Here is a 51216-nt window from a genome sequence, read left to right as displayed (position 1 = left end):
GGTGGTATGGTGCGCTTTGAACAGGATTATCTGCAAGGCAAAGGGACATTTTACACGACGTTGAGTCGTAGTGTAAGGACTGCTGATGCCACAGAGCGCTATATGGCTTCCAACAACAACATGACAGAAAGCAGCCGATGGGTAGGCAACCCTTTTATTGACCCGGAAAAACACCATCAGATAGAGATAGGCACCAGGTGCAAAACAGAATCATGGGGATTTGATTCCAATGTCTATTACAACCGGATCAGTGATTTTATCATGAGGACTCGGGATCACGGTGCCAGTGCTGCAGGTAACAATGCCACCATTTACCGGAATGTAAGCGCCTACCTCATTGGCAGTGAAATGTCGTTAAACAGATATTGGACAGAACATTTATTCAGCGGGGCTTCTCTGGCTTACGTATATGGAGAAAACCTCAGGGAAGACCGCCCATTAGCGCAGATTCCTCCATTGGAAGTATCTGTGACCACTGACTATAAAAAGAGGAACTGGAGTGTAGGTGGCAAGGTTCTCATGGTGAATAGACAGAGCCGGGTGGATGATACCACGAGTATTGGCAGCGGTCTTGATGCGAGAAAAACACCGGGGTATGCTGTAGCAGATCTGTATGGTTCTTACACATTTGACATGGGAGCCAGGATAAAATTCGGTGTAGATAATCTATTCGACAAAACCTACGCTAAACATCTGAACCTGAGCAATGCCTTTGACGTCGACCAGGTCCAGGTAAAAGAACCTGGTCGAAGCGTCTGGATCACGATGGATATCACGTTTTGACTTACGCTGAATTTTTTTATAAACATGAGTTATATGCTCCTTATGTATAAAGATTGTAATTTGTCGGAGTAGATTTCACATTTTAAACAAGTTATATTTTCCGTTTCGCTCACCCGTCTTCCGGCAGAAAATGACACATTTGTTACTATGATGACATTCTGAGTGAAACGGAGATACTCTACCCTGCTAATGGCAGGCAAGGAATTAACTAAATACAGGAGGCGTAATGGAATTAACTAAATTGTTTGTTGATTATGGAATCATCGGGTTCCTGATCTTTATGAGTATTGTATCTCTTTCTATTGCAATCGAAAGATTCCTGGTATACAGGAATATTAGATCAGACGATTTCACTAAGAGAAAATCACTGGAACTCGCGCTTACGAGGAAAATCCACTTAATTGCCACTATCGGCAGCAACGCCCCTTACATCGGTTTACTGGGTACGGTATTGGGTATAATGTTTACCTTCTACAATATAGGAGAAGAAGGGTATATGGAAACAGGCAAGATTATGACTGGACTTGCTCTCGCTCTCAAGGCCACGGCAATCGGCCTGCTTGTTGCGATTCCTTCCGTAGCCCTACATAACTTTCTCCTGAGAAAGGCAAAGGTCATCTTGATGGAGTGGGAGATAAAAAATGATGGAAGATGAGGAATTCAATTCAATTAATATTATCCCGTTTGTAGACATAATGCTTGTGCTGCTGACCATAGTCCTTACTACGTCTACTTTTATAAAGGCCGAACTGTTGCCTATACAACTGCCGGGAGCATCAGAAAAACAGTCGGAGTCTATAGAATCGCTGATCGTAGAGATAGATAGAGAAGAAAGAATATACTTGAACTCCAAACCGGTAGATTTAAACGGCCTTAAAGAATCTATCAACTCATTTGACAAAGCAACACCAGTGACAATAAGAGCTGATAAAAATATTGTCTTACAGGTATTTGTGGACGTGCTTGATACCGTTAAAAATACCGGTTTTGAAAAAGTGACCCTGCAGACAGAAGTATTGAAATGAGGATGCGAAAAAAACAGCTTAACATTATTGTTTTATGTATAGAAAATTTAATGTTGATTTCACTTCGACTCCCCGTCGGATGTTGCGCGGGCGGGGAGTCGAAGGATTATCTTTTGTCGCAATAGAAACCTGATTTGTATACTTATTATCAGTCCAAAAAAAGGAAACAAATGAATTACCATAAACCAGGATTGGCTATCTCTATTTTCTTTCATATTATGCTTGTGGCCCTGGCCTTTTATATTAAGAAACCGGTCGCACAGCAGAACATGAAAGCGATCCTGGAGTTTAATGTAACAAATATCATAAAAACAGGTGAACAAGAGATCGATAAGAACAGCATGGAAACGGCAGAGGCTATAAAAAACCAGGCATCAATCCCTGCCATGGTTAAACAGGAAACCAAAAACAAGGTGGAAGAAGAACTGGTAGAACAGGAAAAGCAGGAAATAACTTATAGCGCTGAATACTTTAAAACCCAAAAGGAGATCAATACTAAACAACCGCAAATACAGAAAAAAAATACGGCCACTCAAGATTCCAAAGAGATTAAAGCGAATGTTGTGATAAAAGAAGAGTTGCCAGTGCCTGACAATGTCAAACAGGAGAGGGTAGTCAAGACGAAAAAAAGAGTACCTGCAAAGGCTGTTGAGGTAACAGAAAAAGTTAAGCACGCTGTTACAGAAACCACGCATGAATCAAAAAGTGTTGTAAATGCTGGACAATCAGGAGGGATTTCAAAATCAGATAGAATGCAGCATGAATTAAATCAGAGTTCTGAAAACCGATATATCAAGGAACATTTTGATTACATAAACAAAATAATTCGTATAAATATATCATATCCTTACAAAGCGCGAAAGATGTCTATGGAAGGTGATGTCATACTATCATTCATTGTCTGCCTGGACGGGAGTGTAAAAGGTATTAAGGTAAATAAAAGTTCAGGTTTCTCAACCCTGGATGATAATGCTGAACAAGCTGTCAGAAAGGCTTCTCCATTTCCTCCACCACCGGTTGAAGTAAGAATTGTAATTCCCATAACTTATAAATTAAACACATAGGAGGTGAAATTTAATTTCTCATTCTAGATTCTGAAATAAATCCAGAATGACAAAAAAGGTGTTTTTGGTTATTTTCGGACAGCCTGTTAAGCAAGAGTAAAATTGTAAGACTATTGTTATACTGGGGAAAATGTAAAAATATTTTGTTATTTTATTTAAAGTAATTATACGCCAAAGGTACTATCCATTTTTACCTGACTGGGTTTCTAGAATCGTAAGCTGTAACTCCTTAATCTTCCGCACAAGAACTCCAATCTGTTCCATGGTGCTATTGAATTCTAAAACGGCTCTCTTAGATTCAAAATATACACCCCCCTTTTTCATGTTGTACTCCCATGCACCCCACTCTTTTTCCAGAACCTGCAGAACGAAATGGGCTTTTTCCATAACCTCCGCATTCATTTTATATAGCTCGCCTCTTCTCTCTATATCTTCGGTTCGATAAAAACCTCGCATAATTGAATCGGTATCGGAAGGCGGCACTCCGCTCCTGTTAAGAGGCTCTTTGAGTTTTGTTCCCAACTCTTTGTTTAGCCGATTCACTCTATTAGCCGTCACTTCAGCCTGCTTCGCACTCTCCATAAACCTGCCAATATCTTGACGGTTTTTTATGGTGTTGAACTCTAAAGCGGTAAAAACCTTAACCATAGCATTTTCATATTCAGAATAAACCAATATCATCTCTTTAACGATTTCTGATTGTGAACCCAGATCTACCTCTGATTCACTTCCCAGACTATCCTTAAATCTCTCAATCTCTTCAACTTCTCTTCTCAAAAACGGAAGTATCGAATCGTTTCTGTAGCTGTAAGCGCTTGATCCTCTTTTAGCTTCCTGTTTCTGTTCCGAGCTAACACTTTTTATTCCTCGTAAGAATTTATTTTGATCGATGTATTTAGGCAAAAGCGTTGCTGCAAAGCTTATAACGGAAAGTACCAGAAATATCGAAACACTACGTTTCATTATTCAGATCGTTGAGAATTCTCATTACGGTTTTCCACCGTCAGGGCCAAGGCCGTTGATTGATTCGTATAATATTATTATCTCCGGCTCCATGGCAAGGATCCCGGCAATACATATTCGTTTGCTCTGACCGTAACTAACAGGTTGTTTCACAATTGAAATTTATAACCCAACCTATTTTAAAGCAAAAGAGAAACTATTTTTTGTTTTAGCGCTTGGTAATCACTTTTTTACAACCAATTATGGCTCTTTTAACTTCTCATTTACCAACCTCTTTATTGTCATTCCGTTCATACTGGTTATACATACACCAAAATGCTTACACTCCTGACAAGTCTTCCGATTTACTATTTTATCTTGATACCAATTCCAAGTCAACCGATGCATATTATATCAATTTGCAGAATAGCTACATAACCAAAAAATAATTGTGACACAGCCTGTTTGCATGTGGAGAAGTGATCAGGGCTTTTGAAAGATTCAGTTGATAAAGGGTTTAAACCAGATTGGAGTGAAGTTACGATAATAAAAGCAGGATCAGAAATTTATCTGAAACCTCATTATTGATACAACGGCATTATCCAGTGAAGAATCTGCCCCAGGATTAAAGATAGTCTGCACTCCCGGTTGTATGGCAAGCCAGGGTAAAACCTGTGCCCTGTAGGTCAACTCTACAGCAGTTTCGTGACGGTCCATCTTTTCAATATCTCTTAAATCTTCGCTTATGGATGCATGCGCAACTGCCAGACCAAGCATATCATCCTCTCTGGAAGGGATGATCCCTTTGTAATGAACACCACCCCCAACATAAAAATCCACCTGGTTACGGTCATCAGGTACTCCTCCGAGCTGGAAGAAGGCACCCAATCCGGTGTCTCCTTCTCCCGGGAGAAGCATCTGGTCAGCAATAAAATAGATCCCGTAATTGCCATCGTGCTCCAGAGGATTATCATTTTCATCAGTGTCACGAATATCATCAAATTCATCGGTATGGTACCACCCTCCAAACTTATACGTTCCGGGCATGGTCCGACTCACTTCCTGATCACCAAAATGATATCCTAATTCAAAAAAGTTTAGAAAACCCTCTTTGCTGTCAAGTGTCCAGTCAAACCCACTATTGTTCTTTCCCGGATCACCATCTGATATTTCTGCCATAAAATAGAAGTATTCAGTGGGTTCCCACTTCACTCTGAAACCAAAAGCGGCTACCGGAAAATTAGAGACCGGAATATTATTTGAAATCTCATTATTAAAACCGAAAGAAGAGTGTAAAAAAAGCATTCCGTACTCAGTAATATTAAATTCGCTATTCAAATCATGCTGCCCGATTAAAAGAGACAAGTCTGTACCGAACAGTTCAAAAGCATGTTTATACCAGAATTCATACAACTTTGTAACTTTATTGCTCTCAAAGTTATCAACTACCTGTAAATCACCTATGTAGTCTTCTGATGGTTTAGCGCCATGGTGGTCAAAAAAGTGTGCGTGGAATATTCCCCCTTTCCAGAAACCCGCCTTTTCCATATCAAGCTCTATTGCCAGATCTGTATTTGCAAGATAGCTTATAGTTGTATCAATGTCGGCACCCGCTTTCTTTAATCCACCTGAGTGGTTTGTCACAAAGTCAGCAGTATAGACCAGATCGAACGAGAGCCCCTTATCAACAAGAGTGTTTCTTCTCCTCAAGTCAAAAAGGTGTTCATGTTCAAAAAAACGTGGATCAAACGTGTATGGTGGATGTATTCTATAGAAAGCTTCATCTGCAGGCTCTCTTTCTTCAGCACAAACGTACTTGCCAATTCGCCCGTCTACTACAAGAAAAAATGTTGAATTTAAAAAGAACACAATTAAGAATATGTGTAATAAGCGGAACGCATACTTCATATAATCTACTCATCTCCTCCTATAAGAAAAGCTCCAGTAAAGGCACGTAAAGCAAGTTGTCAGGTATTCCTGCTTCCTATATCTTCAAGAAAATTGTTTCTGTAATATTACTACAGATGCATCTGTTTTCAGTATTTTCATAATCTTCCTGAAGAGCAGGTATTCAATGCCACTATTTTAACATTCGTGCCACTGTTGTCAAAAAAAATATTTACCCATTTTCATGCTTACCATAACAGAATTATATGTAACTGTCATTTAAAAGCCGCTTCATCGTGAATACTATCTGAATTTTTCTATTGATAATCTTCCAGTTTAAAACTAAAAGCTATCTTCTTTGCTGTGGTAAAGGGGACTCCTAATCGTCTGGCAGGGATATACTTCGCTTTCTTTAAAGCTTTAATGGCTGCTTTATCAAGTGATGCACAGCCTGCTGATTTTAATATATTTATTTCCCCACGCTTCCCTTTACTGAGAATTGTTACTTCCAATACCGTAGCCCCTTCATGTCCCTGCCGCTTACAACTGGAAGGATAGGAGGGTTTAAATACATTCTTTACCATCGCACCCTGTGTTACACCCTTTGCCTTAACATCAGCCATGATCTCTTTTGAATTGGGGGTAGATACCTTCTTTTGATGTATCTGTTTATCAACGGCCATACGATCAGGTTTAAAGTATTCGGCGCTATATGATATTTGCTTTGCCTGTTGCGTAACCTTTTGTGTAACTTGTTCTTCAGCTTTTACCTGATTTTTTACCGGTTGTTCCTGTTTCTTTACAGGTTTTACAGTATCAATTGTTTTTTTTGTACCTTTTGAACGTCTTCAGTAACAACAGTAACCGGTTTAGCAGCTATTTTCTGTTCCTCTATCTTTTTTATAGGTTTAGGCTTCTCAACTGTTTTTTCTTCCACCTTCTGGACCTCTTCTTTTACTTCATTAACTGGATTTGCGGAGGCAGTTGATGCTATAGATGGTACAAGGTTCATCTTAAGGCTGGACTCACCCTTTCGGAATATCACCTCAGGTTCAGAAGTGATATTTGGCGACAGCATAATGAACGCTGCATGTAGTGATAAAGCAATTGATCCGGCTATTATTAAATTTTTTTTAAACATATTTTGTCATGTTGCGATCATGAAAAAGACTACCCTTCGACTCCCCGTTCGATCGGGCACGGGGAGTCGAAGGGCTGGCTGCATTGATTTTTATATACATTAAATTACGCGGTGTATAGATTCTAAAATCCAGGAATTCCTGAATTATTTAATGGTTTTTGTTCAAAGGGTTCTGTTTCAAAATAGACCTCCTTGATCTCATCTCTTCTCAAGGTATCAAGTACATTTATCACAACGCCGAGGTCCGCTTCTTTATCACCATTAATAAAGATCTTAATCCCCTTCTTAATATTTGTATTAACCTCCTCAGAAAGATTTTCAATAAGTATCTCTTCTTTGTTAAGAAGTATCCTGTTATTTTTATCTACGGTAATTGAAGCGTAGTCTTCCTTGTCAATCTCAGCCGTTGTCGCCTGTGGAAGATCCACTTTAAACCCGCGATGAACCACCATGGAAAGCATTGCGTAGATAAAGAAGACCAGAAGGAGAAAGACGATGTCAATAAGTGGTAACATCTCTATCCGGGGCCCCTTTCGTCTCAGATTAAGATTGATCTTCATCTCTGCCCTCCTGATGATATATTTCGAAACTTGTTGTACACTTTTCTATATTTCGCGCTGCCCTTTCCAGTTTGACGACAAAATAGTTGTACGGAATTATAGTGGCAAGGGCTATCGACAGACCTGTCGCGGTTGTAATCAACGCCTGAGCTATCCCCCCTGTAACAGCTTTCGGGTCCTCTACCCCGGCCTTTCCAAGGAAATCAAAGGAGACTATTATACCGGTAACAGTGCCGAGAATCCCCAGTAGAGGCGCCATGGTTATTATTGTATCCATTATTGCCATGCCCCTTTTCATCCTGTCTATCTCATCTTCTGCCGCCATCTCCAACATATTTATCCTTGAAGATTTATGATGTGTGAGTGCATAGCACACAATTTTTATCATATAGTCTTTTGATTTATTACCCAGAGCAATGGCTTTATCGTAAAAACCCTTTTCAATCTCTACAAATACCTCATCCAGTAATTTACGGTCCATCCTCCTGCTTTCAGTCGACCAGAAGATAACTCGCTCTATGGTAATTGTTAGAGAGATAAGTGAACAAACCAGCAGCGGGTACATTACCGGGCCACCTTTTAGAATGAGATTAAGCATTGATTCCTCCCCCTTTCTTACGTTTTTTTATTCCCATTTTTCACTAAACCCCAGAGCAAATGATTTACAAATAAAATTGGTGAACTCATGATTGCATATCCCCATGCGTTCACGAGAAAGAGACTCCCGATAATAGCCTATTCTCTCAAACTTTCCCGAAATTGAAGAACTAATCTGCGCCCCATAGGATGAAAAAATCTCCGGTAAGCAGTTTTCCGGCAGGATTCCCCACTCTATTTTATCGCGCAAGTGGACAAGAGCGGCAGTTGCCGCTACAGTAACGGAATCACGGTCAATAGCTACAAAATTATTTTCATATAGTTCAAACTTCTCTTTATCTAGAAAGCTACAGATCTTTTCCGTCATTGATTTTTTATCCATACCAAATCGTTCTAAATGAATTATTGCTGAACGTTGACTCTGAGAGGTAAGTGAATCTTGTAATGACAGGGTTTTCTTAACCGACTTTATTACCGTTAAAGCTATGAGTTCTCCCAACTTAGTGTGTTTACCCGCACCGGTCAATGGAATTTCTCCGGTCAGCATGGACGCAATGCCAACCTGATCGGTTCCTGTTCCGGTAGCCATCCCGGATGAATAACAGGAATGAACCGCAAGCTCTTGAAGAGTGGCGGCCTTTGCCTCGGAAGCGGTAACAACCGACCTCACCATGGCACCATCCGTCAGTTCTTTGTTTATAATAATTATTGTATTTATTGTACCGTGAGGTTCATCGACCTCATTTTTCTCACTGATAAACTTCCCATCCTTCTCATAAATATTCGCGGGGTCACCGGCCCTGCCGGCATTTTTTTTCACACCTCCCGTACTTATCGCCACTACCTTAAGGCCTTGATATTCCTGTGATTCCACAGCGGCATAATTCATGTTTGCTGCAGTGCCGAGGAGCGCTCTTTTTTCAGGAGAGAGTCCATATTTTTTAAAGACTGACGTTAAATAATTAGCAGGGCTTTCAGCTATAATCTCCAAACCTTTTCTATCATGTCCCAAAGGCTCACATAATTGATGATTAGCAATCCCCTCCAGATCATCACGCAACCCTCCATATACACTGCAAGTAGAAATAACCCTGTGTTGAACAAGAAAGTTAATATATATAAATTTCTCTTTGCGGTGTATTTCTATCCCGTCATATTTTCCTATTAACATAGCCGTATTTCCTCTTTTGCATTGGTAGGAATTTCTATGATTATTGCAATAACATAACAACCAGACCCAATAGCATTATTTGATGACATCATCCCTTACTGCCTTGGCCAGACAGTAGGTTGGCCTGTTTCAGGATGTGGATAAACAGACAAAGCTGTGCCGTAAACATCACTGAGCAGTTCAGGCTGAAGGATATCATCAGGAACGCCAATTTTTACAATACTTCCTTCACGCATCAACATAATACGGTCACTATACATCGATGCATAATTTAAATTATGCGAGATCATGAAAACTGATAGATTCTTGTCATGCGCGAGTGATTGCGCGAGCCGGTAAATATCCAATTGGTAATGAATGTCCAGATGAACAGTCGGTTCGTCCATTAACAGAATAGGTGTTTTCTGCACCAGAGCGCGGGCAATCAGGACCCGCTGCCTTTCACCACTGGAAAGCTGGTTGAAAATTTCATTTTTGTATTTTGCTAATCCGGTCCGTTCAATAGCCTCCCATATAATTTCACGGTCGTTATCGTTAAATGACTCAAGTGGACTATGATAAGGATAACGGCCCATGGACACAATATCATAAACTGTGAAGTCAAATGCAATATTTGATTCAGCCGGAATGATCGTCATGATTCTGGCAAGAGCCTGACGTTTAAAAGAGTTTAACTGCACGTCACCCAGTAAAATCTCACCGACCTGTGGTTTGAGTATCCCGCCAATCAAATATAATAGAGTTGTTTTACCGGCCCCGTTAGGGCCAACAACATTGAACAACTCTCCCGCCCTGAAGTCAAAAGAGAGATCTTGAATAAAAGGCATCTCTGTATACGAATAAGAGAGTTTTTCAACCGTGACATTCTGATATTGTTCGCTCATCGCATTCCCTTACGCTTATTTTTCCATAATAAAAACAGAAAGAATGGTCCACCGATAAGAGCGGTAATAACGCCAACAGGGATTTCAGTTGGTGCAAGCACGACACGGGCCAGGGTATCGGCAACAACCATAAAAATGCTGCCGACAATAACACAAGCCGGCAATAAACGCCTGTGGTCAGGACCAATTAACAATCGTAATAAATGTGGAACAATAATCCCGACAAATCCGATTAGCCCGGTTAGAGCAACTATACTTCCAGTTAAAAGAGAGCAGGAGAAAAAAAGGACCTTTTTTAATCGTTCCACATCTATACCAACAATCTGGGCATCCCGCTCTCCCAGAGAAAGAGCGTTCAGATGCCGTGCCTGCGGCAGAATCACTCCGATAGCCAGAAGTACATAGAGAGATATCCATAATAAATTTCCGTATTCCGGAGTTGGTATATTTCCCATTAACCAGGTAAAAACCTGCATCAACTCTAAAGGTTCCAACAGGGTTTGCAGAAACAGAATCAATGCGGAAAGCATCGCCTGTAATGAAATACCGGCCAGCAACATCGTCTGTGTCGGTAAATAGTTGCCGATTCTGGAGAAATTATATACAAATAATATGGTTAAAAACGCACCGCATACACCAAATATCGGAACAATTTGAAAACCGATAATCATTAAATGCAAACCAAAGCCCATGGCCACAACCGCGCCCAGCGCCGAACCTCCGGAAATCCCGAGAATATAGGGATCGGCAAGCGGGTTTCGCAGTAATGCCTGAAACACAGCCCCTGTTAAAGAGAGAGTAGCGCCTGTAAGCGCGGCCAGAAGCAGCCTTGGCAATCGTACCTGCAATAAAATAATATTAGTTTGATCAGAAGCCGCCGCCCCAAAGACGGTATTTTTCAGCTGCTCCCAGGTAATAATCACAGTACCGTATTTCCAACATAGTAAGAAAATGAGGATCCAGCAAAACGGAACTGCGAACAACAAAATTTTACGGTTTTTCATTTTTCATAATCCGCTGAATCGCCATTGCCTTTTCAGGATGAAATTGTTGGGCTAATAAAGCCAGCGCCTTGATAACTCTGGGACCGGGACGATTGATAATGTCATGATCAACTTGCACGAATCTCTGATCTCGTACAGCAGGAATGTTTTTCCAACGCTGCCAGAAAGGCAGCTGACCTTCCATGCTAAGCGCATTTCCCATACCGGTTGAGAATACCAGTATGTCTGGAGATCGGGCAATTACACTTTCAATGGTTAATTTAGGATATGCCTGATCAATGTCCCCGGTAATGTTCATGCCTCCCGCATCACGAATTAAATCATTAATAAAACTTTTAGCCCCAACTGATATTATGGGATCAAGGGCGATTGAATAAAAAGCGGCAGGCTTTGGCGTCTCCCAGTCAAGGGACCGGATTTGCGCATAACGACTCTCTAAATATCCAGCCACTTCTGTTGCTTTTTTTTGACGCTCTAAAACTTTGCCGAGCCAGTTAATATTTTTTATAATGTCAGAGAACTTCTCACTTCGTAAAACAGCAACTTTCAGCTTCAGCTTCCGTAATTTATTCACATCACTCCTCGGCGCTCCGTCATAGGACATTACAACCAGGTCAGGATTTAATGAGATGATCTGTTCAATATTTGGTTTAACGTAACTGCCTACTTTAGGAAGACCTTTGACAGAAGATGGATAATAAGAATATAGTGAAACTCCCACTAACAGAGAATCCGCATTAATGACCCCTAGTATTTCCGTCACGCTCGGTGATACAGAAATAATTCGCCTGGGAGGATTATTAAAATGCAGTGAAAAACCAGTATCGTCAACAAGGGCTTTTGTTTTTCCAACCTTCACAGATTCAGCCTGGGACGTTTGACTGAATAGTGTCAAGATAATCGAGAGAACAATAAACAGTATAATTCGCGGTTTTTTATTCATAATTTAAATAGTAATGTATTAATGTTAATGTAGTTCAAATGAATGACGTGATCTGTCAGACAAGAATGACACTAATTAGTATAAATATATAAGTCAACTACCCGGAGGCAACAACTCTATATTAGCAGTTATCGCAGCAAAAAAATGCTCCTCTCGAAGAGAGTACCCCTACTCAATTCTCTTATTTACCCAAACCGGGCTTGTAAATACAGTAAATGGAGTTCCGTATTCATTGTTTCCTTTTAACCTGATTTTGACAAAATAGAATGAATTAGACAAAAAATTGTTATCTTCAACGGTAAAACTGACTTCTTTAAAATCAGAACTAAATGGTGACAAATCACCTTTATTGATGGTAATCCATTTGTTGTTATTTTTATAAATATAAACCTCATGAATTTCCCTTTCTGACTGAATGTTTAATATCAGGCATGGATTCCGGGTCGTTTCGAATTCGTCTCCAACGATATGACCGGAAATACTAAAGAAAACATCAATATTTTCCGGACAAATTTCTGCATAATTGCGCCTCACTTTAAGTGCATCTAAAATACTTTTCCGTGTCAACTCTTTCGCAAATACGACAGAGCATCTCTCTTGACCAGGGATGATAGTTGGCCAGTGTGTATCAGAGGTGGCAACAAAGCCCAATTTATATCCCATTGACAATGCTTTCTGTATTTCAAATTCCCAGGATATCTGGACAGACTCTTCTTTTATGTCATCACTTTCCACTTTGTCAAAATCGTATTGATAAAGTGGACCGTTGGGATATACCTCAGCATTGGAAAAAGTTGAAGAAAATGCATGTCCGTAATCCCAATAATCTCTTTCATAATGCTTCACAATGATTTGTTGATCTTTAAGGTCCATTACGGTGAAAGATCTTGGATGAGGAGTATGGCCAATACCGCCAGCTCCACTCACTGCATTTGCAAGTATTTCAGGAGTAGGAAAGTTACTGAAACGAAAAATATCATCAGGTGGATTGGTAAAGTAGAGTATCTTGTGTTCATAATCTTTACTGCCCGGTTTAAAGTGTTGGTCTGGTGAAGTCCATTCATATCCAGGAATTACAACAAATTCTCCGTCACAATTTTGTTTTTGACACACAGCAACAATCTGTTGCCATTCATCTTTTGTCAGAACATCTTCCTTATGTTCATCGTGATCTGTAATTGCAATAAAATCCAGTCGGCCTTTTGCAGATTGAATAACCGAGTTTATCTCTTGTCTGGAGTCCGCATCTGCAGAGTAATTCGTATGAACATGCAGATCTCCCCGGTAAAGATGATATTCCGAGTATGGTTCAAGAGCCATTTTTCTCATTGTATTAAAATCCTCACTATCAGCTGTAACAATACCGATAAACACCAAGAGAGTAATCATACACATAGTTAAATATTTTAGAATTTGCATAGCTAGTATTGTTGTTACTTATCTACCTTATGAGAACAGACATCCTGAGTATAAATCCGACTTGCACTGTTATTTTTATTGAGAACACTCGCATACGCCAACTTCTCAGCACGTTTTGCCTGCAACACTATCAAAAAACCTTTATCTGTACATACCTGTGAAAATCAGCGTCCTACCTCTCCCATACATTACATACTAAGCTTTACCCCAAAAAAGATTCTTGTTCCCGGTGACCTGAAACCCAAGGTTTCATCGTACTGAATGTTTAACAGGTTTTCAGCCCTTGTGTAAAGCTGCAGGTGCTTTGAGTAATCATATGAAAATGTTGCATCCAGTTTGTGTATCCCTGTATTAGTCCTTATAGTTGATCTGTTTGGAGGTGTTATTCCGCCTCCATTGTCGCCAGTGGCACTGGCGCCTTCTCTTGAATTTCCAACAATTGTATCATCAATGTTTATGTTACACTTATCCAGAAAGCTGTAATTGATATTAACAGAGCCTTGCTTGCGCGGCTGCCTTATCAACTCTTTCTTTGAACCATCTCTTGTATTCGTCTTTGTAAATGTACCTCTTATTGTCAGCCCTTCAATTGGCTTGATTACGGCCTCCGCTTCTATGCCCTCTGTCCATACAAAACCAGAATTTTGTTGTGGTCGCCATATGAAACTTCCAGGGCTGATAGGAGCCCATAGAATAAGATTAGAGAATCGGTTGTTAAAATAGGTTACACCAAAAGAGATCTTGTCTTCTAATAAGTATTGTTCAAAGCCAAAATCATAACTCTCACTTTCTTCCGGCTGCAGTGTTGGATCGCCGGTAACCGGCCAGAATAAATCATTTAACGTAGGGCCTCTAAATCCCTTACCATAATTTGCCTTAAATTTTGTATCTGTCTCCTTCAGATGATAAGCAATTGACAGTTTAGGATTAACATCCTTTCCAAAAGTATTATTATCATCTAATCTTAAGCCTGCATTAAAGAAGAGCCTGTCCCATAGTTTCAGTTGATTCTGAAAGTACCATCCTCTGTTGATTAACGTCTCATCAAAGGTCCTGTTATCGGCAGATTGATTTTCAAATTCAAAGCCTACTACAAAGGTATCAATATCTTTGTAGTTCAAAGTATGCTGCCAGTTGCCGGTATATATATGTGTATCGAGCCGAAATCTCGATGTTCCAAAAGGATCTGATGTACCCGGATTGGCTCTGTCAGTATCTATTGAGTCAGAATCCGCAAATGAGAATGTCATCTTGTGGCTCCACCAATCGGTCAATGATTGATTGAAAACAGCATTCATGTTAAAATCCTCATTTTGTGAAAACCTGTTAGGGTCCTGTCTGAATGCGCCATCATCAAAATTTACCGTGGAATCGTTGTACCTCATGGTAGTTTCAAAATCTATTTTTTCATTAATCTTATATCCAATCCTTGAGGATAAATTTGTTTTGTCATAATCATCGTTTGATCCGCGCCCGTCACTATCAATCCTTGCCAGATCAACAGAATAATGAAATTTCCCTAAACTGCCACTTGTACTGATTGACTCATTATACGTCCTCTCTGGTGTTCCAAACTCCGAACGAATACTGTACTTAGGCTTACCTTTACCTTTTTTGTAACTATATTTACCAAACCTCCCATAGCATCAGAGCCGTACAGTGTACTTTGAGGTCCCCTTACTACCTCTATCCTCTCTACATTGTCAGTTGTAAGATTTGCAAAGTCGAAAGACCCCAGGGTTGGACTGTTTACCTGTACGCCATCAATCATAACCAGGACCTGGTTTGTATTGGATCCTCTAATTGTTACACTTGTCAGTCTGCCAATACCGCCTGACTTGCGTAAATTCAGACCGGGTACACTACGAAGTGCCTCGAAAATAGTTGTTGCCTTCTGTTGATTAATCTGCTCTTTTGAAATGACGGTAACTGAATCGGGCAGTTGACTAACCCGTGTCTCTGTCCTTGTTGCGGTTACGATAATCTCTTCAATATCTTCTTCAAGTCCGGATATTCCGGACTCATCTCTATTTTCAGACCCATTTACTTCTTTTTCTTCAAGATTGACATTATCCTGAGAATAACTGATGACAGGGAATAATAATATCGATGCAAACAATAGAATAAATAAATAGCACCTCATGCAAACCTCCTTTTCCCCTCGGAAAAAAGTGTTAGAACAAAACGTGTAAGACAGGTCTCCTGGCTTTCGGGTCATCCTGGTATCTGCACCTTCCCGGAAAACCGTTTAAACGGTTTAAGCAGTTTAAACTGCTTTTGTTCCAGTGGTATTTTGCAGATTTCGTCACCGATTACAGTTGCGGGGCAGCTCCCGTTAACCGAGTTCCAACTCGGCGGGGATTCCCTTATATCTCACACACCAATAAAAAAACCCGAATCTTCGATGGGAAGATTCGGGTTTAATATTAATTAATTGATAAAAACGTATCTTGCCTCCACCTTCTTTACCTTCGAAGAGTTAATGTGAAGCATCTACGGGCAGGTCTTCTGACTATCGGGTCACCCTAACGACTGCGCCTTCCCGGAAAACGTTTAAACAGTTTTAAACCGTTTAAATAGTATGTTTCCAGTGGCATTTTGCAGTCTTAGTAACCGATTACAGCGGCGGGTCCGTGCCCTTTAAGGGACTTCCCTATTATGTCGCTACCGGCGAATTGCCGTTTGCGAACACCCGTAAACGAATTTCATATTTTCAAAGTACAGCAAACAGTACAAGTTTTACACTGAATATAATGATATGGAAAGCATTGTCAAGAACAAACTATTCAAACACGTACCGTAACTGCTTTATCTTATTGCATTACAAGTGTTTAGCTGATATCTTATTATCAGAAAGCAGTTCCGCACTTTATTAAACTTTACTGTATAAAAAAGCTTGACAATTAATGAGGATTATTTATATTAAAATCTATCTTGTTCTCTTATATTTGCTTAAGGAACCATTATAGGTTTTGTTAGTTAGTAAAAGAAACTAACATTATTATTATTTTTAATAAAGGAGGAAATCATGAAGGCTATAGTAGATGCAGATGAGTGTACTGGTTGTGAACTTTGTGTACAGACATGTCCGGATGTTTTTGAGATGGAAGATGATATCGCAGTCGTTAAGGGTGATTCCGTTCCTGGTGCTTCAGAGGAAGATTGTAGACAGGCAGCAGAAGAGTGTCCTGTTGAATGCATATCCATTGAAGATTAATTTCTTTCAGTGCCTGCGAAATGAATAAGACATAAAATTTAATAAGGAGAATAGCATGGGTAGAGATCATAAAAAGACTATCCGGCATTCTCCTTATTTTATTTTTCCACCTTTTTTAACTCATCCTGGTTTTCTTTAGACAATTCTGCTTTATAAAACTCATCATCTTCCGGCAATGCCAGGTACGAATTGGAAGTGTAGTCAATTCCGATCTTAACACCTCCTGTCTGACACTCAAGCAAATGCCCACCCCCTTTTTTATCTTCAGTGATGAAGTGAAAATGGTAACCGGGAACATTGATTCCTTTCATATAACCCGGAAACCAGGAACCCACTATTGTGCCGTTGACATCATGAAACTCAAATATCGGCTGGTCCTTTACAATTTCAACAAGCGGTGGATACGGTTTGTCCTGCCAGGGCACACTCCTTGTCTTGATATACTTAAACGTCCCTTCAATCTTGAACGCGTAGAAGATATTTCTTGTCGGAAGCACATTATCCAGATATTGTTCTAACTGTTTATAGTTTACGCTCTTTTCTAAAACAATTGTTTTATCCGATTCAAAGAAAGTTACCACGGCAAATGGAGTTTTAATTGAATCGTCAACCGCATAAGCTATTCCGTCCGCCTTTACTTGATAAAACAGACCATCCAGCCCTATCATTTCACCATCAAGGTTGTTATATGTTCCCAGGCCAAGATCACCATATCCCTTAAGCTCTTTAACTGTTATATTTCCGTCATAGACTTCATCGAGCAAAGCGTTTATTGTTGAAGTCTGATAAAACACTTCATCGTTATTTTGTGCATATGAACATCCGCACATTAGCGCTGCCAGGATTACAGGTAACAAAAAATATTTCATATTCACAGGAATTAGTAATGAGCCGGAAAAGACCTCACTTTCGAGAGGATTCCAACACTCGGCTCCTCTCGAAAGTGAGGTCGGTCAAATTTATATAGCTAATGATAGCTAAATGTATCTTTTTCTATCCAACGGGAGAACAGTAAGCAAGTTTTCCTTTGCGCTCTTAGCGGCTTTGCGGTAAATCGTTTCTATTATTCTATATCAACTTTTCAGCAATCTGGACTGCATTAAGGGCCGCGCCTTTCAGAAGATTATCGCTTACGACCCACATATTTAATCCGTTTTCAACAGATTGGTCTTCCCGTATTCTTCCAACAAAGGTCTCATCTTTACCAGCAGCATCAGTTGCCAGTGGATATAACTGCTTTGACGGCTCGTCAAGGACCACGACGCCTTCCGCTTTGCTTAATAGCCCCCTGGCCTGATCAGCACTCAAAGGCCCCTCTGTTTCAATGTTGACCGACTCGCTGTGTCCCCTGTATACAGGCACCCTGACAGTGGTGGTGGTTATGCGGAAAGAGCTATCCTCCAGGATTTTTTTCGTCTCGTTAATCATCTTCATCTCTTCGTCTGTATAGCCGTTTTCCTTAAAAGCATCACTCTGTGGTAATTGAGGAAGAACATTAAACGCTATCTGATGAGGAAATATGCTGCGATTAAACTCTTCACTCTTCCCGGAAAGGACATGTTCGGTCTCCTTCTTTAGTTCTATCAATGCATTATAACCTGCTCCGGATACAGCCTGATAGGTTGAAACCACCACCCTCTTGATCTTTACCGCATCATGTATCGGTTTTAAGACCAGAACGAGCTGTATCGTTGAACAGTTTGGGTTTGCAATTACGCCTTTATGTTCCGAAATCCTGTTTGCATTTACTTCCGGCACAACCAGTGGGACATCTTCATCCATTCTGAATGCGCTGGTATTGTCTACGACAACACAATTTTTTTCAATAGCATGAGGAACGAACTCTCTGCTTATACCACCACCCGCACTGAAGAGACCGATATTCATCCCATCAAAAGAATCTGCAGTTAACTCCTGTACCTGTACCTCTCTTCCACGGAAGACTACACTCTTCCCTGCAGAACGGCTTGAAGCAAGCGGCCTTAATTCATCAACAGGAAAGTCTCTTCTTTCAAGCACCCTGAGCATTTCTGTTCCCACTGCGCCAGTAACCCCTACTACTGCAACATTAACTCCCATATCTGTTATACTCCTTATATTAGTAATTACTTTGTAAAATTCTTTTTTTAAGAAGGTTTTTTGTGTGTCATAAAAAGTTGAAAGTACCTAAATAACAGTTTAAGCTGCTTGAGCCGTTTAAACAGTTTAAACGGTTATTTAGCCCTGATTAAAATGTCATCACTGATATTCAGTTTGTTCTTTACATCGTGAATCTGAGATAAAAACCTCCTGGCATCTTCCGGATACCCGGCAGTTGGTTTTATCTCCTCTACTTTTTCCTGCCAGAATGCATTGAATAATTTCATAAACAGCTCACGCATGTATTTGCTGAACATGGAAGCCAGCGCTGTTGGAAAATACTTTGAGTCTGCGCTTACAATAAAAGATACATCCATCTTATTACTCTCATTCCTGATGCTGTAAGTCGAAAGAGGGTTTCCTTCTGTAATTGAATCTATATTACATCCCTCAAAATTCTGTGCCAGCAATTTCTCATAGTAGTTTCTCCCACCGTGCTTGTCTATTAATACCTCTGGCTTATGCTTCCCATAACATTCAAAGATTTCTATAAGATGCGATACACAGCTCTTGAATAGTAACAAAGACTTGTTACCAAGAAGCTCAATTTGCCTGTTTATCTCAGAAACACACAAAAACCGGCTTTTTATGTCAAGTATGCGTATGTCCCGAAAGCTTGCCGTATCCTGGAAAATGTCTGCGTAATTCATGATTGCTGATACGTTTGAAGCGGCCGGCAGATCAATGTCTTTCCCATGATACCATGGATATTTTTCCAGAACATTTTCACCACAATCTGATAATAGTCTCAGCAAATCACTGAATTTTGTTACAGGACCATTTGTATGCCAGACAAAAGACAAAACCGCCTCTTCCAGCATTTTTAATCCGGTTTTCTGCTGGTACAACTTTTTACTATCACCAACTATTATACGATTTCCATGCTTTTGTATCTTTTCAGAAACAGCGTCCTTCAGGAGATGCCATATATTTATATCGTGGCCATATTCATCCGGTATTTCCATCACGACCTTAGATAGAACAAACGGGCCTAATGTGGGACCATAACCGGCTTCATCAATACCTGCAATTATTGACATTTTTAAGAAAATTGTGGAAAATGTAACAAAATCCGGGACACTTCAGAATTATAACGAGTGGGTTAAAAGTGTCAAGAAACCATTTTATTCCATAGATTTTCATAAACTCATTGAGAATAAAAAGCTTTATCAAGAACGAATTTATGACGTCAGATACAAAACAATAAATGATTGTAGATTCAATTCTCCTTGACAAAGAAGGGGTCTAAAATATAATTACTTAACACTTTATCCTTATAATATAATCAAAAGGTATAATAAATATGGAAAAAATTGAAGGTAAAGTTGCCAAAATACTCGATGAATATAGTATCGTAATTAATGTCGGTAGAAATAATGGAGTAGTCAACGGGATGGTATTTGCCGTCTTTGTACAGAGCGATGATGAAGTAAAGGACCCGGATAGCGGTGAATCCCTTGGGAAACTGGAAAATGTCAAGGAACATCTCTTTGTTGCTCATGTACAGGACAAATTCTCCACCTGTGTTGCCGGTGAGAAAGAAACACCCTGCTCAGAACATGGATCTCATGAAGCACAGACACTCAGCGGCGCCATGATGGCCGAATCAATGACAGGAAGACCCGAAAGCAATAAGCTAAGTAATGAAAAACTGAATGTTAATACTACTCAAATATCCGGCATTCCGAAATCAGGCCCGATATCAGTCGGTGATATGGTACGTGCTGTTGAAGTTGGTGGATAAGAAAAGATGAAAATATTAAAATCGCAGGAATGTGACATTACACGGGAAATTGAAAAGCTTAAGCAGGGAATGAGTATATTTGCAGATACTGTCACCAAAGGAATGGAAGCAAAGACAAAAGAGGTCTTTGGTGAACCGTTATCTCCGGCTGAAAGTGTCAAGCGTGTAATTAACGACGTAAAAGAGAAGGGTGATGAAGCCCTGGAATATTATTCAGAAAAGTTTGAAGGTGTAAGCCTGTCAGCAGAAAATATTAAAATTAAGACTTCCGAAATTGAGGAAGCATACAATAAAGTATCTCCCGAATTAATAAGCGCTATAAAAAATGCAAAGGAGAATATCCGGGAATTCCAGGAACATATCCGCATTCGTGAACCTGGATCATTTCATTCAAAGGGAGCAAAGATAGAAGTTAAATACAGTGCTATCGAAAACGTTGGAATTTACGTCCCCGGAGGCGCAGCATCATATCCCTCTTCAGTATTAATGAACGCCATACCTGCAAAAGTTGCAGGAGTAGACAAAATTGTGGTTGTAACACCACCCGGCAGAGACGGGGCCATTTCTCCGGAAAGACTGGTTGCATGCGGAGAAGCAGATGTGGATGAAGTTTACATGATTGGGGGCGTACACGCAATAGCAGCGCTTACATTTGGCACCAAAACAGTCCCTGGAGTTGACAAGATTGTCGGGCCCGGTAATCAATTTGTAACACTTGCCAAGAGAGAAGCTTACGGACATGTGGGCATTGACATGCTGGCAGGACCAAGTGAGGTGCTTATAGTAGCTGATGAATCTGCGAATCATGCATATGTTGCGTCTGATCTGCTATCGCAGGCAGAACATGCTCCAGGTATTTCAATACTGGTTACCAGCTCTGAGGAGGTTGCAAACGGGGTATTACAGGAGGTATCCCGACAAACCGGGACCTCTGCCCGCAGTTCTCTTATAGAAGAGTCCCTGGATAAATTCGGTTTCATAGTTATTACAGAAAACATGAATGAAGCCATAGATATCTCAAATACTCTGGCTCCCGAACACTTACTGGTAATTGTAAAAAATGAAGACGAGGTTTTATCGAAGCTGAAACACGCAGGCGCTATTTTTGCCGGGCCGTATACGCCGGTAGCGGTTGGCGACTACTATGCCGGACCGTCACATGTATTACCAACAAGCAGTACGGCAAGGTTTTGCTCCGGCCTGTCAGTAAATGATTTCCTCAAAAGGACCAGTATAATGTCATATTCAGAAGAGGTACTTAAATCAGCATCCAATGACATAATTACTATCGCGGAATCAGAAGGTTTGCATGCCCACGCGAACTCTGTTCGGATAAGGGTGAATAAGTAATTTGTACAAGATAAGAAAGAGGAGAATAGATGCTCTATGTTAGCATCTGTAGAAAGCATATAAAAATGAAAACTAAAAAACACTCAAGTTATTTCAGAAAAAATATTGACAACATGACCGGGTATATTCCCGGTGAACAGCCTCAGGACAGCCTGTACATCAAACTCAATACCAATGAAAACCCGTATGCCCCTTCTCCTAAAGTCCTTGCCGCTTTGAAAGATGAAATAGATGAAAGATTGCGGTTGTATCCTGACCCAGTCTCTACGGGCGCCAGGGAAAAAGTAGCAGAGATTTTTAAGACGAAACCGGAAAGGGTCATGGTTGGCAACGGATCTGATGATCTCTTAACCATAATAACCCGGAGCTTTGTCAGCAAAGATGATAAGGTTGTCTATCCGTATCCGACGTATCTTTTGTATAAGGTGCTGTCAGATATTCAGAACGCGAAAGAGTGCGTAATTGATTTCCGTGAAGATTATTCTCTGCCGGAAGAGATTCTGGTAAACGGTGCCGCCGTTACATTTATGTGTAACCCCAATTCTCCTTCAGGAACAATGATACCGGTTGCAAAGATTTCAGAAATTGCGGGGAAGATAGACGGTATAATTGTGGTTGATGAGGCGTACGCGGATTTTGCCGAAGATAATTGCCTGCGGCTGGTAGATAAACACCCAAATCTCATTGTCCTGCGCACACTTTCAAAATCATATTCACTGGCCGGAATGCGCCTGGGTTTTGCGGTAGCGCAGAAAGAGCTGATCAATGGAATGATGAAGGTTAAAGATTCGTATAATGTAGACAGGCTCAGTATGGCATCTGCCGTTGCCGCGTTGGATGATCAGGAAACATTTAGACAAAACGTTTCCCGGATAATTAAAACACGAGAATACCTGACAAATTCACTGAAAAAACTTGGATTTTTTGTATACCCATCTCAAGCAAACTTTGTTATGATCAAATGCGAAGATTCCTATGAGGCTAAAGAAATCTATCGGGAGCTGAAAGAGAGAAAGATACTTGTCAGACACATAGATCAACCAAGGCTGGACGACTGCTTGAGGATTACGATAGGGACCGACAAGGAAATAGAAACTTTACTGGAACAACTGGCGGAAGTACAGCTGGTTTTACTGAATCAAAATAGCTGATTATGGAAAAGAGAACCTCAATAATAGACAGAAAGACGAATGAAACGAACATCAGTCTATCTCTCAATCTGGACGGTGAGGGTAAACGTTCAGTATCTACAGGTATTGGCTTCTTTGACCATATGCTGGATCTGCTTGCAAAGCACGCCCTGTTTGATCTGGAACTTAAGGCTACAGGTGATACCAATGTAGACTTTCATCATACGGTTGAAGACGTTGGTATCTGCATGGGGCTGGCGGTAAAAGAAGCTTTAGGCAATAAAGCAGGGATAGTCCGTTTTTCCAATGTCAGTCTACCGATGCAGGAATCACTTGCAAACATAGCTCTGGATATAAGCGGGCGTTCTGCCCTGGTCTTCAACGCTAAGTTAGATTCCCGGAAGATTGGTGATTTTGACTCTGAACTGATCAAGGAGTTTCTGGAGGCATTTACGGTAAACGCAGGTCTGAACCTCCATGTAGATGTTCCATACGGTGAAAACGCACATCATATCGCGGAAGCGATTTTCAAAGGTTTAGCGAAGGCCCTTGACAGGGCTACAAAAGTTGATGAACGGACAAATGAAGTTCCCTCTACAAAGGGTGTTTTATAAATAACGGCAATCTATAAGCACCCATTTCAGACCTTTTATAAAATATTGATCGAAAGGATTTTTCAGTGACAACGAACAACAAGACTGTTTTCAGGTATAGAAATGCGCTATCTTCAGCGTTTTTCATTATTGGCATTCTTTTATATACATTGACACAAACCGCGTGGTCAGACGAGCAGGAAGAAGATGTTTCTCCACAATATTTCGGTGAGAGAGTTGCTCGTACACCCTGGCCTATGCATCGCCATGACCTGCACCATACGGGGCGAAGTCCTTATGCCGCGTCAGAGACAAACGACATAAAATGGGAGTTTCAGGCTGAGGCGTCTATTTCATCTTCACCTGTAATAGGCATTGATGGTACTATATATTTTGGATCACAGGATAAACATCTCTATGCTGTTAATCCGGATGGCACTCTGAAATGGAAGTTTAAAACAGGCGCTGAAGTGGACTCCACTCCATCAATCGATATTGACGGCATCATCTACTTCGGATCCTGGGACGGATGCCTCTATGCGCTCTATCCCGACGGTAAACTGAAATGGAAACACCAGACAAAGGGAGGCATTCTCTCCTCTCCTGCGATTGGAGATGACGGCTCGCTCTATTTTGGGTGCTGGGACGGCAGAATACACTCAGTGGACGCGGAAGGTAAGCACAGATGGAAATATAAGACTGCAGACCACATATGGTCATCCCCTGCTATCGGAGATGATGATATGGTTTATTGCGGTTCAGAAGATTACTATATGTTTGCTCTCAGGCCTGATGGCAAAGCCGTCTGGTCATTCGGCACTCACTATCTGCTGGAATCATCACCTTCCATTGGAGATGATGGAACAATCTATTTCGGTTCTGAAGACTCGTACCTGTTTGCGCTTAGCCCTGATGGTCATCTGAAATGGCAATTTAAGACTGAATACGATATCGACTCCTCCACGGCTCTCGCACTGGACGGTACAATTTATGTAGGGTCTGGAGACGGCCGGCTCTATGCAATAAATCCTGACGGTACTCTTAAATGGACATTTGAAACAAAATATTCAGTCATGTCTTCACCTGCAGTTGACGCTAATGGAGTTATTTATGTGGGCTCACGCGATAAAAAGTTCTACGCCATAAACCCAGACGGCACCCTGAAGTGGTTTATTGAAACCGGCGGTGCCATTGAATCATCCGCAGCGATCGATAAAGACGGGACTATTTATATTCCTTCAACAGACGGCAAGCTCTATGCTATCGGGAATAAGATGGAAGTTTATCCATAAGAATAAGTAATTCCAAATATCAGAATTACGAATAACTGCAACATACAATGAGCTATTCAATCCATTTGATTATCTACCATTGTTGACAAATCACTCATCTTTTTATACATTTACCAACTTAAAAAGAGTTTCTGAAGACTACTGTACTGTAAAATTTTTTCTATCAATTGGATTGATGAAAAAAAAATAGAAGATTGTATTTCAAGATCAGACATTATTCTCTCCCTCTAATCTTTTTTCAGCAAGAATCATGGATATAACTCTTACTTTACCTGATTGGATTACCAGGGAACTTGCACGCTGCCCTGAATATCTCACTACACATGCAGACCGGATGAGGATGATTATTCATTTCTCCAAGTTAAATTATAAATACGGTACCGGTGGGCCGTTTGCGGCAGGAGTATTTGAACAACATACCGGTAAATTAATTTCCATAGGTGTAAATATAGTCGTACCATCAAACTGCTCTTCAGCTCATGCTGAAATAATGGCTTTATCAATCGCCCAAAAGAAACTCAAAATTTTTGATCTTGGAAAGCCCGGCATGGTTTCACATGAACTCGTAGTTAACTGGCGGCCGTGTGCTATGTGTTACGGGGCTGTTATATGGTCTGGCATACAATCGCTTGTGATAGCAGGCAGTGGAAAAGAGCTGGAGGAGATCACAGGCTTTGATGAAGGCCCTCTTCACCCGGATTGGAAAGAGGAACTCAAAAAACGCAAAATAGATGTCATTGATAATCTGTTGAGTAATGAGGCATGCAAGGTTTTCTGCGAGTTCACTGAAAGTAACGGTTTTGTATATAACCCATGCCGCGAAAATTCTGTAAAATAATTAAAACTTTCATTTTTTGTAGTATTTCACAATACAGAAAGGAGATGGATAAAATGCGATTAAGAACTGAAAGGTCATTTATCATGGTTTTAGTTTCAATAGTAATTTTCTGATCCTATACCATAACGAATATTGTTTCTGCTTCGGAAGAGGGCTTTAGCTCTGCTTCGGGTTATCAGGACCCCAAAGATGATAAAAAAGATGCTGATGGAATAGGGAACAACGCTATCTTTGGAGGTAATGTGGGAATCGGTACGTTGGAACCATTGGCCAGACTCCATATTTTTGGCAGCCCTGGAATTGATGGAATCATGTTTCCCGATGGAACATTGCAGACAACAGCAGCAGTAGCCGCAGCAACAAATGGAGGGAAAGATTCTTTCTGGCAAGCTGAAAACTCCAATGTATTCAATACAAATAATGGTAACATCGGGATAGGCACAATGACTCCGGGATCAAAGCTGGAAGTAAAAGGTGACATTAAGGCAAAAACGATAAATGGTAATGATGTTGTCAGAACACAGTCCTTTCAGATATTTCCTGTAGGTAATATTACATTTACCACCGAAGGGACATCCTACTCATCTTTAACAAAATATTTAAATGGAGGGTTACTGTCTCAATTCCTTGCGCCACTTGAAGGAACAAAGCGTTATTACCGACTTAAAGTGACATATACAGACAATATAAGAGAATCCGACGGTGTAGCAGGCTCAAACGTACGTTATATCGAAGATGAAGGTAATGTTGAAATTTTCAACTTTGTCCTGCAGTATTCATCGGCATCCGGTGATTACATAAATCAGAGAATAAGTGATAGATTTGTTTATGATGGTATCGAAGTAACAAGAATGGAATACCGCAGTGGTGTCAATGGTAAATATCTTCAAATTTACGGAGTCTGGATAATTGCTGAGGATGTTATAGAGTAATAAAGAATTCATTTTGTTTAATCCCTTATCATTATTGACAAAACCCGCTTCATCATATACATTTACAAAACTGTTTTTATAAACTGGTCCAATATTTTCTTTTTATCGAAGTTTAAATTATCTGAAAACCGATTGCTTTATGCAGAAAATTACTGACAATCCTGACCAACAGGTAGCTGTGGCAGTTGCTCATTACTGGGTTACCCGCAAGGCACAGGGAGAACGGCAAAAAAGCAAGGGGACCGCTGACGCCGGCTTGAGAAGCGCTGTGACCGGTGGCGCGCAAATGGATGAATTTATTAATCTTTTTACAAAGATAATACTGGATACCGGAATTAAAAGTAAATATGTTTACCGGAAGAAACTGCTGGAGTTACCGGGATTCTTTCGACCTACGAAGGAGTGGGATTTACTGGTTATCAAAGATGATAGCTTAGTTGCCGCGGTAGAGGCAAAATCTCAAGTCGGGCCATCCTTTGGTAACAATTTCAATAACCGGACAGAAGAGGCAATGGGGACGGCCCTTGATCTCTGGACAGCATTCAGAGAAGGTGCGTTTAAAGGAGATACTCCGCCGTTTCTCGGTTATTTCTTTATGCTTGAAGAGTGTGAAGCTTCGAAACGTCCCGTGAAAGTGAAAGAACCCCACTTTAAGGTATTTCCTGAATTTACAGGGGCATCATACATGAAACGATATGAGCTGTTTTGTAAAAAACTTATTCGAGAGCGTCATTACACATCTGCATCGTTTATCACCTCTGACAGTGTTAACGGGATTAATGGCATTTATAAAGAACCGTCAACAGATCTTGCTTTCTCTCATTTTGCAAAATCTCTCTCCTCTCATGTAAGGGTTTTTGCGGAATGAAAAATATTAATGAAACATCTCATAAACTGATACATGGTGATTCGCGAGACCTCTCATTTTTGCCAAATGACTCTGTTCATCTTGTCGTAACGTCCCCGCCCTACTGGAATCTTAAACGTTACAATGAAAATTCCGATCAATTGGGCCATATAGATAATTATGAAACATTTTTAAAAGAGTTGAAGAAAGTCTGGAAAGGTGTATTCAGAGTGCTGGTCCCTGGCGGCAGATTAGTATGTGTCGTCGGTGATGTCTGCGTTTCCCGGCGTAAATACGGAAGGCATCTTGTCTTCCCCTTACACGCTGATATTTCGGTAATATGCAGGAAGATTGGATTTGATAATCTCAATCCCATCATCTGGCATAAAATATCAAACGCAAACTATGAAGTATCCAACGGTACAAAGTTCCTGGGAAAGCCCTATGAACCCAATGCTATTATCAAAAATGATATGGAATACATATTAATGCAACGAAAACCGGGAGGATACAGACAGCCATCTGAAGAACAGCGAAAGAAAAGCAAAATCAGTAAAAATGATTTTAACGATTGGTTCAAGCAGATATGGAATATAACCGGCGCTTCTACGAAGAACCACCCTGCACCCTTTCCTCTCAAATTAGCTACTCGCCTGGTTCGGATGTTCTCCTTCTATAACGATACGGTACTGGACCCTTTTTGCGGATCAGGAACAACGTTGATTGCCGCTTTAAGAAATGGCAGAAACAGCACTGGTATAGAAATAGACAAAGAGTACTGCCAAATGACGGCACGATACTTAAAAGCGGAAACGAATCAACCGCCAACTAAAGCAAAGTTAATATTCCAGAAAATGACTGATGGTAGTTGCGGTAAAGTAAAGATCGGTGAAGACAAATCTCTGTCTAAAGTAAGAACCGCAAAAAAAATGATGAAATAGGTTCTATAGATAAGGGAAGGAATAAATATAAGATTGGTAGTATTTATAACTTATAAAAGTGCCGGAGCATTAAATGGAAAGAGACATTTACAAATTAACACGGAGAGGCTTCCTGAGAAAAAGCAGCCTTATGACTATAACAGCAATCCTGGGTACAAGTATCCCCTTTGCCAACTTAATGCCGGAAGGTCTGATCCCTATTGGAATTGCTGACGCTAAGGGACCGATCAAAATACCGGACAAACATCCCGATCTCAGCATTTTAAGTAACCTGCCCATTAACATGGAAACACCACCACACCTGCTTGACGATGAGGTAACACCTGCAGGTAAAATGTTTGTAAGAAACAGCGGTCATCCGCCGGAAAATCCTGATCCCAATAGCTGGACGCTTACGATAGAAGGTGAATCTGCCGGACATCAAATGAGTTTCACAATTGATGAACTAAAGGAGAAATTCAAGCATTATACATATCAGATACAGATTGAATGTGGTGGTAACGGTCGAAGCGAATTCAGACCACGTGTAAAAGGTCTCCAGTGGACTTACGGTGCTGTCAGTTGCGCCAGTTGGACAGGTGCCAGGCTGAAAGATGTTCTTGCACACGTTGGGGTCAGGGATGATGCCGTTTATATCGGTTATTACGGGGCGGATACTCACTTGAGCAGAGATCCCGATAAGGTCGTTATTTCAAGAGGTGTGCCAATAGAAAAAGCGATGGAAGATGAATCTCTCATCGCTTTTGCAATGAACGGACAGGACATACCTTATCTTAACGGATACCCCCTGAGACTGGTTACCGGAGGTTGGCCAGGGTCTACCTGCGGTAAATGGTTGAGAAAAATCGAAATAAGAAATAGAGTCCATGACGGAAAGAAAATGAGGGGAAAGTCGTACCGGGTACCCACTCATCCTGTTGCACGCGGCAAAAAGGTAGCAAATGAAAATATGCGCATTATTGAGTCTATGCCGGTGAAATCTATAATAACCTTTCCGCGGACACAAACCTCTGTAAACCTTGAAGAACCGTTAGAGCTGCGAGGGCATGCATGGGCGGGGGATCTTTCCGTTTCGAAGATGCATCTGTCTATTGATTTCGGAGCAACATGGATAGAGTGTAAATTAACAAATCCTGTGAACCGCCTAGCGTGGCAGAGGTGGTTTTGCAAAGTGCGTTTTGCTGAAAAAGGATATTATGAAGTATGGGCAAAAGCAACGGACAGCAATGGCAGAATGCAGCCAATGGTTGTACCGGGATGGAACCCGAAAGGTTACCTGAATAATTCATGTCACAGGATTGCTCTCTACGTAACATAATGCGATATTCCATAAAATATGTTTGTACACAATTCAGCGTTTTTGTCTTTACCCTCTGCGTCTTTATATCGAGCCTTACGGCTCAGGACAAAATAGATGAGGAGACAGGCTTTATTATCGCAAAAGGATTTAAGATAGTGAATATGGCCTGTACTTTATGTCACTCATCTCAGATTGTGATACAAAGCAGATCAGACAGAGAAGGCTGGCTGGAGACAATCAGAAGGATGCAGGCAGAAGAAGGAATGGTCAATCTTGACCCTGAGATTGAAAAAGAGATACTTGACTATCTTTCTACATACTATGGTTGGAGAAGTGATGATTTTGAGTAAATTGCTTTTTTCTTTTTAAGAATAGGACGTGGATTTACGCAGATAAAAATATAGGTTGATTTACCGATTTTTACTCACCATGGTTTTTCTGCTCTGCATTCCAGGCCAGAAGATTATGATTTAATAACGCATGAAACGGCGGTATGAACAAACTTGTTTGTCGATGTTATCCGTACACATCCCTTCCGCTGGTCCAATCATTTTTATTTCAATCCAAACATTATGGAGAGGCTGGTTCCTCTGCGATGATACCCTTCTTTATAAGTAGTTCCGGGGTAATAGCCATATCCATGTAATCATTGTTCTTATCCCTGTTTGCCTTATAGTACAGGTATCTCAACTCAATAAACATTAATAGCGTACGGACCAACCACGAAACAATATCCCATGTTCTGCGGTAATAGTAGATTGGAATCGACTCCGTACGAAACTTTGGCGAGCGCCTTTTTCTCCCTTTAATCCGAAAAAGGCCGAAAAGGAAAGGATGGAGGCCCTCAATGAAGACCGCGTTTCGAAACCATATCATATGCCTGGCAATGTTTTTCCTCCGACGGTCTTTCCTCCGATTCAAAATCGTCTCTACATGCCTGTGGGAATAAAAAGATTTCCACGCGTCCCGGTAAGCCCGCATCAGTTCATCACGACTCATTTTGGGGTGTTCCATGCAGGGGTGTGCGGTGTCATACTCATTCATATCTTTAGACATCGGCACACCTTTCAGATAGTTATCGAGATGGTCTTGTGACCCCGGCAGGGGCGTCATCATGAAAAACTCAAAAAACTCAATAGGAAGTTCATTTTTCAGACGCTCCACATCACGCATAATAGAATCATAGGTGTCGCCGGGAAAACCGATAATGTACCCTACATGAGTTACGACACCGGCGTCGCGCCATACCTGAAGCATGGTACGATAATCATTGATACGATTCTGAGGTTTACTACACCAATTTTTTCAGATATTATTCTGAAAGCAAATGATAAAGGCTATTGAAACAGTTTGATGGAGAACAAGTAGAAAAAAAAATCTTAGGAATCCAAGAATGCAGGAAAACTACTTATAAAGTACTCGCTGGTTCAATCATTTTGATTGAACCTTTTACCATCATTGATAAAATAACCCATTCTTAGTAAATACGTTTTCTTCTACTGTATTGACTTAATTACTACATTAACTTATGATGTGAGTGATCCAGGCTTAACTAATATAATCGTACATAGAGCAGGTTACAAATGAAAGTTCGTGATATCATAAAACTTATTGAAGAAGATGGATGGTATTGGATCAAAACAAAAGGCAGTCATAGACAGTATAAACATACAGTAAAAGAGGGACGTGTCACTGTTCCTGGTAAATTTTCAGATGATCTCATGCCCGGGACTTTAAATAGCATCTACAAACAAGCCAAATTAAAGAAAGGATAAGATATGCGATATGCCATAGTCATTGAAAAAGGGCCAGAAAATTTCTCAGTATACGTACCTGACCTGCCCGGTTGTGTTTCTACTGGTTCGACAGCGAGCGAAGCTGAAGAGAATATCAAGGATGCAATTTCATTTCATATTGATGGCTTAAAGGAAGATGGTCTGTCAGTACCAGAACCAACTACTATTTGTGAATATATTGAAACCGCTTGATGGAGAAGTTCAAATAGGAAGACCAGATAATCAATAATTGTTGATACCTCCCCCCCCACTCTTTCTTCTTAAATTGTAATTTAAATTGAGTTTGACAGATGTATCCAGAAAAACTATTTCGTTTCATCTCTTACCATCATTGACAAAGTAAACTTTACGATATACACTCACAACATTGTGTCATTCTGAATTTATTTAGGGAATTCTTTAAAAAGAAAAATATAATGATGCAATACTTATAAAATATACCTAAGGTTTGGGGAGAGGAATAGTTTTTATGTATCTCCGCAAATCAATATTACCAATAGTTGTTGCTGATGGTGTTTCCGATGACCGTTTACCACCTGTTTTGTCTAAGATCCAGTATGTTGATTACAGGAACCAGGATCAACAATCTATTTTAGCTATTAACAAGGCTATCAATAATATACCTGTTTCTCAGCCCTTTCCTGTTAAGAAATTTACACTTCACATTAAAAAAAGAGCTCTTTTATGGAGTGCAGTAACCGTGTTACTGTTTTAATACGTATCATCAAACCCAACCGGCCAGGCCGTTCGGACGGAGATGATGCACTCCTATTCCCCCTCTCAATTCAATAACATTGCTGTTGACAGGCAGGGAATGACATAAGGCCACATTGAATTAATTTGTAGAATAAAAGAGTATTTATAAAATAATCCTTTTTCATATGTTGTTGATAAGATATTATAAATAATATATGAAATACAAAACATTCAAGAAGTCTACAGAAAAGGAGAAATTATGCGGAAGAAGAAACTGATGAAGCATATAATGTTTCCGGCGACTCACCGATTAAGGATTATTGCTATATCAACAATGGCATTGTTGTTTACCTTTCCGGTTTTTGCACAGGAAGCGTTGTGGAAAAAGCTGAATGGCAAGTTGATTAAATTTTATCAGGAGGACCAATACGCGGAAGCAATAAGTACAGGCAATGAAGCATTACAGGTTGCAGAGGAAACATTTGGAAAGGAGCATCCTAAGGTCGCAACTTCCCTGAACAACCTGGCCTTACTATATAAAGCCCAGGGACAGTACAATACTGCTGAGGACTTTTATAAGCAATCGCTGACTATCTTAGAAAAATCCCTTGGTACGGAAAATCCAAAAATTGGAACTGCACGGTACAACCTCGCTCAACTCTATCATAGCCAGGAGAGGTATGATGAAGCAGAAGAGATGTATAAACGGACACTTGCAATAGATGAGAAAATACTCAGTCCCGAGCATCCGGACGTTGCTTTATCTCTACATAATCTTGCACAACTTTATAACGATCAGGAACGGTATGACGAAGCCGAGTCTCTTTATAAGCGTGTGCTGACAATCCTGGAAAAAGTCCTTGGGCCTGACCATGAGAATGTGGCATTGGTCCTGGATAACCTGGCGTCGCTTTATCAGAAAACAGGAAAGAAAGAAGAAGCTGATAAATTATCCGGACGGGCAAAACAAATTCGTTCAAAAGGGTTTAAGTGATCAATTATCTTGAAGGTAACTTTTTCTCAAACATTATTAAAATTAGTAACTATGGAGGTAAATATGTCAGTAAAATATAATAAACATTTCCTTGCCATTCTTGTTTTGCTTTTTACGCCATTTAGTCTGTTTGCTCAAGCTAAATATGAGAAAGCAACTTTTGCGGGAGGTTGTTTCTGGTGTATGGAACACCCTTTTGAAAAACTGGAAGGTGTTTCAGAGGTCTTATCCGGTTATACAGGTGGGCAGAAAAAGGACCCGACATATGAAGAGGTTTCTGCAGGAGCAACATTTCATTATGAGTCAATCCAGATAACGTACGATCCTGCTAAAATAAGTTATTCAAAACTACTTGATGTGTTCTGGAGACAGATAGATCCAACTGATCATGAAGGACAGTTTGTTGATAGAGGATTACAATACAGGACAGCTGTTTTTTATCACAATGAAGAACAGAAACGCCTGGCAGAAGAGTCGAAAGAACAGTTGGATAAATCAGGAAGATTTGACGAAGATATCGTAACTGAAATTATTGAGGCAACACCATTTTATAAAGCAGAAGAATATCATCAGGATTTTTATAAAAAGAGTCCGCGACGGTACAGGGCTTATAGAAGAGGTTCCGGACGTGATAAATTCCTGGAAAGAATTTGGAAAAAAAAGATGGATACAGAACATAATAGCAATAAATTTAACAAGGCCGCTCATGCAGAACTGATAAAGAAATTGACGCCATTACAATTTAAAGTAACTCAGGAGAGTGGTACGGAAAAACCATTCGAGAATGAATTCTGGGACAATAAAAAGGAGGGAATCTATGTTGACGTCGTCTCCGGTGAACCACTTTTCAGCTCACACGACAAGTTTGCTTCCGGTACCGGTTGGCCAAGCTTTACAAAACCGCTTGAACCTGATAATTTTATAGAAGTGGAAGACAGAAAGTTCTTTATGAAGAGAATAGAAGTAAGAAGTAAACATGCTGACTCTCACCTTGGGCATGTATTTGAAGATGGCCCTGAACCGACAGGACTTCGCTACTGCATAAACTCTGCATCTCTGCGTTTCATTGTAAAAGAAGATCTGGAAAAAGAGGGATATGGTGAGTATAAAAAACTTTTTGAATAATCCATTGTTAGAACTAAACCACATATACTATAGGCTTTACAATTAAAGTGAATAGTTTTAAACTAACGTGCTGATACAATGAGAGAAATTAACATTATTGAAACTGTTGTTTTCATATCCGGAGTTTAAATGGCAAAAATATTAATTGCAGGTTGTGGAGATGTTGGAACCAGCCTTGGGAAAGCTCTTGTTAAAAAGGGCCATCATGTAGTTGGATTGAGACGCCATTCCCCTGCTGACAAGATGGGTATCCGTTTTATTGAAGCAGATTTCACAAACCCAACTGAATTATCAGTCTTAGATACTGATTTTGATCAGGTATTTTTTCTGGCCGCTCCAAAGCAGCACGATTTATGCGCGTATAGAGAAGTTTACGAATTCGGACTGGGAAATTTATTCAATAGATTCTCTGCAAATCACAATAGTCCACACTTTATATCGATATCCTCCACCAGTGTATATGGTCAGGTAAATGGAGAGTGGGTTAATGAGGATTCGTTAACGGAACCACGGAAATATAATGGACAGATACAACTGTTATCCGAACAGAGAGTTCTGGCTGAAAATAAGAATAATCTTGTGGTTCGTTTTGCCGGGATATATGGGCCAGGACGTAAACGGATGTTAAGAAAAGCTTCTAAAGGAGGCCCGGTACAATATAAACCTCCCTATTATACAAACCGAATCCACAAAGAGGATTGTGTCGGTGTACTGACATTTTTATTCGAAAAAAGGCTGGAAGGCGAACAATTACATTCACACTATTTAGCGAGTGATGATGATCCTGCTCCAATGTGGGAAGTTGTTTCATGGATAGCAAATACACTTAAGTGCAAACCACCTGAAATCAAACAGGTAGAACAGGATGCTACACAAAACAAAAGGTGCTGTAACAAACGGTTAAAAGAGCTGGGATACCGCTTTAAATATCCAACATACAAAGAAGGTTATCAGAAGGTAATAAATGATTTATAGCCATTGTACAGATATGTTTACTCCATCCAGCTAATGACAGGAGATCATTATCTTTTATCGTAAAGAAAATTGTAACTGTTTAGCGACGTGTTTTTACTTTATTAAAATCAGTGGTCTCTCCATCGAAAAGTAATCTCAATGCCTGAACTGATGTCAACGAATTCCTTCTAGCGGTAGATAAATAACTCCTAATTCTGTAAAATATCTTGTCTCCTCGTGCTGACACAATATAATAAATTTATTTTCTTACAAAATAAATAATAGCTTCCAGGTTAGGACTGCACATAATTACGCTTAATAGTTACAATATATATAAATATGGCTCATATAAGCCACTTTTTGTTGAGTTTATTTATGTATAGCGAAACATGTAAATTCCAGTAGAGATTAAAATAAAACCATTACCCATAATGCTGAAAATTTAAATGTATACGTCTAATATACTGTTTATAAAGTACGCCTTTAAGAATAGTTATAAAGTCTAAAGATACGTCCATAGGTAATAAGACTATGTGATACTTCAGTGTGTAGTAAAATTACAAGAAAATAAATTATAGATCACTAAGTTGATTATTGGCAGATCTTTTGCTCTATTGTTACATTTATATGAATAACTATTAAGTGTTTATAGTCTTATAAGAATGTTATCTTGATAAAGGCATCTCAAGAATTATGAGGGAGATGCAAAGTAATAGGGTCTTATAACGTGCAAGGATGTACGGAGAATACAACATGAATTCCTGAGACTTACCGGGAAGCTAATGTATACATGAGACAGCCTTACTGCCTAAGATAGTGTATTTGAATATCTGTGTAGTAGGGCTTTTTTTATGAATAATTTTTATATTTGCAATATCCGTAGTTAAAAGCATGAAAAGTAATGATAACAATACAATGTAATATCCTTAGTGTCGTTTTTAATTTTTTCTGACAGCTAATGTTTTCTTGTCAAATTATCAGGGAAAGGGGATGCGTACAATGGAAGTAATATTCAGGAGATTATTTTTTACCGTAATGTTTTCACTAGTAGTCATGGGTGGTTTTTTTCTTAATGAAAAAGTTGTAGCAGCTCAGGGAATTAACGTAGCCGATACAATTGCAAAAGTTCAGGAAGTTCATGATGAAATAAGCGCTTTGGATCCTTCATTATTTGACAAGCCAAATGATCAGAATAAATTAACTAAAAAACTGAATAATGTAATAAACAAACTTGGAAATGATAAACATGACAAAGCATTGGATATACTGGAGAATGATATAGTAGATACATTAAATGGATGCGATATGATTGGAGAACCTGATGAAGACGATAAGATATTGGATTGTCTTTCCCAAAGTATAATTTACCCATTAGTAGTTGAATCAATTGATATGGTTGAAATACTTAGTTTTGAAGATAAAAATACGGTAATGTTACAGGATACAAGTCCCGGATTAGCACAGAATGGAAACATAAATATAAGTGGTAATGCTATAATTGGAGGCACTCTGGATACTACAGGTAACGTAAAGGTGGATACCGTAAACGAAATTACTACGCCAGTAGATGGAAATACCAGGGTATTAGTGCATGATACTGCTGATAACGTAATTAAATTTAAACCTGTACAGACACTTGCTATGCAGGGGCCACAAGGACCAGCTGGCATTAATGGAACAGATGGTTCAACAGGTCCTGTGGGGCCGATGGGTTTGCAGGGGCCTATGGGGCTCCAAGGACCTCAAGGTCCAGCGGGAGCTGATGGCGCAGACGGTACTCAGGGGCCTCAAGGTGATACAGGACCGGCAGGGCCACAGGGGCCAATTGGGCCAACAGGACCTGCTGGTGCTGACGGAGCAGATGGAGCACAGGGTCCAGAGGGTCCGGTAGGAGGAGTTGATAAGCAATTTGTCTATAATGACAATGGCACAGCAAAAGGGGCTGATGTACATTATGATAAGACAACAGGTTATGTTGGTATTGGAACTACAAGTACGGTGGCAAATTTACATGTTATGGATGATAGTAGTCAATCGTCTATATATATTGGTAACTCTGCAGCAGGAACAGCAACGTTAATTTTAGATGCATCGAACGGTGACGGTATGGGTAGTGACTATTTTGCTATTAGGCAAAATGATGATTTATCAGCATATCTTAAAACGAATAATTTTGCTGGCAATTTGTCTCTATGGGCCGGCTCAAATGTTAGCACTAATCAATTGGTTCTTAATACAAACACTAACGTAGGAATTGGGACGGCAAATCCAATTGCAAAATTAGATATTTCGGGCAACGTAAAAGTAGATACAGTAAATGATGTTGGCGTTGTTGATGTTAATACCAGGATATTAGTGCATGACACTGACAATATTGTTAAATACAAAACAGTTTCACAGCTTGCATTACAGGGACCTCAGGGTATTCCAGGACCTGTTGGGCCACAAGGGCCGACAGGTCCAGCAGGAGCAGATGGTGCTGACGGAACGCAGGGACTTCAGGGTATTCCAGGTATCCAGGGGCCAGTTGGTTTAACAGGGCCACAAGGTGAGCAAGGGTTTGTGGGGCCAGTAGGCCCTCAAGGAGCAGACGGAGATTCTCACTGGCTGCTTGATGGACTTAACACGTATTATAACGATGGCAAGGTTGGCATTGGGACTGGGTTACCATCACTTGGAAGGTTGCAAATTGAAGACGGTGCAAATCCTCAAATAGTATTAAAAAATCCAGACTCTGGTGGAGGATATTGGAGTATTGGTCAATCTGATACAGGCTGGAATTCTGGTGGTGGTAAATTACTCTTTATTCCTGATAGTACAAACTCTGCAAACGCATTTGTAACGTTTGACAACCTGGGCAAGGTCGGCATAGGAACGACGAATCCGTTGAGAAAGTTACACCTCTATGGACCTGATCAACAAACTTTAAAACTGGAAGGAACAGGTACACAACCCGCTGTTCTCCAAATTGAAAACTCTGGAGTGTCAGAAGGAATTATTATTGGTGTTGAGAATGATTCAGGAGGAACAATGGTCTCTGGATCTGGTGCATTCGATGGAGTTGCAGGTATGTGGAATGACCAACCATTTCATTTATTCACCAATAACAATATTGCTATGACCATTGATAATACAAGTAATATTGGTATAGGCACACTGAGTCCTGCAATGAAACTCCAAGTGAATGCTGATGGGACGGTCTTAGATAATAGCTGGCTCAGCGGTGCCGGGTATGGCGGTATGGGGATAGTGGAAACGGATGCCGAACTTAGGATTATTTCAACAGATGATGGTCAATATGGCTCAGCCATTGTATTTGGACAAGTTGACCTCTCCAATCCTTCTGATTTTGAAGATGCCTGGGGTATCTTTCGGGAGACAACTGGAGATGGACAAGGTGATGGCACTCTGAACTTTTCCTATGTGAATTCTTCAGATGTACATAATAAAGCCTTGTCACTTATGACTATTAAAACAGACGGCAAGGTCGGCATTGGCACATCAACCCCTGTTGCTAAATTAGATGTTTCTGGAAACGTAAAGGTAGATACAGTAAATGAGATTAGCACAGTTGATGCAAATACCAAGGTATTAGTGCATGACGCTGACAACATTGTTAAATATAAATCTGTTTCACAGATTGCTTTACAAGGGCCTCAGGGTATTCAAGGACCTGTTGGGCCACAAGGTCCGGCAGGTCCAGCCGGAGCAGATGGTGCTGATGGAACGCAAGGACTTCAGGGTATTCAAGGTATCCAGGGGCCAGTTGGCCCAACAGGTCCGCAGGGGCCTGAAGGACCACAAGGACCGTCAGGTGCAGATTTATTTGATCATCCTTGGACGCAGTTCGGAACAGATGTATACTATAATAGTGGTAATGTGGGCATTGGAACTGATAACCCGGTTGGAGTCTTAGAGTTAGAATTACCAAGTGCCAGTACAAACTATATTGGTAGCGTAAACCACCTGGTCCTATCAAATCCTGATCCCACAGTTAACAGCTTTGCCAGCATTCTTTTTTCTGGTGATAGTGGTGGCGGAAATTACGCTCGGATTGGTTCAATATTTGCCGATAAAACATCGCCAAGCCAAGATGCACATTTATTTTTTGCTACTACTAATGCAGGAACTCTTGGGGAGAGAGTAAGAATTTTAAACAACGGCAACGTAGGTATCGGCACGACGAGTCCAAATGAAAATCTACATATTTATGGTACCGATACTGGTCCAGACACATCACAGGCTGCAATTGCCCTTGAAATAACTGATCCAACCAAATACTCAATGGTTCAGTTTTTGGAAAACGGAACACAATCAGGGGCTATAACCGCCAGAGGCTCACAATGGCCTAGTAATCCTGATCCTAACTATTTATCTTTTTTTTCAGACGGAAGAAATATACCAGGAAATCCAGCAGGATTTGCATTCTTCATTTTTGCTTCCAGTTCGACAAGTCCAGGGGAAGTCATGAGAATAACAAAGGCCGGTAATGTCGGCATAGGCACGACAAGTCCTTCTTACAAGTTACATGTAAATGGTACTGCTTATGCAACGGGTGCAGCCGGATCTCTTTCTGATATTCGTCACAAAAGAAATATACTTCCTGTCTCTGAGGGCGCATTGGATATAATAGGAAAACTTAGACCAATTACATACGAGTGGAAGAATCCTGTTGACAATGGAATGAAAGGTACTCAAATTGGCCTTATTGCACAGGAAGTAGAAAAGGTCTTACCGGAGGTTGTTTTGACTCAAGATAATGAAGATCAGACAAAAGCTCTGAAGTATAACGAATTCATTCCTGTGATAATCAAAGCGATTCAGGAGGTTAAGAAGGAAAATGAAGCTCTCAAGACAAAGAACGAAGAACTCAGGGAGAAGCTTGCGGTTTTAACAGATCGACAGGAAGTCATCGAGGATATGCTCCTTGCATTATCAATCAAGCTTCCAAAGGAGAAGCTGGTAAAGTTTGATAATGTAGAATCGGATGAAGCACAAAACAACATCCAATAACGGTAAAAGAGGTGCTGATATGAAGAAGGTAAAAAGGAGGGGTAAGAAACGTAATGATTCTTATCCCTCCTTTTCTTAACATGTCGATGTACTCCTGTTTTGATACCTACCATACCCACATCCGATCTCACCAGTAATATTCCTGTGAACCCTGGTGTTAAAGAATCTGAAAATCCTTTTGTTGAGAGCAGACTGTGAATTTTACTAAAATGCAGCTATAATAAATAGTCTTTTGATAAAATCCATTCTTAACCTCCCACCTTCTTCTCGAAAAATACATTTATTCCCTCTTGTAAAAATTCAAAAAGAGGAAAGAAAGACATCACTCCAGTATTTTAACCTTTTTCCTGGTAAAAACAGACGGTTTGGCGTAACTTTTATTAAGGAAATGCTGGTAACGGCCATCCTGAACCTGATAACCCTTCTGTTTGGAAGTTGGGAAAAATACTCAGAGTATTATTTGACACTGCGGACGGGGCGTACATAGAGGTTTAGGTTAGTGAAACGCCAGATGACGTTGCCGGTCGCGAAGTTTACATTCCATGCACCACGAGAACCAAACCTGTCACCTGTCCATATCAAACGCTGCATTATGTCAAAAACAGGATCTATATATAAGAAATCATTGTTTACGCTTGATTCAAGCAATGATGCTGCTTCCTCCACAGTAGGCAACCGCCAATCATCACCGCCTGCATATCCCATGTTGTTGAGATCCTCAATCCAAGTCTTCGCATCCTCCCATTTCATATTTTTTTCAGAGCCCGACTTATGCCACATCAGGCCCGTGATATTATCTTGAACGACATCATCACCTTTAATTATCTTCAGTTCATAATCATTGATAAAATTTCCGGTTTCGTTACTAAGGAGATCAAAGAAATTGTATTCTTTCAGTATAGTCTTTACCTGACTATATCCCAGGTCACTATAAGATGAGCGCAAATTAACGGTTAATAACCCTACAATTTCATCATATCCCTTCTGCCTGGCTGTTGATAGAGCAGTAACACCATAATTATTTTTAACTGTTTTATCTGCACCTTTTTCCAGTAAGAGCTTTACTATTGAATTGTCTCCTTGCAGTGTTGCAGCCATCAGTGCTGTTGAGCCGTCAGTCGTCCTTCTATTTATGTCAACTCCAGCATTTAAGAGCGCTTCCACGATTTCTTTATGCCCACCGAATGATGCATACATGAGAGGGAACCACCCTTTCTTATCTGTCTTATTTTGGTCTGCTTCCCTGACTAACAATTGTTTCAGTAATTCAACATCGCCTTCTTTAGCAGCCTCAAGAATATCTCTGGTAATGAGCCCTTTTCCTTCCCGATCAGGTTCTCTCTCTGATACTTTACTGTTAGAAAATTTCACTTGCACAGTTAGTTTCTGAGCTTTAACTAACTGACCAGTAAAGACCAGGATTAAAAAAGAAACTATTATACGTCTAAAAACAGTGTTCAATATGTACTCCTAACAGGTTAATCTCTTTTTCATTGATCTTGCAGATAGAGAAAATTATCGGTTTATTCTACCATTTATCCTCTATTTTGTTTTGGAAAAATTATATCACTCTTTATTTTTCTGTATTTTCCGTTTAAGGGTATTTATATATTTTGTTACAGGAATTTCCTTTGGACAACATCGTGTACATTCGAAATGGTTCTCACAAGCCAAGACACCGTCGCCATAATCAAGAGACTTCAGACGTTCGAGATAACCTTTATCACGTGAGTCAAAAATATATCGAAATGCCCAAACGAGAGGTGCCGGACCTAAAAACGATCCGTTATCGCTTACTACCGGACATGCACCCATACAGCATGCGCATAAAATACACCTTATTGCTATATCAATCTTCCTGCTCTCTTCCGGTGATTGTTGCCTTTCTTTTTCAGGAGGTGAAGATGAATTCATTAAATAAGGTTTCACAGATCTCACTTTTTCAAAAAACGGTTCCAGGTCGACTATAAGATCTGTATTGAAGGCGTTAGTAGCGTCATCAATTTTTATATTTTCGTATCTTGCAATAAGCGAATCAATCGTTTCTAAAGATTTTGACAGTCCTTCTTTATTGCGAAATACGGAACAAAAGCTGGTCATTGTTTCCTGCATTTCATTTCGTATGTTCCATGTTTTTTCTCCGCTTGTCCTCTCTTTCAAACAATTTATTTTCGAGAGCGTATGATCTTTCGGTTTGTTCGGCAATGGAGTCCACTCAATATTTACCAGGTCCTTTAATATCTTTTTTCCAGTTCTGCGTCCAAATACCATCAGGTCAAGTAATGAATTACATCCCAGCCGATTAGCACCATGAACAGACACGCACGCGCATTCTCCCACAGCATAGAGGCCTTTAATATTTTCGTGATTTGAACCAAGCACCTGGCCATTCCGATTTGTTGGAATTCCCCCCATCATGTAGTGACAGGTAGGTTGCGTGGGAATCAACTCCTTTGCAGGATCAATTCCCATGTAAATTTGAACGAATGAAGAAATTTCAGAGAGTTTTTCAGAAATGCACTCTTCTCCAAGATGGGTAAGATCAAGATTAGCGCCTATTATGACTATCTCATGTTTAAACCGCATTTTTCTTTATAATGTGAAAGGTTTTTTTGCAATCGGTAAGTCTAATGCATTTATTTGACTATCTTTCAGAGTTGAACTATTTGTTCAATGTCACCTCAAATAGTTGAAAACAAGTCTTCGGTTTGTAAATTCGATGTTCTTCAGATAAAGCATCCAATCACTCACCCTTTATCTTCAATTCTCAAGAGCCTTTTTTATGGCAGAAACAACTCGCTTACTGAAAGGTTTTGTACTCGTTGAAAAACGACGTATTATTTGTCCGTCACGCCCAACCAGAAACTTTTCAAAGTTCCAGGAAATATCTCTGGAGGAGCTGCTTTCCCGAAGAAGATACTGATAAAGAGGATGTTGATTCGAACCTTTGACGTCAGCTTTCTTTAACATCGGGAACGTTACGCCGAAGTTAAGCTCACAAAACTTTTTGATTTCAGTTTCCGTCCCGGGTTCCTGCCTGCCAAACTGATTACAGGGCATTCCCAGGACCACCAAACCCTTTCCCTTATATTGTTCATAAAGAGATTGAAGCGTTTTATACTGAGAAGTATAACCACATTTAGAAGCGGTATTTACTATCAGAACGACTTTGCCTGTATATTCGGAGAGTTGATATGTTTTTCCCTCAATGGACTCTACTTCGATATCGTAAAACTGAGAACTTTCAACATTTTGAGCGAATGAAATAACTCCTGAAAACAACATGGTCAGAAAAAACATCAAGCTGAATTTTATCATATGTACCTCCCGCTTTAAAGTTGGTGCAATTTCTTTCTTTATCCATAAAAACATATATTTAAAAATTGCATTGTCTAACAGCTTGAATTATATTGCATAAAATGAATAGAGAAAAGCGAATTATTTGAATTAGAAGTGAAAATATTAAAAATTCTTCCTCTTATTGTAAAAAGGTTTCAGGAAATAAAACACATACCCTCAGGACATCTATGTGTCTGCCATTAAAACGAGACGATGTTTTTCCTTTCTTTGCGAACGCTTCAAATCTTGAGAGAATTACCCCACGCGAATTGTGTTTTTCTATTATTACTCCACAACCCATTACTATCAACGAAGGGGCCATAATTAATTACCAAATCCGTCTTTTTGGAATCCCTTTCAAATGGAGGACAAGGATTGCACTATGGGAGCCACCACATGTTTTTATTGATGAACAAATCCGCGGCCCCTACCGCCTGTGGAAACATACGCATCGTTTCATGGAATGCAACGGGTCAACTACTATTACCGATGAAGTTGACTATCGACTGCCCTGGTGGCCATTTGGAGAAATTGCTTATCCACTCATTTATCTATCACTCAAGAGAATTTTTTCCTATAGGCAGAAAATGATACGGCAGATTTTTACGGATTAATCTTTCGTCTTTTTCCGTTTTCTAATACTATTCATTTGAACTATAATACGATAATCACCAGTATTCTGTCCCTGGTTCACCCTTAAAGGGTCCGACAGTGGTACTGGTGACCCAGCCACCATAAAAACCGCCCGGCTGCGGTTCTACCCTTTCGCTATTTACAAAGCAGGCGTCCATCAGGCCCGGATAAAAAGCCACAAAATCCTTTATTGTGGAAAACCCGGGAGTAGGATCTGGATAATACCAGCAAGCTCTTTCAGCTCTCCTTTGCCCCACAGCGACACTGTAATAATATGCCTGGCCCTTCCATTCACAATATGATGTACCGGGGCATTGAATTATATATTGACGGTGAATATCCTCAGGGGGAATGTAGTAAACCGGCGGATGGCTAGTCTCGATCACACGCATTGCCCCTCTGGTATCAACAATGGCAACACCGTTAAAAACAACCTCGATATGGCCAGAAAATGCTTCCGGACGGGGTGGTCGAGGATAGTCCCAGACCGATTCCTGGCCGGGTCCTGGTTCGATACGATGTGTTTTCATGTCATTCTTCCATATTTATTGATTACCTCAATTTGTCTTACCCATTAATGATGTAATTCACGTATCATGTAATCATTCTTCATCCTACGATGACGATACCCAGGTAGCCGTCCACCGTTACTTCGTCTCCCGACTGTATTAACGTTGTTGCATCAGGTATACCGGTAACACAGGGTATACCATATTCCCGTGCAATGATTGCTCCGTGAATCAACATTCCTCCCCTTCTTTCTACAATAGCTGCTGAAAGAGGAACTACAAAGGTCATGCCTGGGTCAATGGCATCACATATGAGGATTTCGCCGGCCTTAAATTCAGATAAATCTGACGGGTCAATAATTACCCGGGCAATTCCCTCTGCTATACCGGGGCCTGCAGGTTGCCCGACGATCTGTCGTGCCTTCATCTTGAAGCCGGTTTGATCAAATGTCCTTTCACTGTGAGGTTTTTGAACTGATTCATTTTCGTGTAAGCTCTCAATAATGTTCTCAATATCAAGATTCCCTATTTTCTGTTTGCCAGATTTTTCCAGGCGTATTTTATACAGATCTACAGCCTGGAGTACCTGCGTTTTTATCCTGCTGAGATACACGTTATCATTGTCTCTCATCTGGTAACTTGCCCGCGCCAGATCCAGGATTTCTACAGCATAGGTGCGTTGTTCATCCTGAAAGTGTGAGAGGTAGTTGTTTTTGAGTGCCTCAACATTTCCGGTCTTCAATCTTTTCTTCGGGGCAGATTGCAATGCCAATTCCATTACCAGAGAAATAACAGACTTTGGATTACTTAAACAGTAAGAGGTGCCGAAGGAGATATCTCCATATTTTTCAATAAACTGATGAACCTCTTTCATAAGTTGTTCATCATCATAAATATTGTTTTTCAGTTTATCGGCAAGCCCTGAATTAGTTCTGATGTATAATGCCATCTGTTCTAACATCTGATTTCTCTCGGTACTCTCCATTTCAGTCGCTCCAAGGAGCTCCATAAATTCATAGGGATCAGAAGGGGAAACCGTATCATTATAAAAAACACCAAATAACCTGATTCCATGCGCAAACGGAATAAACTCCTTCCAGTACACTCCTAACCAGTATATCTTTCAGCCCTTCGATTAACCTCTTCAGCAAGTTCTGGATCAGAGAACTGGTGAAGATCCTGCTGACTCAATAGAGAGGCTTCCTGGATCATCGAGGGAATCAGATCTTCTTCAATTTTACGGCGAAGCAACTTCAGATTATCAAAACTCCTGTGTAGACTAAGGTACCAGGGTCGCTTGTCCTCATCTCCTTCTGCTTTTCCACTGGTTATGGGACGTGATTGGAGTGTGTAAAGTATGTTCCTGTTCCATGTCCATTCCACATCCTGAGGTGAACCGAAAACCTGTTCAGCTCGATTCACCAACTCAAACACCTTGTTCAATTCATCTGTAGTTAATGGTGCGGCTTTCGCCTCTTCCGAAGATAAGGAGTTCAATTGTACCCCCTCTTTCATCGGTACAATTGCTTTGCTTCTCTGGACCGGTGTGTCCTAAATTGGAGAAAAAAGTTAATAACTATGCAATGTGTCTTCCTGGATGCCGAAAGCATCAAAAATAATTTTTTGTCTTTTGGATAATTCGCTGAGAATCGGATCGTTTTTCTCTATGTGAGTGATTTTTAATTTTTTGAGTTCAGCAAATAATTCTTTTACTGTGTATTTGTTAAATAACTTCTTTTCCTTCATAACTCTTGATGCTTCTGCATAGATAATCAACGCAACAAATTTTATAAATAAACGGCCATCGACATTATATTGACTATGTGCTCGCAACCTATCTCCATTCATTTCATTTTTGTATATATCAAACATTTTTTCAACCTGATCTTTTTGGCGATAAAGATTTAATACTTCCGCTTTGTCCATTTGTTGTTTGTTTGTTATTAACACAAAGCTTCCCATTTTATAAATAAACGATTTTATCTTTTTTGCATTTTTTTCTATCCGCAATGTCGTTTTATTCCATTTAAAATAATCTCTGTATTTTTCTGGAATATTTAACTTTCTATATTTCAGGTATTCCTTAAGCACTTTAAAACTTTTATCCTTAAACTTCTCCTCGTATTCGAATAATACTGAGAAAAAATTATGTTTTTGTTCTACTTCAGATTTTTCATTGAAAAAAATATGTGCGTCAAATTCGTTTCCATCAAATTCAAAAGGTCTTTGCTGGTAATGCAGTATCTCTTCATTGAATTTAAAGGCACTGGAAAGATCTGACAATAATCGTTTATTTTTTTTTATTAAAGTCTTTACTTTTTTTAAGCTAAAAGGCAGTGGCTGAACAAAGGACACTTTGCTTTTGCTGTTATTCATTTCCAATACATTTGCTTTACTAAAGAAACCTCTATCCAGCACAAACAAAATGTCTTTTAGCTTGAATACTTTCAAATACTCAACGCAGTTCTTTAAGGTAGTAACATCTACAATACTTCCAGGGTATAAATTGTAATAAATGGGTAAAGAGTGATTGTGGCAAAATGTTACTCCCATATTTAATTGAGGTAGATTCTCTTTATCACGATTGTAACCCCATTCTATAAAATCAACGTTTGTAGAGTAGCTGGAAATAGAAGTTATATCGTAAAATATCCCGCTGATTGGCTTTAAATGTTCTATCCATTTTTGAACAAACTCTACCCTTTGTGATTGCGATCTTCCCAAAATATCACACAGTTTTGATATGTCAGGAGAATACATCTTTTTAACTCTCGGCAAATTATGCTCATCAAGCCAATAAGGAAACAGGTACAAGGCCGAGGCTTCTATAATTTCATAAAATGCTAATGCTAATATCTCTTGATAGTTATCAGGAAAGAGAGATTTTAAAATCTCCGTCAATCCAAGCTTGTCTGATAAAAATCTTAGCAAAAAGACGTTGCCTTGTCCTTTTGAGACCAAACTGGAACGGATTTGCTTGGTTTTATCCTTATTTACGTTCCGTTTTGGACCGATATAGGTTCTTCGTTGACGTGATTGCTTTTTTGCTTTATCCCAGTAACTTTCTACCTTGTAGAGGTATATCCTACCTTTTATTTTCTGCTCTACAGTATAAGCCATAGTATTAACTATTTAATAACTAGTAAATAGCCGTATAGTACGGTATATACAGTATTAATGCAAATATTAATTCATGGTTATTAACTATTTCTCCAATTCAGGGTGTGTGAGATACGACCCTTCCTGTTTCCCGCTCAAGTATCCATCTGTCGGGTTCTACCGTACCGTCAACCAGGCCACCACAGCTGCACTATATTCTGTTCCGTGTAAGAGATATTTATTATAATAGAAGAGTGTCCTTCTGTCATTTATAAAGAATGGATTATAAATGATATAGAGAAAAATGAAGGGCATGTACATTATTTTCAGTATCTTTTTTCTCCGTGTTTATTTTGTCCAATTTTGAAAAAATTACCGTATTAATGAGGAAATGTAATGATTGATTCCAGAAACTCATGGCTGTTAAACGCTGCACTTATTGTTTCGTTTGGATCTGTTCTGATGTTGTCTGTTATTCACCAACAGATGGCATACGGGTATGAGGAAGCTGATGTACAAAGGCTGATCAATACAAATAATTGCAGAGATTGCGATCTTCAAAGTGCTGATCTGAGCAGCTTCAAGCTGGATCGTGCCTTTCTGAGATATGCAGAAATGCAGAAGGCAAATCTGGAAGATGCAGATTTGGCCTTTGCCGACTTTATTGCCGCTAATATGCGTGAGTCAAACCTGAAGGGTGCTAACCTGGAGGGCGCAAATTTTATGCACACCAAACTTGAGGGTGCAAATTTGAGTGAAACCAACCTGCAGAGAACTGATATGAGAGATGCGCGCTTGAGTGGTACCAATCTAAGCAATGCAGACGTGCAGGGTGCGGACTTCATGTGGGCGAAAGGTCTTACTAATAAACAGAAAGCATATCTCAGAAAAAATGGGGCAAAAAATGTACCTGAATAAATACTCTACAATCCTTTTGTTTACCAGTACAAAAGTTGTAAATCGACTACAATCAGATAAAAACTTAAAATACTTACCAGAGACTGGAACGCAATCCTGAAAAGGGTTCTTCCAGCGGTTTCATCTTGTAATCAAGGTAAATGAAAACGGTTGGCAGGGAGAACTTTTCAGGGTTTCATTGACAAATATTCTTTCACTGAAAAAAATGAAATTTGTTTCCGGAAATATTGAAGTCTATCGTGACATGCATGTATCATGCGAAACAGTATGGAATGTGATTACCGATACAAAACGCTGGATTGAATGGGGACCATCGATCATAGCGGTTGATTGCAAGGACAGATATATTCGGAAGGGAGTTCGGGGAAGAGTACAAACTGCTCTCGGCTTATGGGTTCACTACGAAATCACTGGATTTGATGAAGGTAGATACTGGTCCTGGCGTATTTTCGGTATTCATGCCACGGGTCATCGAATCGAACAACAGGAAGGGGATAAATGCCGTCTCATATTTGAGATGCCTTTGTTCGCAGCCCCATATGCTGTTGTGTGCAAAACAGCTTTAAAGCGGATTGCCCAAATAGTAGAAAAACGCGATATCCTTTGAACAGATATATATTGTAGTCTTTACAATCAAGAAGAATTCGGAATGCATACAGGCAAATACCAATAACACCATATCTTCAAGAGAATTTCCAATATGTTATTATAAACTGCTCAATCTATTAATACCCTTGTAATTTGAGGAACCAATAATATAGAATATATGTTTAATCACATAAAGAACGCTTTAACTAATGTAGAAAGAACAGCATAATATGGCTGAAAAAATCAAAATTGGAATAAGTTCCTGTTTGCTGGGAGATAAAGTACGTTACGATGGAAATCATCAGCTGGACAGGTTTATCACTGATACACTCGGCCAGTACTTTGAGTTCATCCCTATATGTCCTGAAGTAGAGATTGGTCTTTCAATACCCAGAGAACCGATGCATCTGTTCGGGAGTGCTGAAACTCCTCGCCTCTTGACCATTAAAACCGGCATAGATTACACGGAAAGAATGTCAACGTGGGCAGAAAGAAAGCTGAAAAAACTTGAAAAGGAAAATCTGTGCGGTTTTATCTTCAAGAGTAGATCACCAAGCTCTGGCATAAGGAGTGTCAAAGTGTATACCCCATCGGGTGGTGTAACGAAAACGGGTAAAGGCTTATTTGGAGGGGCTTTTATTAAGCATTTTCCTCTGATCCCGGTAGAAGATGATGGAAGGCTCCATAATCCCCGCTTCAGAGAAAACTTTATTGAGAGAATGTTCGTATTAAAACGATGGCAGAAATTAAAAAAGAAAGGTGCCTCCATGAAAGGCCTGATAGATTTTCACACAGATCACAAGCTTCTTATTATGGCACACAGTCCAAAACATTATTCACTCCTTGGTACCTTAATAGCAAATACCAAAAAAAATAAACGTGAAAATCTGTTCTCAGAATATATCAGAAATCTAATGGAAGGCCTCAAACTGATTGCAACGGTAAAGAAGAATACCAATGCGTTACAACATATTCAGGGGTATTTTAAAAAACATTTAACCTCTGACGAAAAACAAGAGTTGCTTGGAACCATAGAAAGTTATCGTAAAGAATTTATACCCCTTGTTGTTCCTGTTACCCTGCTTAACCACTATGTGAGAAAATTCAATATATCTTATCTGGAAAGACAATACTATCTGAAACCTCATCCAGTGGAACTAATGTTGAGAAATCATGTTTAAATAGAATCACACATAACTTTCCACTTTAAAAGGGAGTTAAAATACCATGGCAAGAAAAGTTACTCAGACAAAACAAAAGGAAACAAAAAAAAGTATCGACATGAAGGAAGAGATAATACGGTACTATATTGATTATGTAATTGATTTTGCAAAATTCTATATTAAAAGCAGGACCTGAATTACTATGAAAGAACAATCAAAAATACCGGTTTCTAAAGTTCAGAGAGCATCGCGTGTACTTCAAACGGGTGTTAAGGTAGGAGGCAATTATCTTAAACATTATGGTAAAACAGTTTTCTATAAAGAGGTCAACAAAAGCAACCTTCACGAAGAAAATGCTGAAGACATCTACAATACGCTGAGTGAATTGAAAGGCAGCGCTCTAAAGGTCGCCAAAATGATGAGCATGGATAAAAACATGCTCCCAAAAGCTTACCAGAACAAATTCGCCATGGGACAATACTGTGCGCCACCATTATCATACCCATTGGTTATAAAGACATTTAAAAAATATTTCGGGAAAGAACCGGATCAAATTTTTGATACATTTACCAAATCGGCAATAAATGCAGCTTCCATAGGACAGGTTCACCAGGCAACACTTAATGGCAGAAAGCTGGCGGTAAGG

At 39.9% G+C, this 51216-nt stretch carries 54 protein-coding genes and 2 riboswitches; of the genes, 29 read left to right on the top strand and 25 right to left on the bottom strand.

Translation table 11 applies throughout. The features are described from left to right. The 4 genes from SCALIN_RS18860 to tolA all read left to right on the top strand — a co-directional run. Positions 1-783 (top strand): TonB-dependent receptor domain-containing protein (locus tag SCALIN_RS18860; protein WP_133112048.1); only part of this gene is annotated, 783 nt, incomplete at its 5' end. Positions 784-1009: 226 nt separating this feature from the next. Next, complete coding sequence (gene exbB / locus SCALIN_RS18855; protein WP_096895994.1) at positions 1010-1438, top strand: TonB-system energizer ExbB; 429 nt, start codon at positions 1010-1012, stop codon at positions 1436-1438. Then, positions 1425-1808, top strand: coding sequence for an ExbD/TolR family protein (locus SCALIN_RS18850; RefSeq protein WP_203415570.1), 384 nt, complete (start codon positions 1425-1427; stop codon positions 1806-1808). The genes exbB and SCALIN_RS18850 overlap by 14 nt, the downstream gene beginning before the upstream one ends. Before the next feature lie 170 nt (positions 1809-1978). After that, the gene (gene tolA, locus SCALIN_RS18845) at positions 1979-2872 is read left to right on the top strand and encodes a cell envelope integrity protein TolA (protein ID WP_096895992.1); all 894 of its coding nucleotides are present in this window, start codon (positions 1979-1981) and stop codon (positions 2870-2872) included. A 180-nt stretch (positions 2873-3052) separates the two neighbouring features. Here tolA and SCALIN_RS18840 read toward each other — a convergent pair whose 3' ends face one another. From SCALIN_RS18840 to SCALIN_RS18780, 14 genes are all read right to left on the bottom strand, one after another. Next, positions 3053-3835, bottom strand: a complete 783-nt coding sequence (locus SCALIN_RS18840) for a hypothetical protein (protein ID WP_096895991.1) — start codon at positions 3833-3835, stop codon at positions 3053-3055. Positions 3836-3859: 24 nt separating this feature from the next. Continuing rightward, a complete protein-coding gene (locus SCALIN_RS23535) occupies positions 3860-3988 on the bottom strand; it encodes a hypothetical protein (protein WP_261341049.1) in 129 nt (42 codons plus the stop codon). Between the two features lie 384 nt (positions 3989-4372). Continuing rightward, positions 4373-5722, bottom strand: coding sequence for a carbohydrate porin (locus tag SCALIN_RS18835; RefSeq protein WP_096895990.1), 1350 nt, complete (start codon positions 5720-5722; stop codon positions 4373-4375). Between the two features lie 296 nt (positions 5723-6018). Then, positions 6019-6384, bottom strand: a complete 366-nt coding sequence (locus tag SCALIN_RS18830) for a TonB family protein (RefSeq protein ID WP_096895989.1) — start codon at positions 6382-6384, stop codon at positions 6019-6021. Positions 6385-6509: 125 nt separating this feature from the next. Continuing rightward, positions 6510-6842 carry a hypothetical protein gene (locus SCALIN_RS18825; protein ID WP_096895988.1) on the bottom strand — a complete coding sequence of 111 codons (333 nt, stop codon included), beginning with the start codon at positions 6840-6842 and terminating at the stop codon, positions 6510-6512. A gap of 122 nt (positions 6843-6964) precedes the next feature. Beyond that, positions 6965-7402 carry an ExbD/TolR family protein gene (locus tag SCALIN_RS18820; protein WP_096895987.1) on the bottom strand — a complete coding sequence of 146 codons (438 nt, stop codon included), beginning with the start codon at positions 7400-7402 and terminating at the stop codon, positions 6965-6967. Then, entirely contained in the window at positions 7386-8000 is a 615-nt protein-coding gene (locus SCALIN_RS18815) for a MotA/TolQ/ExbB proton channel family protein (RefSeq protein WP_096895986.1), read from the bottom strand. Before SCALIN_RS18815 ends, SCALIN_RS18820 begins: the two co-directional genes overlap by 17 nt. 27 nt (positions 8001-8027) lie before the next feature. Next, entirely contained in the window at positions 8028-9170 is a 1143-nt protein-coding gene (locus SCALIN_RS18810) for an adenosylcobinamide amidohydrolase (protein WP_096895985.1), read from the bottom strand. 95 nt (positions 9171-9265) lie between these two features. Next, on the bottom strand, positions 9266-10054 hold the full coding sequence (locus SCALIN_RS18805; RefSeq protein ID WP_096895984.1) for an ABC transporter ATP-binding protein: 789 nt from the start codon (positions 10052-10054) through the stop codon (positions 9266-9268). Further along, complete coding sequence (locus tag SCALIN_RS18800; RefSeq protein WP_096895983.1) at positions 10051-11058, bottom strand: FecCD family ABC transporter permease; 1008 nt, start codon at positions 11056-11058, stop codon at positions 10051-10053. The genes SCALIN_RS18805 and SCALIN_RS18800 overlap by 4 nt, the downstream gene beginning before the upstream one ends. Next, positions 11045-11917: an ABC transporter substrate-binding protein gene (locus SCALIN_RS18795; RefSeq protein ID WP_162532409.1), complete on the bottom strand. Its 873-nt coding sequence runs from the start codon at positions 11915-11917 to the stop codon at positions 11045-11047. Before SCALIN_RS18795 ends, SCALIN_RS18800 begins: the two co-directional genes overlap by 14 nt. A 252-nt stretch (positions 11918-12169) precedes the next feature. Continuing rightward, positions 12170-13390, bottom strand: a complete 1221-nt coding sequence (locus tag SCALIN_RS18790) for a CehA/McbA family metallohydrolase domain-containing protein (protein ID WP_096895981.1) — start codon at positions 13388-13390, stop codon at positions 12170-12172. A 218-nt stretch (positions 13391-13608) separates the two neighbouring features. Then, entirely contained in the window at positions 13609-14907 is a 1299-nt protein-coding gene (locus SCALIN_RS18785) for a TonB-dependent receptor plug domain-containing protein (protein ID WP_261341050.1), read from the bottom strand. Positions 14908-14939: 32 nt separating this feature from the next. Continuing rightward, positions 14940-15563 carry a TonB-dependent receptor gene (locus SCALIN_RS18780; RefSeq protein WP_096895979.1) on the bottom strand — a complete coding sequence of 208 codons (624 nt, stop codon included), beginning with the start codon at positions 15561-15563 and terminating at the stop codon, positions 14940-14942. Between the two features lie 32 nt (positions 15564-15595). Then, positions 15596-15811: riboswitch (cobalamin riboswitch) on the bottom strand. Positions 15812-15901: 90 nt separating this feature from the next. After that, positions 15902-16131: riboswitch (cobalamin riboswitch) on the bottom strand. A 317-nt stretch (positions 16132-16448) separates the two neighbouring features. Between SCALIN_RS18780 and SCALIN_RS18775 the strand changes: the two genes are divergently transcribed. Next, positions 16449-16637, top strand: coding sequence for a ferredoxin (locus tag SCALIN_RS18775; RefSeq protein ID WP_096895978.1), 189 nt, complete (start codon positions 16449-16451; stop codon positions 16635-16637). A 98-nt stretch (positions 16638-16735) separates the two neighbouring features. On the opposite strand, the gene budA is transcribed toward SCALIN_RS18775, so the two are convergent. The 3 genes from budA to SCALIN_RS18760 form a co-directional block, all read right to left on the bottom strand. After that, positions 16736-17494: an acetolactate decarboxylase gene (budA, locus tag SCALIN_RS18770; RefSeq protein WP_230406657.1), complete on the bottom strand. Its 759-nt coding sequence runs from the start codon at positions 17492-17494 to the stop codon at positions 16736-16738. Between the two features lie 211 nt (positions 17495-17705). Then, positions 17706-18716 (bottom strand): aspartate-semialdehyde dehydrogenase, encoded by a 1011-nt coding sequence (locus tag SCALIN_RS18765; protein ID WP_096895976.1) that lies wholly within the window; start codon positions 18714-18716, stop codon positions 17706-17708. 134 nt (positions 18717-18850) lie between these two features. Beyond that, a complete protein-coding gene (locus SCALIN_RS18760) occupies positions 18851-19816 on the bottom strand; it encodes a ribonuclease H family protein (protein ID WP_096895975.1) in 966 nt (321 codons plus the stop codon). A gap of 263 nt (positions 19817-20079) precedes the next feature. Here SCALIN_RS18760 and SCALIN_RS18750 point away from each other — a divergent pair, with 263 nt between their 5' ends. From SCALIN_RS18750 to SCALIN_RS18700, 11 genes are all read left to right on the top strand, one after another. Next, the gene (locus SCALIN_RS18750; RefSeq protein WP_096895973.1) at positions 20080-20520 is read left to right on the top strand and encodes a hypothetical protein; all 441 of its coding nucleotides are present in this window, start codon (positions 20080-20082) and stop codon (positions 20518-20520) included. A gap of 6 nt (positions 20521-20526) precedes the next feature. Further along, the gene (hisD, locus tag SCALIN_RS18745) at positions 20527-21870 is read left to right on the top strand and encodes a histidinol dehydrogenase (protein ID WP_096895972.1); all 1344 of its coding nucleotides are present in this window, start codon (positions 20527-20529) and stop codon (positions 21868-21870) included. Positions 21871-21935: 65 nt separating this feature from the next. Continuing rightward, a complete protein-coding gene (gene hisC, locus SCALIN_RS18740) occupies positions 21936-23021 on the top strand; it encodes a histidinol-phosphate transaminase (RefSeq protein ID WP_096896000.1) in 1086 nt (361 codons plus the stop codon). A gap of 2 nt (positions 23022-23023) precedes the next feature. Further along, on the top strand, positions 23024-23614 hold the full coding sequence (gene hisB / locus SCALIN_RS18735; protein WP_096895971.1) for an imidazoleglycerol-phosphate dehydratase HisB: 591 nt from the start codon (positions 23024-23026) through the stop codon (positions 23612-23614). 65 nt (positions 23615-23679) lie between these two features. Next, entirely contained in the window at positions 23680-24885 is a 1206-nt protein-coding gene (locus SCALIN_RS18730) for an outer membrane protein assembly factor BamB family protein (RefSeq protein WP_096895970.1), read from the top strand. A gap of 250 nt (positions 24886-25135) precedes the next feature. Continuing rightward, complete coding sequence (locus SCALIN_RS18725; RefSeq protein WP_203415569.1) at positions 25136-25723, top strand: nucleoside deaminase; 588 nt, start codon at positions 25136-25138, stop codon at positions 25721-25723. Between the two features lie 242 nt (positions 25724-25965). Then, a complete protein-coding gene (locus SCALIN_RS18720) occupies positions 25966-26655 on the top strand; it encodes a hypothetical protein (RefSeq protein ID WP_096895969.1) in 690 nt (229 codons plus the stop codon). Positions 26656-26794: 139 nt separating this feature from the next. After that, positions 26795-27523, top strand: coding sequence for a PaeR7I family type II restriction endonuclease (locus SCALIN_RS18715; RefSeq protein WP_096895968.1), 729 nt, complete (start codon positions 26795-26797; stop codon positions 27521-27523). After that, positions 27520-28443 (top strand): DNA-methyltransferase, encoded by a 924-nt coding sequence (locus SCALIN_RS18710; RefSeq protein WP_096895967.1) that lies wholly within the window; start codon positions 27520-27522, stop codon positions 28441-28443. Before SCALIN_RS18715 ends, SCALIN_RS18710 begins: the two co-directional genes overlap by 4 nt. A gap of 73 nt (positions 28444-28516) precedes the next feature. Then, positions 28517-29761: a sulfite oxidase gene (locus SCALIN_RS18705; RefSeq protein WP_133112046.1), complete on the top strand. Its 1245-nt coding sequence runs from the start codon at positions 28517-28519 to the stop codon at positions 29759-29761. Continuing rightward, positions 29761-30093 carry a hypothetical protein gene (locus SCALIN_RS18700; RefSeq protein ID WP_096895966.1) on the top strand — a complete coding sequence of 111 codons (333 nt, stop codon included), beginning with the start codon at positions 29761-29763 and terminating at the stop codon, positions 30091-30093. Before SCALIN_RS18705 ends, SCALIN_RS18700 begins: the two co-directional genes overlap by 1 nt. 220 nt (positions 30094-30313) lie before the next feature. Here the strand turns inward: SCALIN_RS18700 and SCALIN_RS18695 are convergent, their stop codons facing one another. After that, positions 30314-31000 carry a radical SAM protein gene (locus SCALIN_RS18695; RefSeq protein ID WP_096895965.1) on the bottom strand — a complete coding sequence of 229 codons (687 nt, stop codon included), beginning with the start codon at positions 30998-31000 and terminating at the stop codon, positions 30314-30316. A 326-nt stretch (positions 31001-31326) separates the two neighbouring features. Here SCALIN_RS18695 and SCALIN_RS18690 point away from each other — a divergent pair, with 326 nt between their 5' ends. The 7 genes from SCALIN_RS18690 (at position 31327) to SCALIN_RS23530 (ending at position 40321) form a co-directional block, all read left to right on the top strand. Continuing rightward, positions 31327-31518: a type II toxin-antitoxin system HicA family toxin gene (locus SCALIN_RS18690; protein ID WP_096895964.1), complete on the top strand. Its 192-nt coding sequence runs from the start codon at positions 31327-31329 to the stop codon at positions 31516-31518. Positions 31519-31521: 3 nt separating this feature from the next. Then, a complete protein-coding gene (locus tag SCALIN_RS18685; protein WP_096895963.1) occupies positions 31522-31731 on the top strand; it encodes a type II toxin-antitoxin system HicB family antitoxin in 210 nt (69 codons plus the stop codon). 277 nt (positions 31732-32008) lie between these two features. Then, entirely contained in the window at positions 32009-32254 is a 246-nt protein-coding gene (locus tag SCALIN_RS18680) for a hypothetical protein (protein ID WP_096895962.1), read from the top strand. Positions 32255-32494: 240 nt separating this feature from the next. After that, entirely contained in the window at positions 32495-33229 is a 735-nt protein-coding gene (locus tag SCALIN_RS18675; protein WP_096895961.1) for a tetratricopeptide repeat protein, read from the top strand. Between the two features lie 63 nt (positions 33230-33292). Next, positions 33293-34354 carry a peptide-methionine (S)-S-oxide reductase MsrA gene (msrA, locus tag SCALIN_RS23210; RefSeq protein ID WP_096895960.1) on the top strand — a complete coding sequence of 354 codons (1062 nt, stop codon included), beginning with the start codon at positions 33293-33295 and terminating at the stop codon, positions 34352-34354. 129 nt (positions 34355-34483) lie between these two features. Then, positions 34484-35329: a sugar nucleotide-binding protein gene (locus SCALIN_RS18665; protein ID WP_096895959.1), complete on the top strand. Its 846-nt coding sequence runs from the start codon at positions 34484-34486 to the stop codon at positions 35327-35329. 978 nt (positions 35330-36307) lie between these two features. After that, the gene (locus SCALIN_RS23530) at positions 36308-40321 is read left to right on the top strand and encodes a tail fiber domain-containing protein (protein WP_203415568.1); all 4014 of its coding nucleotides are present in this window, start codon (positions 36308-36310) and stop codon (positions 40319-40321) included. Positions 40322-40777: 456 nt separating this feature from the next. On the opposite strand, the gene SCALIN_RS18640 is transcribed toward SCALIN_RS23530, so the two are convergent. From SCALIN_RS18640 to SCALIN_RS18630, 3 genes are all read right to left on the bottom strand, one after another. Then, positions 40778-41782 carry an ankyrin repeat domain-containing protein gene (locus SCALIN_RS18640; RefSeq protein WP_096895958.1) on the bottom strand — a complete coding sequence of 335 codons (1005 nt, stop codon included), beginning with the start codon at positions 41780-41782 and terminating at the stop codon, positions 40778-40780. Between the two features lie 105 nt (positions 41783-41887). Beyond that, the gene (locus SCALIN_RS18635; protein WP_096895957.1) at positions 41888-42907 is read right to left on the bottom strand and encodes an FAD-binding protein; all 1020 of its coding nucleotides are present in this window, start codon (positions 42905-42907) and stop codon (positions 41888-41890) included. 174 nt (positions 42908-43081) lie between these two features. After that, positions 43082-43606 (bottom strand): glutathione peroxidase, encoded by a 525-nt coding sequence (locus tag SCALIN_RS18630; protein WP_203415571.1) that lies wholly within the window; start codon positions 43604-43606, stop codon positions 43082-43084. 242 nt (positions 43607-43848) lie between these two features. Between SCALIN_RS18630 and SCALIN_RS18625 the strand changes: the two genes are divergently transcribed. Next, positions 43849-44274 carry an SRPBCC family protein gene (locus tag SCALIN_RS18625; protein ID WP_096895956.1) on the top strand — a complete coding sequence of 142 codons (426 nt, stop codon included), beginning with the start codon at positions 43849-43851 and terminating at the stop codon, positions 44272-44274. Between the two features lie 54 nt (positions 44275-44328). On the opposite strand, the gene SCALIN_RS18620 is transcribed toward SCALIN_RS18625, so the two are convergent. The 4 genes from SCALIN_RS18620 to SCALIN_RS18605 all read right to left on the bottom strand — a co-directional run bounded on the left by SCALIN_RS18620 (position 44329) and on the right by SCALIN_RS18605 (position 47922). Then, on the bottom strand, positions 44329-44823 hold the full coding sequence (locus SCALIN_RS18620) for a DUF427 domain-containing protein (RefSeq protein WP_096895955.1): 495 nt from the start codon (positions 44821-44823) through the stop codon (positions 44329-44331). Between the two features lie 79 nt (positions 44824-44902). Continuing rightward, positions 44903-45907, bottom strand: coding sequence for a PEP-utilizing enzyme (locus tag SCALIN_RS18615; RefSeq protein ID WP_096895954.1), 1005 nt, complete (start codon positions 45905-45907; stop codon positions 44903-44905). Between the two features lie 2 nt (positions 45908-45909). Further along, positions 45910-46317 carry a PEP/pyruvate-binding domain-containing protein gene (locus SCALIN_RS18610; protein ID WP_096895953.1) on the bottom strand — a complete coding sequence of 136 codons (408 nt, stop codon included), beginning with the start codon at positions 46315-46317 and terminating at the stop codon, positions 45910-45912. A 54-nt stretch (positions 46318-46371) separates the two neighbouring features. Further along, entirely contained in the window at positions 46372-47922 is a 1551-nt protein-coding gene (locus SCALIN_RS18605; RefSeq protein ID WP_096893517.1) for an IS1634 family transposase, read from the bottom strand. A 375-nt stretch (positions 47923-48297) separates the two neighbouring features. On the opposite strand from SCALIN_RS18605, the gene SCALIN_RS18600 reads away from it, so the two are divergent. From SCALIN_RS18600 to SCALIN_RS18585, 5 genes are all read left to right on the top strand, one after another. Then, the gene (locus tag SCALIN_RS18600) at positions 48298-48819 is read left to right on the top strand and encodes a pentapeptide repeat-containing protein (RefSeq protein ID WP_096895952.1); all 522 of its coding nucleotides are present in this window, start codon (positions 48298-48300) and stop codon (positions 48817-48819) included. 178 nt (positions 48820-48997) lie between these two features. Then, positions 48998-49426 carry an SRPBCC family protein gene (locus SCALIN_RS18595; RefSeq protein ID WP_133112042.1) on the top strand — a complete coding sequence of 143 codons (429 nt, stop codon included), beginning with the start codon at positions 48998-49000 and terminating at the stop codon, positions 49424-49426. 211 nt (positions 49427-49637) lie between these two features. Beyond that, a complete protein-coding gene (locus SCALIN_RS18590) occupies positions 49638-50588 on the top strand; it encodes a YbgA family protein (protein ID WP_096895950.1) in 951 nt (316 codons plus the stop codon). A gap of 46 nt (positions 50589-50634) precedes the next feature. Beyond that, positions 50635-50766 (top strand): hypothetical protein, encoded by a 132-nt coding sequence (locus SCALIN_RS23525; protein ID WP_261341048.1) that lies wholly within the window; start codon positions 50635-50637, stop codon positions 50764-50766. Between the two features lie 6 nt (positions 50767-50772). Beyond that, positions 50773-51216, top strand: a 444-nt coding sequence (locus SCALIN_RS18585) for an AarF/UbiB family protein (protein WP_133112040.1), incomplete at its 3' end; no start/stop codon positions are given.

This window comes from Candidatus Scalindua japonica (genome assembly GCF_002443295.1).
In the GTDB taxonomy this organism is placed as follows: Bacteria; Planctomycetota; Brocadiia; order Brocadiales; family Scalinduaceae; genus Scalindua; species Scalindua japonica.
Note: the sequence above shows the minus strand (reverse complement) of the source record. Positions and strands in the feature narration are given on the sequence as shown.

What these genes read in the sequence shown, in the direction of transcription:
- exbB (WP_096895994.1), top strand. Translation starts at nt 1,010, where the DNA reads ATGGAATTAACTAAATTGTTTGTTGATTATGGAATCATCGGGTTCCTG.
- SCALIN_RS18850 (WP_203415570.1), top strand. Translation starts at nt 1,425, where the DNA reads ATGATGGAAGATGAGGAATTCAATTCAATTAATATTATCCCGTTTGTA.
- tolA (WP_096895992.1), top strand. Translation starts at nt 1,979, where the DNA reads ATGAATTACCATAAACCAGGATTGGCTATCTCTATTTTCTTTCATATT.
- SCALIN_RS18840 (WP_096895991.1), bottom strand. Translation starts at nt 3,835, where the DNA reads ATGAAACGTAGTGTTTCGATATTTCTGGTACTTTCCGTTATAAGCTTT.
- SCALIN_RS18835 (WP_096895990.1), bottom strand. Translation starts at nt 5,722, where the DNA reads ATGAAGTATGCGTTCCGCTTATTACACATATTCTTAATTGTGTTCTTT.
- SCALIN_RS18830 (WP_096895989.1), bottom strand. Translation starts at nt 6,384, where the DNA reads ATGGCCGTTGATAAACAGATACATCAAAAGAAGGTATCTACCCCCAAT.
- SCALIN_RS18825 (WP_096895988.1), bottom strand. Translation starts at nt 6,842, where the DNA reads ATGTTTAAAAAAAATTTAATAATAGCCGGATCAATTGCTTTATCACTA.
- SCALIN_RS18820 (WP_096895987.1), bottom strand. Translation starts at nt 7,402, where the DNA reads ATGAAGATCAATCTTAATCTGAGACGAAAGGGGCCCCGGATAGAGATG.
- SCALIN_RS18815 (WP_096895986.1), bottom strand. Translation starts at nt 8,000, where the DNA reads ATGCTTAATCTCATTCTAAAAGGTGGCCCGGTAATGTACCCGCTGCTG.
- SCALIN_RS18810 (WP_096895985.1), bottom strand. Translation starts at nt 9,170, where the DNA reads ATGTTAATAGGAAAATATGACGGGATAGAAATACACCGCAAAGAGAAA.
- SCALIN_RS18805 (WP_096895984.1), bottom strand. Translation starts at nt 10,054, where the DNA reads ATGAGCGAACAATATCAGAATGTCACGGTTGAAAAACTCTCTTATTCG.
- SCALIN_RS18800 (WP_096895983.1), bottom strand. Translation starts at nt 11,058, where the DNA reads ATGAAAAACCGTAAAATTTTGTTGTTCGCAGTTCCGTTTTGCTGGATC.
- SCALIN_RS18790 (WP_096895981.1), bottom strand. Translation starts at nt 13,390, where the DNA reads ATGATTACTCTCTTGGTGTTTATCGGTATTGTTACAGCTGATAGTGAG.
- SCALIN_RS18780 (WP_096895979.1), bottom strand. Translation starts at nt 15,563, where the DNA reads ATGAGGTGCTATTTATTTATTCTATTGTTTGCATCGATATTATTATTC.
- SCALIN_RS18775 (WP_096895978.1), top strand. Translation starts at nt 16,449, where the DNA reads ATGAAGGCTATAGTAGATGCAGATGAGTGTACTGGTTGTGAACTTTGT.
- SCALIN_RS18765 (WP_096895976.1), bottom strand. Translation starts at nt 18,716, where the DNA reads ATGGGAGTTAATGTTGCAGTAGTAGGGGTTACTGGCGCAGTGGGAACA.
- SCALIN_RS18760 (WP_096895975.1), bottom strand. Translation starts at nt 19,816, where the DNA reads ATGTCAATAATTGCAGGTATTGATGAAGCCGGTTATGGTCCCACATTA.
- SCALIN_RS18750 (WP_096895973.1), top strand. Translation starts at nt 20,080, where the DNA reads ATGGAAAAAATTGAAGGTAAAGTTGCCAAAATACTCGATGAATATAGT.
- hisD (WP_096895972.1), top strand. Translation starts at nt 20,527, where the DNA reads ATGAAAATATTAAAATCGCAGGAATGTGACATTACACGGGAAATTGAA.
- hisC (WP_096896000.1), top strand. Translation starts at nt 21,936, where the DNA reads ATGAAAACTAAAAAACACTCAAGTTATTTCAGAAAAAATATTGACAAC.
- hisB (WP_096895971.1), top strand. Translation starts at nt 23,024, where the DNA reads ATGGAAAAGAGAACCTCAATAATAGACAGAAAGACGAATGAAACGAAC.
- SCALIN_RS18725 (WP_203415569.1), top strand. Translation starts at nt 25,136, where the DNA reads ATGGATATAACTCTTACTTTACCTGATTGGATTACCAGGGAACTTGCA.
- SCALIN_RS18715 (WP_096895968.1), top strand. Translation starts at nt 26,795, where the DNA reads ATGCAGAAAATTACTGACAATCCTGACCAACAGGTAGCTGTGGCAGTT.
- SCALIN_RS18710 (WP_096895967.1), top strand. Translation starts at nt 27,520, where the DNA reads ATGAAAAATATTAATGAAACATCTCATAAACTGATACATGGTGATTCG.
- SCALIN_RS18705 (WP_133112046.1), top strand. Translation starts at nt 28,517, where the DNA reads ATGGAAAGAGACATTTACAAATTAACACGGAGAGGCTTCCTGAGAAAA.
- SCALIN_RS18700 (WP_096895966.1), top strand. Translation starts at nt 29,761, where the DNA reads ATGCGATATTCCATAAAATATGTTTGTACACAATTCAGCGTTTTTGTC.
- SCALIN_RS18695 (WP_096895965.1), bottom strand. Translation starts at nt 31,000, where the DNA reads ATGCTTCAGGTATGGCGCGACGCCGGTGTCGTAACTCATGTAGGGTAC.
- SCALIN_RS18690 (WP_096895964.1), top strand. Translation starts at nt 31,327, where the DNA reads ATGAAAGTTCGTGATATCATAAAACTTATTGAAGAAGATGGATGGTAT.
- SCALIN_RS18685 (WP_096895963.1), top strand. Translation starts at nt 31,522, where the DNA reads ATGCGATATGCCATAGTCATTGAAAAAGGGCCAGAAAATTTCTCAGTA.
- SCALIN_RS18680 (WP_096895962.1), top strand. Translation starts at nt 32,009, where the DNA reads ATGTATCTCCGCAAATCAATATTACCAATAGTTGTTGCTGATGGTGTT.
- SCALIN_RS18675 (WP_096895961.1), top strand. Translation starts at nt 32,495, where the DNA reads ATGCGGAAGAAGAAACTGATGAAGCATATAATGTTTCCGGCGACTCAC.
- msrA (WP_096895960.1), top strand. Translation starts at nt 33,293, where the DNA reads ATGTCAGTAAAATATAATAAACATTTCCTTGCCATTCTTGTTTTGCTT.
- SCALIN_RS18665 (WP_096895959.1), top strand. Translation starts at nt 34,484, where the DNA reads ATGGCAAAAATATTAATTGCAGGTTGTGGAGATGTTGGAACCAGCCTT.
- SCALIN_RS23530 (WP_203415568.1), top strand. Translation starts at nt 36,308, where the DNA reads ATGGAAGTAATATTCAGGAGATTATTTTTTACCGTAATGTTTTCACTA.
- SCALIN_RS18635 (WP_096895957.1), bottom strand. Translation starts at nt 42,907, where the DNA reads ATGCGGTTTAAACATGAGATAGTCATAATAGGCGCTAATCTTGATCTT.
- SCALIN_RS18630 (WP_203415571.1), bottom strand. Translation starts at nt 43,606, where the DNA reads ATGTTGTTTTCAGGAGTTATTTCATTCGCTCAAAATGTTGAAAGTTCT.
- SCALIN_RS18625 (WP_096895956.1), top strand. Translation starts at nt 43,849, where the DNA reads ATGTGTCTGCCATTAAAACGAGACGATGTTTTTCCTTTCTTTGCGAAC.
- SCALIN_RS18620 (WP_096895955.1), bottom strand. Translation starts at nt 44,823, where the DNA reads ATGAAAACACATCGTATCGAACCAGGACCCGGCCAGGAATCGGTCTGG.
- SCALIN_RS18610 (WP_096895953.1), bottom strand. Translation starts at nt 46,317, where the DNA reads ATGAAAGAGGGGGTACAATTGAACTCCTTATCTTCGGAAGAGGCGAAA.
- SCALIN_RS18605 (WP_096893517.1), bottom strand. Translation starts at nt 47,922, where the DNA reads ATGGCTTATACTGTAGAGCAGAAAATAAAAGGTAGGATATACCTCTAC.
- SCALIN_RS18600 (WP_096895952.1), top strand. Translation starts at nt 48,298, where the DNA reads ATGATTGATTCCAGAAACTCATGGCTGTTAAACGCTGCACTTATTGTT.
- SCALIN_RS18590 (WP_096895950.1), top strand. Translation starts at nt 49,638, where the DNA reads ATGGCTGAAAAAATCAAAATTGGAATAAGTTCCTGTTTGCTGGGAGAT.
- SCALIN_RS23525 (WP_261341048.1), top strand. Translation starts at nt 50,635, where the DNA reads ATGGCAAGAAAAGTTACTCAGACAAAACAAAAGGAAACAAAAAAAAGT.